Origin of the sequence: Pedobacter sp. N36a (assembly GCF_014472395.1) — a bacterium.
GTDB lineage: Bacteria > Bacteroidota > Bacteroidia > Sphingobacteriales > Sphingobacteriaceae > Pedobacter.
The window spans coordinates 57672-112214 of the sequence record NZ_JACSZW010000013.1 but is presented as its reverse complement, the minus strand read 5'-3'; the positions used below and the strand labels follow the sequence as shown (position 1 = coordinate 112214).

At 40.5% G+C, this 54543-nt stretch carries 55 protein-coding genes (1 of these 55 cut by a window edge); 25 read left to right on the top strand and 30 right to left on the bottom strand.

Annotated features, from left to right (window positions below):
* Window positions 1–147 precede the first annotated feature (147 nt).
* Window positions 148–1602, top strand: a complete 1455-nt coding sequence (locus tag H9X96_RS20700; protein WP_187668110.1) for a TonB-dependent receptor — start codon at window positions 148–150, stop codon at window positions 1600–1602.
* Between the two features lie 27 nt (window positions 1603–1629).
* On the top strand, window positions 1630–3006 hold the full coding sequence (locus tag H9X96_RS20695; protein ID WP_187668109.1) for a RagB/SusD family nutrient uptake outer membrane protein: 1377 nt from the start codon (window positions 1630–1632) through the stop codon (window positions 3004–3006).
* Window positions 3007–3051: 45 nt separating this feature from the next.
* On the opposite strand, the gene H9X96_RS20690 is transcribed toward H9X96_RS20695, so the two are convergent.
* From H9X96_RS20690 to H9X96_RS20670, 5 genes are all read right to left on the bottom strand, one after another.
* Window positions 3052–3453 (bottom strand): hypothetical protein, encoded by a 402-nt coding sequence (locus H9X96_RS20690; RefSeq protein ID WP_187668108.1) that lies wholly within the window; start codon window positions 3451–3453, stop codon window positions 3052–3054.
* 77 nt (window positions 3454–3530) lie between these two features.
* Window positions 3531–3839 (bottom strand): hypothetical protein, encoded by a 309-nt coding sequence (locus H9X96_RS20685; RefSeq protein ID WP_187668107.1) that lies wholly within the window; start codon window positions 3837–3839, stop codon window positions 3531–3533.
* A gap of 99 nt (window positions 3840–3938) precedes the next feature.
* The gene (locus H9X96_RS20680; RefSeq protein ID WP_187668106.1) at window positions 3939–4424 is read right to left on the bottom strand and encodes a hypothetical protein; all 486 of its coding nucleotides are present in this window, start codon (window positions 4422–4424) and stop codon (window positions 3939–3941) included.
* 154 nt (window positions 4425–4578) lie between these two features.
* Window positions 4579–5556, bottom strand: a complete 978-nt coding sequence (locus H9X96_RS20675) for an AraC family transcriptional regulator (RefSeq protein ID WP_187668105.1) — start codon at window positions 5554–5556, stop codon at window positions 4579–4581.
* Window positions 5557–5766: 210 nt separating this feature from the next.
* Window positions 5767–6015, bottom strand: a complete 249-nt coding sequence (locus tag H9X96_RS20670) for an ATP-binding protein (RefSeq protein WP_187668104.1) — start codon at window positions 6013–6015, stop codon at window positions 5767–5769.
* 15 nt (window positions 6016–6030) lie between these two features.
* Between H9X96_RS20670 and H9X96_RS20665 the strand changes: the two genes are divergently transcribed.
* Complete coding sequence (locus H9X96_RS20665) at window positions 6031–6378, top strand: hypothetical protein (protein WP_187668103.1); 348 nt, start codon at window positions 6031–6033, stop codon at window positions 6376–6378.
* Between the two features lie 58 nt (window positions 6379–6436).
* Here H9X96_RS20665 and H9X96_RS20660 read toward each other — a convergent pair whose 3' ends face one another.
* The 7 genes from H9X96_RS20660 to H9X96_RS20635 form a co-directional block, all read right to left on the bottom strand.
* Complete coding sequence (locus H9X96_RS20660) at window positions 6437–6673, bottom strand: hypothetical protein (protein WP_187668102.1); 237 nt, start codon at window positions 6671–6673, stop codon at window positions 6437–6439.
* 5 nt (window positions 6674–6678) lie between these two features.
* Window positions 6679–6825, bottom strand: coding sequence for a hypothetical protein (locus tag H9X96_RS23165; protein ID WP_370576767.1), 147 nt, complete (start codon window positions 6823–6825; stop codon window positions 6679–6681).
* Between the two features lie 22 nt (window positions 6826–6847).
* Complete coding sequence (locus tag H9X96_RS22990) at window positions 6848–6973, bottom strand: hypothetical protein (RefSeq protein WP_255431189.1); 126 nt, start codon at window positions 6971–6973, stop codon at window positions 6848–6850.
* 50 nt (window positions 6974–7023) lie between these two features.
* Window positions 7024–7362 (bottom strand): RHS repeat domain-containing protein, encoded by a 339-nt coding sequence (locus tag H9X96_RS20650; protein WP_187668101.1) that lies wholly within the window; start codon window positions 7360–7362, stop codon window positions 7024–7026.
* Between the two features lie 685 nt (window positions 7363–8047).
* Window positions 8048–8581 carry an ORF6N domain-containing protein gene (locus H9X96_RS20645; protein WP_255431188.1) on the bottom strand — a complete coding sequence of 178 codons (534 nt, stop codon included), beginning with the start codon at window positions 8579–8581 and terminating at the stop codon, window positions 8048–8050.
* Between the two features lie 1189 nt (window positions 8582–9770).
* Window positions 9771–10154 (bottom strand): ORF6N domain-containing protein, encoded by a 384-nt coding sequence (locus H9X96_RS20640; RefSeq protein ID WP_370576766.1) that lies wholly within the window; start codon window positions 10152–10154, stop codon window positions 9771–9773.
* Window positions 10155–10174: 20 nt separating this feature from the next.
* Window positions 10175–10432 carry a hypothetical protein gene (locus H9X96_RS20635; protein ID WP_222943951.1) on the bottom strand — a complete coding sequence of 86 codons (258 nt, stop codon included), beginning with the start codon at window positions 10430–10432 and terminating at the stop codon, window positions 10175–10177.
* A 688-nt stretch (window positions 10433–11120) separates the two neighbouring features.
* Between H9X96_RS20635 and H9X96_RS20630 the strand changes: the two genes are divergently transcribed.
* The 6 genes from H9X96_RS20630 to H9X96_RS20605 all read left to right on the top strand — a co-directional run bounded on the left by H9X96_RS20630 (window position 11121) and on the right by H9X96_RS20605 (window position 16544).
* Window positions 11121–11315 carry a helix-turn-helix domain-containing protein gene (locus H9X96_RS20630; protein WP_187668099.1) on the top strand — a complete coding sequence of 65 codons (195 nt, stop codon included), beginning with the start codon at window positions 11121–11123 and terminating at the stop codon, window positions 11313–11315.
* A gap of 1011 nt (window positions 11316–12326) precedes the next feature.
* The gene (locus H9X96_RS20625; RefSeq protein ID WP_187668098.1) at window positions 12327–12527 is read left to right on the top strand and encodes a hypothetical protein; all 201 of its coding nucleotides are present in this window, start codon (window positions 12327–12329) and stop codon (window positions 12525–12527) included.
* A complete protein-coding gene (locus H9X96_RS20620; protein ID WP_187668097.1) occupies window positions 12524–13276 on the top strand; it encodes an ABC transporter ATP-binding protein in 753 nt (250 codons plus the stop codon). The genes H9X96_RS20625 and H9X96_RS20620 overlap by 4 nt, the downstream gene beginning before the upstream one ends.
* A gap of 3 nt (window positions 13277–13279) precedes the next feature.
* Entirely contained in the window at window positions 13280–14653 is a 1374-nt protein-coding gene (locus H9X96_RS20615) for a hypothetical protein (RefSeq protein ID WP_187668096.1), read from the top strand.
* 467 nt (window positions 14654–15120) lie between these two features.
* Entirely contained in the window at window positions 15121–15468 is a 348-nt protein-coding gene (locus tag H9X96_RS20610; protein WP_187668095.1) for a hypothetical protein, read from the top strand.
* 392 nt (window positions 15469–15860) lie between these two features.
* Window positions 15861–16544: a DUF6629 family protein gene (locus H9X96_RS20605; RefSeq protein WP_187668094.1), complete on the top strand. Its 684-nt coding sequence runs from the start codon at window positions 15861–15863 to the stop codon at window positions 16542–16544.
* A gap of 79 nt (window positions 16545–16623) precedes the next feature.
* Here the strand turns inward: H9X96_RS20605 and yiaA are convergent, their stop codons facing one another.
* Both yiaA and H9X96_RS20595 read right to left on the bottom strand, forming a co-directional pair.
* Window positions 16624–17034 carry an inner membrane protein YiaA gene (gene yiaA, locus H9X96_RS20600; RefSeq protein ID WP_187668093.1) on the bottom strand — a complete coding sequence of 137 codons (411 nt, stop codon included), beginning with the start codon at window positions 17032–17034 and terminating at the stop codon, window positions 16624–16626.
* A gap of 210 nt (window positions 17035–17244) precedes the next feature.
* Entirely contained in the window at window positions 17245–18021 is a 777-nt protein-coding gene (locus H9X96_RS20595; protein WP_187668092.1) for a hypothetical protein, read from the bottom strand.
* 333 nt (window positions 18022–18354) lie between these two features.
* On the opposite strand from H9X96_RS20595, the gene H9X96_RS20590 reads away from it, so the two are divergent.
* Together H9X96_RS20590 and H9X96_RS20585 are read left to right on the top strand one after the other, a co-directional pair.
* Complete coding sequence (locus H9X96_RS20590) at window positions 18355–19149, top strand: helix-turn-helix transcriptional regulator (RefSeq protein WP_187668091.1); 795 nt, start codon at window positions 18355–18357, stop codon at window positions 19147–19149.
* 5 nt (window positions 19150–19154) lie between these two features.
* Window positions 19155–19331, top strand: a complete 177-nt coding sequence (locus H9X96_RS20585) for a hypothetical protein (protein ID WP_187668090.1) — start codon at window positions 19155–19157, stop codon at window positions 19329–19331.
* Here the strand turns inward: H9X96_RS20585 and H9X96_RS20580 are convergent.
* The 5 genes from H9X96_RS20580 to H9X96_RS20560 all read right to left on the bottom strand — a co-directional run bounded on the left by H9X96_RS20580 (window position 19321) and on the right by H9X96_RS20560 (window position 23954).
* Window positions 19321–20541 (bottom strand): GAF domain-containing sensor histidine kinase, encoded by a 1221-nt coding sequence (locus H9X96_RS20580; protein ID WP_222943950.1) that lies wholly within the window; start codon window positions 20539–20541, stop codon window positions 19321–19323. The two genes, H9X96_RS20585 and H9X96_RS20580, sit on opposite strands and share 11 nt — an antisense overlap.
* A gap of 116 nt (window positions 20542–20657) precedes the next feature.
* Window positions 20658–21596, bottom strand: a complete 939-nt coding sequence (locus tag H9X96_RS20575; RefSeq protein ID WP_187668089.1) for an NmrA family NAD(P)-binding protein — start codon at window positions 21594–21596, stop codon at window positions 20658–20660.
* Window positions 21583–21990, bottom strand: a complete 408-nt coding sequence (locus H9X96_RS20570) for a hypothetical protein (RefSeq protein ID WP_187668088.1) — start codon at window positions 21988–21990, stop codon at window positions 21583–21585. The genes H9X96_RS20575 and H9X96_RS20570 overlap by 14 nt, the downstream gene beginning before the upstream one ends.
* A 14-nt stretch (window positions 21991–22004) precedes the next feature.
* Window positions 22005–22997 carry a DUF6268 family outer membrane beta-barrel protein gene (locus H9X96_RS20565; protein WP_187668087.1) on the bottom strand — a complete coding sequence of 331 codons (993 nt, stop codon included), beginning with the start codon at window positions 22995–22997 and terminating at the stop codon, window positions 22005–22007.
* Window positions 22998–23063: 66 nt separating this feature from the next.
* Window positions 23064–23954: an AraC family transcriptional regulator gene (locus H9X96_RS20560; RefSeq protein WP_187668086.1), complete on the bottom strand. Its 891-nt coding sequence runs from the start codon at window positions 23952–23954 to the stop codon at window positions 23064–23066.
* 87 nt (window positions 23955–24041) lie between these two features.
* On the opposite strand from H9X96_RS20560, the gene H9X96_RS20555 reads away from it, so the two are divergent.
* The gene (locus tag H9X96_RS20555; protein ID WP_187668114.1) at window positions 24042–24362 is read left to right on the top strand and encodes a PepSY-associated TM helix domain-containing protein; all 321 of its coding nucleotides are present in this window, start codon (window positions 24042–24044) and stop codon (window positions 24360–24362) included.
* Between the two features lie 80 nt (window positions 24363–24442).
* On the opposite strand, the gene H9X96_RS20550 is transcribed toward H9X96_RS20555, so the two are convergent.
* Window positions 24443–25159, bottom strand: a complete 717-nt coding sequence (locus H9X96_RS20550) for a YqjF family protein (protein ID WP_187668085.1) — start codon at window positions 25157–25159, stop codon at window positions 24443–24445.
* A gap of 172 nt (window positions 25160–25331) precedes the next feature.
* On the opposite strand from H9X96_RS20550, the gene H9X96_RS20545 reads away from it, so the two are divergent.
* Window positions 25332–26021: an OmpW family protein gene (locus tag H9X96_RS20545; RefSeq protein ID WP_187668084.1), complete on the top strand. Its 690-nt coding sequence runs from the start codon at window positions 25332–25334 to the stop codon at window positions 26019–26021.
* Window positions 26022–26113: 92 nt separating this feature from the next.
* On the opposite strand, the gene H9X96_RS20540 is transcribed toward H9X96_RS20545, so the two are convergent.
* The gene (locus H9X96_RS20540; protein ID WP_187668083.1) at window positions 26114–26956 is read right to left on the bottom strand and encodes a GNAT family N-acetyltransferase; all 843 of its coding nucleotides are present in this window, start codon (window positions 26954–26956) and stop codon (window positions 26114–26116) included.
* 189 nt (window positions 26957–27145) lie between these two features.
* On the opposite strand from H9X96_RS20540, the gene H9X96_RS20535 reads away from it, so the two are divergent.
* Entirely contained in the window at window positions 27146–27409 is a 264-nt protein-coding gene (locus H9X96_RS20535; protein ID WP_187668082.1) for a hypothetical protein, read from the top strand.
* A gap of 47 nt (window positions 27410–27456) precedes the next feature.
* Here H9X96_RS20535 and H9X96_RS23160 read toward each other — a convergent pair whose 3' ends face one another.
* Both H9X96_RS23160 and H9X96_RS20525 read right to left on the bottom strand, forming a co-directional pair.
* Complete coding sequence (locus H9X96_RS23160; RefSeq protein WP_370576765.1) at window positions 27457–27618, bottom strand: sulfatase/phosphatase domain-containing protein; 162 nt, start codon at window positions 27616–27618, stop codon at window positions 27457–27459.
* Window positions 27619–27644: 26 nt separating this feature from the next.
* Entirely contained in the window at window positions 27645–28427 is a 783-nt protein-coding gene (locus tag H9X96_RS20525) for a tryptophan-rich sensory protein (RefSeq protein ID WP_187668080.1), read from the bottom strand.
* Window positions 28428–28638: 211 nt separating this feature from the next.
* Between H9X96_RS20525 and H9X96_RS20520 the strand changes: the two genes are divergently transcribed.
* The 6 genes from H9X96_RS20520 to H9X96_RS20495 are packed head-to-tail and all read left to right on the top strand — an operon-like array spanning window position 28639 to window position 33744.
* Complete coding sequence (locus H9X96_RS20520; RefSeq protein ID WP_187668079.1) at window positions 28639–29247, top strand: MarR family winged helix-turn-helix transcriptional regulator; 609 nt, start codon at window positions 28639–28641, stop codon at window positions 29245–29247.
* 21 nt (window positions 29248–29268) lie between these two features.
* On the top strand, window positions 29269–30768 hold the full coding sequence (locus H9X96_RS20515; protein ID WP_187668078.1) for an NAD(P)/FAD-dependent oxidoreductase: 1500 nt from the start codon (window positions 29269–29271) through the stop codon (window positions 30766–30768).
* Between the two features lie 2 nt (window positions 30769–30770).
* Window positions 30771–31607: a phytoene/squalene synthase family protein gene (locus tag H9X96_RS20510; RefSeq protein WP_187668077.1), complete on the top strand. Its 837-nt coding sequence runs from the start codon at window positions 30771–30773 to the stop codon at window positions 31605–31607.
* On the top strand, window positions 31604–32131 hold the full coding sequence (locus H9X96_RS20505; RefSeq protein WP_187668076.1) for a hypothetical protein: 528 nt from the start codon (window positions 31604–31606) through the stop codon (window positions 32129–32131). The genes H9X96_RS20510 and H9X96_RS20505 overlap by 4 nt, the downstream gene beginning before the upstream one ends.
* Window positions 32124–32600: a sterol desaturase family protein gene (locus H9X96_RS20500; RefSeq protein ID WP_222943949.1), complete on the top strand. Its 477-nt coding sequence runs from the start codon at window positions 32124–32126 to the stop codon at window positions 32598–32600. The genes H9X96_RS20505 and H9X96_RS20500 overlap by 8 nt, the downstream gene beginning before the upstream one ends.
* Window positions 32587–33744 (top strand): lycopene cyclase family protein, encoded by a 1158-nt coding sequence (locus H9X96_RS20495; protein WP_187668075.1) that lies wholly within the window; start codon window positions 32587–32589, stop codon window positions 33742–33744. The genes H9X96_RS20500 and H9X96_RS20495 overlap by 14 nt, the downstream gene beginning before the upstream one ends.
* 85 nt (window positions 33745–33829) lie before the next feature.
* On the opposite strand, the gene H9X96_RS20490 is transcribed toward H9X96_RS20495, so the two are convergent.
* Together H9X96_RS20490 and H9X96_RS20485 are read right to left on the bottom strand one after the other, a co-directional pair.
* Window positions 33830–34099, bottom strand: a complete 270-nt coding sequence (locus H9X96_RS20490) for a hypothetical protein (protein WP_187668074.1) — start codon at window positions 34097–34099, stop codon at window positions 33830–33832.
* 55 nt (window positions 34100–34154) lie between these two features.
* Complete coding sequence (locus H9X96_RS20485; protein ID WP_187668073.1) at window positions 34155–38189, bottom strand: two-component regulator propeller domain-containing protein; 4035 nt, start codon at window positions 38187–38189, stop codon at window positions 34155–34157.
* A 343-nt stretch (window positions 38190–38532) separates the two neighbouring features.
* On the opposite strand from H9X96_RS20485, the gene H9X96_RS20480 reads away from it, so the two are divergent.
* From H9X96_RS20480 to H9X96_RS20465, 4 genes are read left to right on the top strand one after another with little or no spacing between them, the layout of a single operon-like run.
* Window positions 38533–41487 carry a TonB-dependent receptor gene (locus H9X96_RS20480; RefSeq protein WP_187668072.1) on the top strand — a complete coding sequence of 985 codons (2955 nt, stop codon included), beginning with the start codon at window positions 38533–38535 and terminating at the stop codon, window positions 41485–41487.
* Window positions 41488–41496: 9 nt separating this feature from the next.
* Window positions 41497–43005, top strand: a complete 1509-nt coding sequence (locus H9X96_RS20475; protein WP_187668071.1) for a RagB/SusD family nutrient uptake outer membrane protein — start codon at window positions 41497–41499, stop codon at window positions 43003–43005.
* Window positions 43006–43043: 38 nt separating this feature from the next.
* Window positions 43044–44309, top strand: a complete 1266-nt coding sequence (locus H9X96_RS20470) for a family 16 glycosylhydrolase (protein ID WP_187668070.1) — start codon at window positions 43044–43046, stop codon at window positions 44307–44309.
* A 24-nt stretch (window positions 44310–44333) separates the two neighbouring features.
* Window positions 44334–45974, top strand: a complete 1641-nt coding sequence (locus H9X96_RS20465) for a beta-N-acetylhexosaminidase (protein WP_187668069.1) — start codon at window positions 44334–44336, stop codon at window positions 45972–45974.
* Window positions 45975–46140: 166 nt separating this feature from the next.
* On the opposite strand, the gene H9X96_RS20460 is transcribed toward H9X96_RS20465, so the two are convergent.
* The 5 genes from H9X96_RS20460 to H9X96_RS20440 are packed head-to-tail and all read right to left on the bottom strand — an operon-like array spanning window position 46141 to window position 54200.
* Window positions 46141–47241 carry a family 16 glycosylhydrolase gene (locus H9X96_RS20460; protein WP_187668068.1) on the bottom strand — a complete coding sequence of 367 codons (1101 nt, stop codon included), beginning with the start codon at window positions 47239–47241 and terminating at the stop codon, window positions 46141–46143.
* Window positions 47242–47263: 22 nt separating this feature from the next.
* Window positions 47264–48550 carry a glycoside hydrolase family 2 TIM barrel-domain containing protein gene (locus tag H9X96_RS20455; protein ID WP_187668067.1) on the bottom strand — a complete coding sequence of 429 codons (1287 nt, stop codon included), beginning with the start codon at window positions 48548–48550 and terminating at the stop codon, window positions 47264–47266.
* 16 nt (window positions 48551–48566) lie between these two features.
* On the bottom strand, window positions 48567–50231 hold the full coding sequence (locus tag H9X96_RS20450) for a RagB/SusD family nutrient uptake outer membrane protein (protein WP_187668066.1): 1665 nt from the start codon (window positions 50229–50231) through the stop codon (window positions 48567–48569).
* Window positions 50232–50275: 44 nt separating this feature from the next.
* A complete protein-coding gene (locus tag H9X96_RS20445) occupies window positions 50276–53332 on the bottom strand; it encodes a TonB-dependent receptor (protein ID WP_187668065.1) in 3057 nt (1018 codons plus the stop codon).
* 31 nt (window positions 53333–53363) lie between these two features.
* Window positions 53364–54200, bottom strand: a complete 837-nt coding sequence (locus H9X96_RS20440) for a PKD domain-containing protein (RefSeq protein ID WP_187668064.1) — start codon at window positions 54198–54200, stop codon at window positions 53364–53366.
* 170 nt (window positions 54201–54370) lie between these two features.
* Here H9X96_RS20440 and H9X96_RS20435 point away from each other — a divergent pair, with 170 nt between their 5' ends.
* Window positions 54371–54543, top strand: partial view of a triple tyrosine motif-containing protein gene (locus tag H9X96_RS20435; RefSeq protein ID WP_187668063.1) — the 5' portion only. 2725 nt of this gene lie beyond the right edge of the window; 173 of the gene's 2898 nt are visible here — the first part of the coding sequence; it begins with the start codon at window positions 54371–54373; its stop codon lies beyond the right edge, outside the window.

Below are 54543 nucleotides of genomic sequence, written 5' to 3'. Positions count from 1 at the left end.
GAACCACCTAAGCTGGAACCCAATACCAGCATACAAGGGATTCTTTTTTGAATAATCCTTAAAATGCGATTATTTCAATCCATCCTAAGCCTTTTTACAAAAACATTAAACGTTTAGGACACTATTGCATCAAAACCTGGCTTTACTTTGTACGGGTATGACGAGCGTACAGGACAGGGAACTAATCAGTTCAACAACCTGATGTATTATCCAATAAGGCCAAGTGGAAGCCTACGTATCCCCACGGGTTTCAGTGCTCTGGGAGAACTAGCAGACAGATACCTTTCTTATTTTGGAAATGTTGCGTATACCTATTTAGATCGATATACTTTCTCGGGAAGTTGGCGTTGGGACGGATCTAACCTATTTGGTGTTAAAACGAATCAAAAAGGTGTTCCGCTATGGTCGGTAGGCCAAAGCTGGCAAATTGGCAAAGAACCATTTTATACTGTTGACTGGCTTCCAAATGTGCGTTTGCGAACTACTTATGGGAGCAGCGGAAATGTGAACAAACAGATCACCTCATTTCCAGTAACAAGCTTTGTCGAGAATATAAATGGACTACCAGCGGGAATTATTATCAGTGCAGGAAACCCTGGTTTAAGGTGGGAAAAGGTTAATACATTTAATGTGGGTCTCGATTTTGCCACTAAAGGAAGCCGGATTCAGGGAAGTATCGACTACTATACAAAAAAAGCAAGTGATCTTATTGGGAAAAACTATCTTGCTCCCTCAACAGGTATAATTGAGGACGTTACGCCAGCAATTAATAACCTTATCAATTATGCAAATATGCAAACCAAAGGGTTTGACCTCCAACTGACCAGTCAAAATCTTGTTGGAAAGTTTAATTGGGAAACTACTTTACTTTTAAGTTATACCAAAAATAAAATCACCAATTACAGTTCAAGGGAAGCAGCAGGATTGTCCGATTACTTTGCTGATCCTGCCCCACCTAGGATTGGTACTTCTAGGGATGTAATTTATTGGTTGCCCTGGGCAGGATTAGATCATAATAAAGGTGCACCGTTAGTAAACCAGAACGGTAATTTTACTATAAACTACCAACAATATATAGAAAATTTCAATCCGGCAGAGTTACTACAGGGGCTAAGTGTTCCTCCATTATTTGGCTCGATCAGAAATACTTTGAGCTATAAAAATATGCAGGTTAGCGCTACAGTCAGCTTTAAAACTGGGTATGTATTTCGAAAACGTTCTATGTATTCTGGTGAGGAATATCTTGAAGTTCCGAACTATAATATGGATTATTTTAAACGGTGGAAGCAGCCTGGTGACGAGCTGGCTACTAATGTACCTGCTGCTTCTACATTTGATATCTATCAGGGACAGGTCTATGGCTCTTCAGCAGCGGTGATTGCTAAAGGTGATCATGTTCGTATGCAGGACGTGACTATTAGCTATGCTTTTAACGGTAATCTTTTAAAAAAGCTCAACATTCAGAACTTCAGATTATACGGATACGCACGTGATCTTGGCATAATATGGCAGGCGGATAAAAGCGGTATTGATCCTGATTATCCAAATGCGGCTTATCCCACTCCTGCTAGCTATGCTATTGGAATACAGGCTAGTTTTTAATAATTATAACAAACAAAATCACATTCAATGAAAAAGATCATTTTACATTTGCTATTGATTACTGCAGTTGCATTATTATTTTCATGCCAAAAGGAGTTCCTGGAAATAAAACAAAATAAAAACCGTGTTAGTCCAACAAGCATTGCAGATTTCCAAAGCCTTCTGGATAATAGCAACATAATGAATGCAGCACAAAGTTTTGAGTTGGGAGTGATTGGTGCTGATGAATTTATCGTGACTGATGCAGTATGGGATGCCCTCGCCAGGCCTTATCAAAAACAGGGATATATCTGGGCAAAGAATGTCTATCAAGGAATCCAGCTTGCTGACTGGAATAATGCTTACTGGAGAATTTTATATGCAAATACCGCATTGGAAGGAGCAGTGAAAATCAAACCAGCTACCTCCGAACAAGGAGCATGGGCGAATTTAAAAGGAAGTGCGCTATTCTTTAGGGCTTTTAATTTCTTCCAGCTGTCCCAATTATTTTGTAAGCCGTATAATTCATCTAAAGCAGCAAGTGATCTTGGCATAGTCTTACGTTTAGAGGCAGACATCAATCCTATTTCAACACGTGCAACCGTTGAAAGCACTTACCAGCAGATCATAGCTGATCTAACGGAAGCTGCTGATTTGCTAGATAAAGTCCCAGTGAACAAACTACGGCCTTCGAAGCAAGCAGCATATGCGCTATTAGCTAAAACCTATTTACTGATGGGTAATTATCCAAAAGCTGGTTTTTATGCTGACCAATGCTTAAAGATCAACTCTCAGCTTATTAATTTTAATGAGATAGCTCTAAATGCACGCTATACCTTTTTGGCTGATTATAATCGAAATAAAGAGGTGCTCTTTTATGCGAATATGGCTAATGCTGCCATAATAGCATCTACCCGGCTCAACATGAATCCGGGACTGCTAAAACTTTATTCAGCAGATGATTTAAGATATCGTGCTTATTTTTATACAAATACCGATGCAAGAATTTTATTCAAAGGTGGGTACACAGGAAGTTCTATTGTGTTTACGGGTTTAGCTACTGATGAGCAATATCTGATCAGGGCAGAATGTCTTGCCAGAACCGGAGATCATTTACAGGCGATGAGGGATTTAAACACATTGCTTAAGATGCGTTATGACAAGGCAACATTTAAAGATTTGACAGCCTCGAATGCTGAAGTTGCGTTAAGCACCATCCTACAGGAGCGAAAAAAAGAATTGGTAATGAGAGGGATCAGATGGGAAGATCTAAGAAGGCTTAATAAAGAAAAACCATTCGAGACTAAAATTATCAGAACTGTTAACGGTATAACATATGAACTCTTACCAAATGATATACGTTATGTTTGGCCTATTCCGGAGAGCGAGATTTTGCTAAGTGGGTTTGAACAAAATCCAAGATAGCAAAAAAGCGGGCAAATTATAGCCCGCTTTTTAATATAAAATTGCCTACTCAGGACTCCGTGAACTGTTGCCTACTGTTACTTCAGGATCAGCATTTGCGGCCGCTACTGTTGCGGGAAGCATTGCATCTTCATCGGTAAAAGTTAGGAATACAGCACATTTATTTCCGGTATTTAAAGTTTGTGCACACCCGTCCGGATCAATAGCCGGAGGCGCACTAGTTAGACTCCCTATGGACTGATTAGCAGGCATTTCTGGCTGAGAAGGGTTTGTAATGGTTATCGTATACCATCCGTTCGCTGGTGCGATTTTCTCTTTCGTTAATGCTTGTTTAAATTGACCTTTTTTCTCAGTCGAAGTAAAACCATAAACCAGACCTACACCAACAAATAACGCTATCGCTGTTACAAGGGTTAGGATTTTTTTTGTGAACAGTTTTCTGTTCATAATGTGGTCTTTTATTTTGCTAAAAAAAGTCTGCCTTAAAAAACGTTATATTTATGTAATTATGTTATGGGTGTCTTTTAGCAGACCTCGCTGATTACCATCGTATCCCGATACTTTGGTTTTCGTTTCCCGGATAGTCCTGCCCGACTATCCGGGATTGTTCGATGCACCGCATTTTTACAGTCATGAACAATCCTATTAACCACTCTCTTTCGGGCGTAAGGGCAATTGAAGATCGTCTGAATGGATATATTGATAGACCACATTCGTCCGGACAGGTAAAAACTCATGAAACGGATGAACAGCAGGGCCATATAGGCAAGGATTACCGTTAAGGATATGATCCTGGCAATGTCCATTATTTTCGCTGCATCTACAATTTTCATCTCTTTACCTTTTTAATCTGGGACTGCTATCTTATATCTGGTACTTCACCGTCAGGAATTAACGGCCAGCATGCGATACTACCCATCCATATTTTAATTCTATTTATCATGATCTGGATGCTGCATTGTCGATTTGATTTCTATGCTATGCTGGTATTCTTTGTCCCATTCACCCGAGGCAACGGTTTCATCCCTCTTTTCTATTGCCCTTGATAGCGCTTCTTGCTCGGTTCCAGAAAAAAGCATAATATTAAAGACGCCTTGCGACCTTTCTGCGCCATCGTAAAAAAATATGTCATACTCTTCTCTTGCAGCCGCTTCGGCCATTTCGATTAGGTCATTGATGCCCAGGTTGATCGGATCATTTGTATTCTCACGAAGTGTTACCGTGTATGGATCTGCCTGCTTGTTTGCGATATATTCCGGGTTCAGCGGGGCTTCGACAATCTCCAGATCTATCGGACGGGTTTTAAACCTGTCTATAAAATTTTCGGCCTTTTCTCTGCTGTCAAATATTGCTATGATCTCCTCCATCTCATGAAAACCAATTGGCTTTACTATATAGATATTGTTCGTGTTTTCCATGTTTCCTGATCCGTTTGGTAACCATCATTTTATATTAATTAAATTTCAATAATGATTTTTTACTAAGCAAGCATTAAACACACCATTTCCAGCTAATTTCGGGGTCAAAATAGTCCCGAAATGTGTGTTTTTTGCGCAAAACTCCTTGGAAAACCTAGAAAAAGGCTAAAAACCCGCCTTTTCGGCCATTTGTAGGCGGATTTCCGATTGACTTTTTGTATTGGGCTTGAAAACTGTGTAAATCTCTGTACCCTACCTTGATGTAAACATCTTTGACTGGAATTTCCTCTATGGTCAGCATCTGTTTGGCATGTTCCATACGAACCTTAATCAGATAGTTGTGTGGGGTGGTGCCAAACTCCTCTTTAAAAATTTCGATCAATGTTTTCTCAGTGATGTGAAATTCGTCTGCAACCGAATAATTACTAAGTGTTGGGTCGGCAAAGTTTGCATCTAAATAATCTCTGATTTGATATTCCCGTTGGGAAAACTTTACATCTAAAAGCCGCTGGTAGTCATCGATGACCTTTTTAGCGTGATCTGACAATAGGGATTCCAGGTCAACGCCTCCGGTCTCTTTATCCCAAAATAACTGTTCCAAGATCTTTTTCATATCGTTGTCTATCCAGCAAGGCGGCATGTGGCCAAACAAGTCGTCACTATTTTCCATGCCTTCCATGAACGGCTTTAGACGAGGGTAACGGTTTAGATGTTTGATGATCCATATTGCCCTCGGGCAGAGATAGCAGAAAAGATGCTTTCCCTTTGGCAATCGGTAAAGATATTCACCTTTTTTGTTGTAAGTGGCGTAGCAGATATTTTCTGGTGCCTCGGCAATCAGCTTGCCATCAGGTGTGAGAAAAGTCATTCGACCTTGAAGTACCAGGAACAGGAACAAACTCGGGTTTTCAATCAGGTAACTTGCATGCAAATCCTCGTGCAGGTCAACTTCAATCACTTCCATAAAAAACAGAATGTGGCTATAAAACTGCCTGACGACGGTACCTTGTTCAACGTATATTTGTCGGGCTTCGGCATAAGGGATTCGGTAAGTGCACCAGTCTGGAATATCTCCGGTGATATTCGTTTCTAAGGCTGGCGTTTCAAATTGGTGGGCTATCGGTCTTTCCATATTGAGTTTCGTTAATTGTGGGCAAGCCGCACATTTAACTGAAAGCCTGCCTTACTGGGGTATATTCATTTTTTTTTCTCTAAAATTCCTTACAAGCTAAGGTAATAAATTTCTTTATCCTTATCAATATTCCATTATTATACTCGGTCGGGATAAAATAGTCTGCGTCTTCCAGTCGATCCGCCCCAGCTCAGCGTAGTATTTTTTTCTTTAGGTATTGGCCGCTATTTTAACTGCTTTGTTAACATTTTTAGACCCCATCATGCTCTTAGCTTCTTTCATCCGATAGGATTTTCCATTCCTATTTACCAGGAAAAATTTATGGGTAAGCCGGTCCAGTAATGCCGCAGTCAGCACTGTATCCATACCGAAGATCTCATGCCATTTCTCGAAGGATTTATTGGAAGTTATGATCGTGGATTTGATACCGGTTCTTAATGAGATGTGGTTGAAGAGCATTTCAGCACGATTAAGATGAAAAAAGGCAAAAGCATCAAAGGCCTTGACTTCTACTTCTCGAGTTGGAAATACAAAACCAATATTCAGTTGTATTCCAACGGAAACGAACTCAAAATGATTAATCGGATTTCGGTGTTTAGAGCAGAAGAGCTACCAGTATTATCTGAAACCTTACCCATTGAAAACATCATTCAATGGACTGTAAACGAAAAAGCTAGGGATTGGTACAAAGCTATAACTGCAGAGATACTTACATCGCCCAATAAGTCTATTGACAAAAGCTTCAAAAACGAAAAAGCAAATATAAAATTGGCTTATAAGGAAAAGTTCAGGTCCTTAACTGTTACCATAAATGCCACCTAAAAACGAAAATATTGCCAGCCCAACATAATTCTAAACGCTAAAAACAAATCAATAATCGTCAATCAGCCTCTTTAATGTAAATTGTCTGAGGCTTATCAAAGCCATCCCAAAAAACATGAAGCCTATCACAAACATTGCACCTCACAACGATTTCCATCTTTGAATATAATATTTCAGGATCTATTTGACCTTCAAACTTATCGTATTCAACATCAGAAATAATCAACCACTGATGCGGGCTTGGGATTTCCCCAAGCCAAATTACATTATCACACTTACATCTAATTTTTGGCATAATGGCTATTTTGGCATTATTATTACATCTGTTATTCTTGTAGCTCCTGCACTCCTTACCCTATTTAGTACATTCCCTAGCTGTGAGTCTGTAACATTTGTTCTTAAAAGATCAAGAACTATTCCTGGGGCTTGCCTGTTCTTTTTAGCAATCGCACTTATTATAGTACTTAGATTATTCGTTATTGGCGTATAAAGAGCTACCAGCCTCGATTGCTACAGATCCTTTAGGCGCTGCAAATTTTGCAATTTTCAATGGAGAAATCGACGCAAAATCTTCAGCAGACAACTTAAATTCCATGACACTAATCATGAATTGATTAAACTTCAGTAGACTATCATTCGATGAATTTAACGCTTTCTTTCCTGATCTTTATTTTTAGGCTCCTGATCCGTTTGGTTAATTCCGTATTCTTTTTGAACCTGATCCCATGAAACTTCTTTCCCTTCATCTTCATATTTCCCTGTATCCCAATTGTATGTTGGCGCCATACCATCAGGATCTATCATTAAGACTGGGTTGGTGATTCCATAATTATATGGCGACATATGACTAAACATATCAGCTTTAGGATCCACCACATTCCAGCGTCCTATTACCGGATCATAGAACCTAGCGCCGTAATCGTACAGGCTACCGCATTTTTTTTGCCTTTTCTGAGATTTGCAGATTGCAATTTTCAGTGCCATAAAGTACGTTCTTCGACCAAAGATATAGATTTAGTTTTCATCTACCAACCTGGTTTTTATCCGTTTTTATGGTTTGTTTTTTACAGGAAGCGGTACTATGAAAGGCACTGCTTGTTCGTTAGATCATCTTTAACAGCAAAGGTAGCCTCGAAAGAAAAGTAGTAAAGGGACTTTCGCGGCATAAACAAGCTTAGGCTTTACCCGCAAAGGCCATTTATTCCACGTTCCCTTGACAGCTTCCCTTTCTTAGGCTCGGGGTGGCTTAACAGATGAACTACCTGAACCCTTGACGATTGGGAATATGAGCGGTTCTTTCTATCCCTGAGAGGTTGGGCGGGCGCAGCGTCCCTGTTTTCAAAGGGATTCCGTGGTTCCCCCGACCAGTCTTGCACTGCCGATCAGCCATTAACAATACCATGCTGCCGCAGGCTTTGCCGCTGACCGACGGGAAGATGACGGCAGAGCGCAGGCCAGTCAGGGACGTGCGGCTATTTAACATAATAACCCATTATAACGACAGCTTTGGTCGCGGGATAGCCCTGCGGGGCTGCTTTTATAATGTGTATCATGTTGTATAGCTTAAGGCCGGTCTTCCCGGCAGAAGGGATGGTGTGGGGAAGGGTAGCAAAACACAGAGAAGCTGAAAGCTGGCTGAGTTATGATACCCTGAAGATGGTGTGGAGGTTTATTCTCCTTTTCGTTTAAAGCCTATTGGCTTACGGGGTTCATCGTCTTTTTCGATGAACTTACTGAGGTAAGTAAACAGTAACTCTATTTTCTCATCCTGTTTCACCAGCCGCTTTTCCACCTGCTCTACCTGCAACGATACATCTTTATGCAACAGCAACATTTCTCTTAACTTCACAAAGATTTCTATGATACAAATACTCATCTGTATCGCTCTTTCACTCTTCAGCACATTGGAGAGCATTAACACACCATGCTCAGTAAAGACATAAGGTAAAGCGCCCCCTAGCGCCTGTTTTGATGGTATCGCATTTTGCGATACCATGTCCTCGACCTCCTGATCGCTTAACTGGAACATGAAGTTCTCGGGGAACCTTTCCTTGTTTCGTTTAACCTGCTCCCTTAAACGGATAGACTTAACTCCATACAGTTCCGCAAGATCTCTATCCAGCATAACTTTCTGATCACGGACCATATAGATCTTGCTCATGACCACTTCATCAGGTATAGTAACATTTTTTAACGGACTCATAGGACTAATATATTCAGATATTGGTTTAAGTGGTTATTTATTCAAGGGATGATGCTTGTTTAAAGCTTCTCTCAAGTCTTCCAGGTTAGTGGAATCTCTTTTCCATTCGTAACTGAAATTAAATATCAAAATCAAGCCTTAATGTTTAGCGTAATCAAAATTAAAACCAACCAGGCTATTGACGAAAATATATTTCAATTCCCAACAGAAAAAGAATGACTCCCGACCTTAGTTTAAATAACGTACAGAAAATATCTTCTTTTCCATGATTAGATTGAGGTACGCATAATAATAATCAAATATAAGACTGTGGATAGAAAGGTCTCTACCCCCAGCATGACAGAGTTAATAAAAACAACTTAGCATAATCTAGGACACAATAAAAAGTAAGGAGCTTCCTAGAAGCAGGTAGAATATACTTCAGATGCAGAGACAAAAACCTTTTTTCCTTAGTGGTGGCCCTTAGCCCCACCAAGGAAAAATGACATATTTGCCCTCAATTTACACTACTTATAATTATAAAGGCAATCGTGATCCACATATGTTAGGTTACTTTCCACAAACTTCCGTTAAAATTTCATCATACTCTTTTTTGAATTTTTTTAAAACATAAAAGCACGAGGCACAATATAGTGCAGCAAAACTACCATAATATATCCCTAAGATTCCATACATTAAATCCTCATTCATAGTATTAAAAACCAACAAATGCAAGCCCGTAGACAGAAAAAAACAGTACGCTAGAGAAAATAAATATCTTATTATTTTCCATTTTCCATATTTTGATGCATTTCAATTGCTTTTCTTACAGAAAAACATTAATAATTTTATTTCTTTTTGATAACGATTCATAAATATGACCATTAACACTCGTTCAATGTAATTTTTTTAGCTAAAAAACATATACTGGGTGTATCCGCCCTACCAAGTACACCTTGACTAGCTAATTTTCTGGATTTAGCTTTGCCCTTATGAATAATTTGAAAGAAAAGCGTAACACTATGTCAGCCATGATCGAAAATTGGCAATCCAGTGGCAAGTCAAAGTGTAACCCTCCCAAAAAATCGGACTGTTTAGAAAGGCGAAAATTCGTAACTGACCTCCCACCAATTTTAAGATAGGCTTATAAATAATAAAAGCCCGGTTACCCGGGCTCAGATATCTATTTTTAAGACAAATTGCTATAAGCTTATTCTCCTTTTCTTTTAAAGCCGATCTCCGTTCTGGGCTGATCTTCTTTTTCAATGAACTTACTGAGGTAAGTAAACAGAAGTTCAATCTTCTGATCATGTTTCATCAAGTGCTTTTCAACTTGTTCAACACGGATGAATACATCTTTATGGGCCAGCAACATTTCACGTATACGAATATAGATACGCATGATCTGGATATTAACCTGGATTGATTGAGGGCTATTCAGCACACTGGATAGCATTAAAACGCCATGTTCTGTAAAAGCATTAGGCAACTTTCTTCTCCCTCCCCAACTTGATGTCGCATTTTGCGACTTCAAGTCTACAAACTCATCTTCAGTCAAAGTAAACATGAAGTCTTCCGGGAAACGGTAATATATTCAGATATTGGTTTAAGTGGTTATTTATTCAAGGGATGATGCTTGTTTAAAGCTTCTTTCAAGTCTTCCAGGGTAGTCGTCTGATAACGTTCTGTTGAGCTTACGTATTTATGGCCTGCCATATATTGAACCGTTCTCAGGTCTTTTTCCTTTAGCCATTCAGTGATCACAGAATAAAAAATCTGGCAGAAGTGCAGGACTTGTAAAAAGCTGGAGAAACCTCTGCTATAAAAAGAGGACGACCAAAGAAAGCAGAGGGTCAGAATACTAATGACCAATCTGGAGACGATTTCGAAAATGAATGATTTATTGTACTTTTAAAGTGGCAACCTTTTAATGAGAATTAGTGGGGGCATTCTGTTGATAATTACCAATCTGTATCCGCAGAACTTTAAAAATATAATCCGTTAATCAAATATGTAGTTCGTAGGGCGGATACGGTTGTGGTTCTTTGGTCTGAACTAATTAAAGCCTAAAATGAAACAAGAACCAATCGTTAGCGAAAAAACCTCTTTCCGCTATTTAAAAGAAAAGGATATAAATAATCCACATTTTCAAATCGTCTGCTTTTTCTGCGACAAAAACAATATTGAATCGTTCGCTTTGGAATGAGTTAAAATGATGAACTACAATAGGTTATTTTTTAAGAAACATGTATAAAAAATGCTGATCCTAGTGATCTGATAATTATTTCCTCAATCATTGGTATAAATATAGCAGATGATAGTATGTTGAAGCAACTCATATATTGTTTATATAATCTGCTTTTTAGTGCACTTGGGTTTGATGATCCAATGGTCAAAATCTAAAATTTCCCAAAAAAATCAGACAAAGTTGTTGCTAAGTGTGGATTATGAGTAGGACTATATCGAGAGCCGGGTGTCATAAGATTAAGGAATTAAATCTCTTAAGCGCCCTACTATGAATAATGAAAAAATATTTCATGCCCTTAAAAATAAAATCTTCATGAAAAGAATTGAAAAAGGATTCAGTCAACAATACATGGCCATTCAATTGAACATCTCACAAAATGTTTACTCTATAAATGAAAGGAACATTAAAGCTGTCAGGTTGGAAAGGCTCGTGAAAATCTGTTATATTTTGGATATTTCGCCTTTCAACATCTTTGATGAGATTGCAAATATCAACCAACTACCATAACTTCCATCAAAAACTCCAAACACCTGATAGCAAAATCACGTATAATCTATTGGAAAATTGTTGTAATTTTCAATGTATTAAGTGGCTATTTACAATGGAATGCAAAAAATGATCCTCTATTAATTTTAGCAGAACCAAACAACACATTTGGTTCTGCTAAAATTTCTACTGTAACGGTTCTATATATGTATTGGTTCTTTGCCGGGATGACTTATTAGTATTTCTAAGGATTTTATATTTTTAAATAGAATCACCCCGTCTCTGACTGCTACATTGCAAAGGCTAGTTGAGCCTCGGTAAATTTTGATCTTGTCATCGCAATTATTTGTTTCTAGTTATAAATAATTACCCTTTTTCTCTAGTTTAAACCATATTCGTTCCTGGGTCATTTCACCAAACAAATAGGCATCCAATATATTTTTCTCTGAAAGTTCTATTAAACCTTTCGCTACAAATATTTTGCACCGGTCGTTTTGGCTTAGGCTGGCACAGCTTAGCGATTTTTTTTTTGTAATATATTTATTATTTAACGACTATTGCATGATTCGAATTGAGGAAAAATATTGTAATATGCTATTTAATGATGATTTTAGATTTTTTTTATAAAAAATGTGACTTTATTTATTTTAATAATTAATATATTGTTATATATTAATTACAGCAACGCTCATGCACGAATAAATGTTGTTTTGTTAGATTCTTTATTTAAAAGAAACTATTTAATTACCAAAAAGTTATAATAATATGAAATTATAAAAATTGAGGGCGGAATTAGCCTTGCAGCTTTTGGCTGTGGTTTAGGTGTTGTTGGCATGTTAGGCGGAGGTATTGGATTGATATACTACACCACGATACTTTGTTCAGCCGCCTATGCGGATTCATAAATCATTTATGCCACAGGTGTAGCTCTGTTAGTTGCTGGTGCTTTATGCGCAGGAGCCTTAGCGTCAGATTAATTACTTGTATTTTGGGAGCAGATGATGATCTCATACATATTAAATCAATACTACTATGAGTAATAAATTTTCAAATATCTCCTTAAAATTCATTCTATCAGCAGTTTCTGGAGGATTGGCCTATAATGCTTACCATAAACATGAGACATTTTCACTTAAAGCCAGCTTGTTTTTTTTTGCTATGGTTGGTTTTTTTATGATAGGATTTTATAATTTAAAAAAAGACCAAGGTATAAAAGTAAAATTTAAAAAATGAAGATAACTGTTACTGGGCTCACTAAAAAGTATGGAGAAAACATTGTCCTTGATAAGGTAGATCTGAAATGCACTGGGGGGACGGTATATTGCTTACTAGGCAGGAATGGCGTCGGAAAAAGTACATTAATCAACCTGTTGTCAGATTTGATTGAAGCAACGAGCGGTGACATATATATAAATGAGCATAATTATAAGGAAAGCGAAATACTCATTAAAAAACAAACAGGTCTTTTGAGTCAATACGACCAATTGATTCATGAGTTAAATGCGTCAGATTATTTGCATTGGATAGGATTGTTATATGGACTTCATAAGGAAACCATTGCTAAACAATCTTCAAATCTATTGGATTTTTTTTTCGATAGCGATGAAGATTTAAGGTTACCATGTTCAAAATATTCAAGCGGGATGAAAAAAAAATTAGCTGTATGCGCTGCCGTACTTCATAAACCTAATTTCTTATTACTTGACGAGCCTTTTGCTAATCTCGATCCTTTGGCAGCAAGTAAGCTATGTGATTTTCTAAATGCATATAAAAGCTGCAATAGAGTTATTTTAGTCTCATCGCATGATTTGTTGTATGTTGATAAACTAGCAACGCACATTGGTGTTTTAAGTGGAGCTCAGTTGGTTTATGATGATACAATTTCGGCGTTTAAAAACAATACAGGCAGTATAAACGAAGAGTTGTTAAAATACTTAAAACCAAAGGATGGAACTTCATCTTTATTAAATACATTAATCTAAACTATGATTGTTTTTTTATTAAAGAGGAGAATATCAAATTTTTTCTGTAAGGATAATTTAAAATCAATCATTTGGCTTTCTTTTATGTGCTTGACTATGCTAATTTATGGTATAGGAGTCGCCCAATTTTATGATCATTTTTTGTTGAATAATAAAAAAACCGCAAGGATATTAATTGTCAGTGTTGAAATATTGGTGTTAATAACACCAATTATTTTGAAATTTTTCCCTTCCGTTACTTTGAAGAAATGTATTGTTGGCGCAAATTATCCAGTAAGTAGTTTGAAAATGGCATGTGTAGACTTTTTTGCTGTTTGCTTGACAACCACAACGTACTGGGTCCTTTTTATTTTTGTATCCGCGTTAATTGGATTTAGCGATAAGGTATCTTATTTTGACAGTTCTCTACTCGTATACTGTTGGTTTCTTGGATTCTTATTTGCGGAAAATTTGATAAACGCGCTTTCATGGGCCAAGTATGTTTATTTAAGTGTGGTAACCGGTTCCCTAATAATGTTACTTGTACTGCTGAGTTATTGTGATAATATAATTTTTGTTAATAAGCAATGCGGCGTCTATGTCATAGTAAATACGTTACTAATTGGATTATTATGCATGTTCTTTATGCTTTATGAAAGAAAAATACCTTTAGAAAGTAATTCCAATCAACAATCTGAAAGAAGAAGTATTAACCCCTTTTTTAAGAGAAACTTAACATTGAGGATAATTTTTAATAATTCCAATATTAGAGTCGTTTTGTTAATCGCATTTTTGATAAAGGTTATTTTTCTTCTCTTCTTTATCGTCAATTTAAAACAACATGAAATTGGGTATATCTTATTAAAAGCGCCTTTCTTTTTACTATTAGTTTTGCCTATAATACCCTTTACTTATGTCTATAATAACTTATGGGGTTATTTATTCCCTGTTGAACTGAATAATATCGTTAGTGGGAACACTTTTAAGGGCCATTTAAGAATATATCTAGCTTTTTTAATTCCGATTATTCTAATGGATTTTACATGTGTACTGGTAGTTTTCATCATATTTGGAATGCTTTCCTTGAAGCTTTTCCTCATCTATATCGTATTTGTGATTTATAGTTCTGTAATGGGATTAATAAGCTCATTCCGCAAATATTCTTCTTCTGATGTCGCTTTAAGTTTTTCAAATTTTAGAGTTAAAACATCAAAGGTTTATGCCTGTTTTAATATCATCCCCGGATTATTGATTGGTATGTGCTATCAAAATAATAACCTGGTTTTCATTATTTTAGTTGCGATGTTGGTTGTATCAGCAATGCTTTATAAATATATGAAGGGTTCTTATGTTCATCACCTTAATATATTAAAACATAGTATGCTTTCTGTTAAATGACTACTTATGGATGTACGTAAAATAATTAAATGAATTACAGTGAAATATTGACATAAATTATTATTTATGTCAATCTCATTTTTAATACCCTTAAGTTTAAATAATGATTCTCCTGGCAGACATTGTACGCCTATAAGGCCCTGGTAAGAGTTACAGATTTATTTTCTGTTAAGAGCATTCCACTTTCGTTATTAGTTTATTTGATCTGCATAGGATTGACAAGGCTAACTGCTATATCTTGTTTGCAAAGTACACAGCTTGAGTCCATAAATTGCTCCCCACCGTAATTAATTATAAATGGTAGATTATAATTGCCTAATATTGGAGAAATAGATTTAATAACTGCCCTGCACCGTCATGATTGCTGTTTCAACGAAAGCTATTACGATAGCAGTGTAAAATGAGGTCTAAAGAGATACTTATGTTATCACCTGGTGCCAACTAAAATTATCGTCGGTAAATTGCATATGAATCAAGATTTAATCAAAAAATACGGTATACACTTTAAAAATAAAGTTACAAACTATAAGACAGATAAAGTTCCTCATACTGATATTCCGGATCTCACCATTCTCCTTTATGGCCTAGGAGTCTCTGAACTAAATGAAGATCTGCTCCACATCAATGCAGTGTTGAATGGACTGGAAGAAGAGTATGAAACTCAGAATGAAATGGTTTTAATTGATGTGAATAAAGAGGAAGTATGTTTTTATTCTGATGAAAGCACCGTATTTCATATGCCTACAATTGAATTTAAACAAATTGTTGAAGCCTGGCGTGATTTTATATTAACCCCACCTTTCAACGGAGAATAAGTAACAGTTAAAAACCTCGTACTTTATTAATAAAGATCTGCCACATTTTTCAGGAACTAACTTCTAAAATTACCGCTTTTGAAAAGCCAAATTCATTTACTGATGAAATGGTTTCTGGTGCATTTAAACATATACATAAATTCGAACCAATAGACAATGGGACGAATATGATTGATATTTTTTCTTACGTATCCCCATTAGGAATCTTAGGGAAAGTTGCAGATCATCTCTTTTTGAAGAAATATATGGAAACTCTTTTGATGAACCGCAATCTCACTATAAAGCAACATGCAGAAAGTGCAGTCAAAATCTTTTTTAATCCCTAAACTTTTATCATGCTGGAACGTTTGTCTAATACCTGATGAATTTTCCTCAGATATAAAGAATGGCTGATGTGTTTTTCTGCTACAGCGAGTTTTACAGCAGGTGCTGGCCTACTATTGGTAGGCAGTATTGCCTTGACAAAAGCTAAAACAACCCCACAATATGTACTGGCTTGCATTCCGATCCTTTTTGCAGTGCAGCAGGCTATGGAGGGATTCTTATGGCTGACTCTTTCACATGCGGCTTATGCCCCCTGGACTGACCTTACCATGTACCTGTTTCTGGCATTTGCCCAAACCGTCTGGCCCATATTGGTTCCCTTGTCGATGCTGTTGTTTGAAAAAGATCCCCTTAGGAAGAAAATTTTGTTAGCGCTGTTAGCCACCGGTGTACTGGCAGCTTTATACCTTGGCTATTCGCTATTGAATTTTAGAGCTTCGGCTAGAATTGAGGAACACCACATCAGATATTCGCTGGAATTCCCTTTCCAAAGCAAACTGCTCAGAGGCATCCCCTACATGCTGGCTACAGCAATTTCACCCTTCTTTTCCAGTCATAAATTGCTCAGATTGTTGGGCTGGACGCTTGTGCTTTCCTATGTGGTCACGGCAATCTTCTATACCAACTACCTTACCTCTGTATGGTGCTTCTTCGGCTCGATATTGAGCATGCTGATTCTTTTCATCATCACTAGGCAGAATTCGGAAAATTTAAAACCTATAACTCTCTCTAAGCTATTTACAAGGCCATAAGAATCAAAAAAGCCCCAGCTGATGCTGAGGCTTAAATAAATGACTGCAGCACCAATATTTCTGGCGCTACTGCAAATGATTAAAATCCTTTGTCGCTATTAGGTTCAGCAGAGAGACTATCTCTAGTGTTCTTCTGTACAGCTATAGAGGCGAAAATTGTCAGTAAGAATGCCATCGCATAGAATCCTTTTTCACTTAAAGCAAGCGTAGCATTCCATAAGCCTATTGCTAATAATGCAATGGAAAGGATCGTACAGAACCAGGCGATTCCATAATAAATATTGGTTACTGGGATGCCTTCTAATCGGTCACGAACACATTTTTGCACAGAAATTGCGGCAAATACACCGAAAATAAGGATGGTAAAATAGTATCCCTTTTCGTTCAATTGCATGGTTGCATTGAAAAGACCGATATTATAAGCAGCAAATCCTGCCATTAAAGCGACCCAGGAGGCCCCAATAAATGCACTTGATGGTTTTTGATTCATTAATTTTTCAGATAGATAATGGTGGATGTTGATTGGTTAATTAGACAATTATAATTAATTATCTTTAAAACCAGTAAGATTCATTTTATTAAAAATTTCATTTGAGGCAAATATTCTAGTTTTTGCACTTTGAAAAGGGATAGGTATTCAAGAAAAGGGACTGAAAAGCATTGATGAAATCATTAAATTCCTTTTTTTTGATGAAAAAAATTAGATCTTTTCAAAATATTGACCTTTCAATTGATACTTTATTTTGCTTTTAGTCACTCGGCCATCCGCATTGATCAGGGGAATCAATATCGTCTTATTCTCCCGGTCATACTGCAATTTCATGTAATCTCTAGGCTCAATCCCATCCTTTCTATCCCTGTTTGAAGAGCTGGAAAGGTCAACTTCATAACCAATTACATTCTTAATCCCGCTTTTAGTTTTAATCAGCTTCGCATTTGGATTTAACTTTCCATTTTCAATAGAGAAGACTTTCGCCTGGTAATAGTATAAGGCGCTACTTCCCACACTGATGCTAGTGCTTAAATAATACCGTTTACCAGCAAGGGTAAGGTCATTGATTTCCATAAATAGACATCCGTTATCTTCCTCAGGCGTATCACTCCTCATGGAATACACTTTCCCCGCAGCATTATATTGGTAAACACTTTTAAAGTACTGCATAGTTCCACCTTCCAGCGTATTCCAGGTGTAGATTCTAAAAAGACCATCAGTAGAAGTCAGCATATCCAATCCAACCTTTGTTTTGTCAAATTTGTGGCTTAAAGTTTTAGGGTTATTGGCAGTAAACTTCAGAATCAGCAGTTCCAATTCCTTATTGTATCTGGCTAACGAATCGTATGATTTTTCCTCCTGGCTATGACTCCATTTCTCCCGCTGCTGAGATAAATGATGTAGCTTGTTCTCCAGAGATTTCATATCCTGACCATAAACAGGCAATTTCAACAAGACTAATAATAATAACAGTATACGGACCATCAAATGATAATTTTTCGCTAACATAAGTAATTATTTGCTCTTCATTAATCAGATTCAGTATCAAAAAAAAGCACAAAAAGCTATTAATGCTACAATTGACCATCCTATGTGCTGATAAAGGTTGATGAGCTTTCAGCAAAAAAGGCCAGTGGTCACAAAGCCTAGGTCAATTGCAGCCCTTACAGTCGCATCTACGCATAGATCGGCCTCATGCCGCAGATCACTAAATCGGCAATCCCATTATCCTTTAAATGATCCAAAAGTGCTGTTTCTCTAAACTGTGCACGCTTTCCATCTTTATTTACCAGGATACCAACAGCCCATAATTATTACATGATTTATTTTGATATCGGAGATGAGATCACCACTCATATTCTCGATAATACCATTCATAAGGCCGGATATCATTCTAAATTGGGCATGGGCTTTATGGATTCTGGAACAAAAGGTATCATCATACCACCTGTCGGTGAGCGTACTTTCAGCTTAAGGCTGCTCGTTGATAAAACCTATTACAAATCATTGGCAGCCACAAATAGAAGTGCTGAGGTGACCAATTTATTATTTGATGAGTCTAAGAATACGCTGTTTTTTTATAGTCATATTGACAGCAGAAGCAAAGTATTATTGAACAGACTTAAAGAAGAACATCATTTCTCAAGTCCTTCTTTCGAGCTTAAGCTGAAACATACTGCGCTTTACCTCTTAAATTATGTATTGGAGCGAACCGCTCGTTTTGAAACCAATATAGAAAAGCTGTCCGAAAACGATATCAATAGCATTCTAAAAACTTCCCAATACATGCTTGATCATCTGCCGCAAGAATTCCCAGGCTTAGCGGCAATGGCAGAAATGGCCGGAATGTCTGGCACGAAATATAAACGGCTGTTTAAGAAGATCCTCAAGGATAGCCCAAATATCTTTGTCTCAAATGAGAAACTGCTGCTTGGCCAGCAACTCCTAGAAAGCGGCAATTTTAAGCAGGTAATTTATGTTGCAAACAGCAGTCGCAGACTGGTATGGAGATCAAAAGGAAGGTACGGTCAAACAGCTTGCAAACGCTGCAGACCTATTATTTACAAAATCAGGAAAAATCTATCCTTATTTACCGAAAGATTCCAGTTTTAATAGCCATGGGTATTAGCCCAGCAAACGGTCAGGAATGGCTGAAAAATCCGAAGATAGAAATCGTCAATCTGTCCTCAAGGAAAACTCCTGGCATCACTACTTATTATCGGGACCGTTATATCCCGATATTAATCGACAAGGTAAAAATGTTATGGCAATGGGTCTTAGGTGCTATTCCTTAACTTTCTTTTTAAAAGGGATGCTTACGTTAAAACAGGCACCTGAACCACTGACGTTGTAAACTTCCATCGTACCTCCCAGGCCTTTAACCAAATGCTGCACCAATTCCAATCCGAAGCCATACCCCTTTTCTCCACAGGTGCCAGCTGTACTTGAACCACCGCCATCTTCCAGGTGCAGCAGCGCGGCTTCAGTAATGCCTTCCCCGGTATCTGATATCTTCAAATCCAGCAGATACTGCTGCGCTTCTTCCTTTAAACTCAGGTCAACTTTTACGATCCCAGTTTCCGGCGTAAACTTAATCGCATTAGAAATTAGATTCCCTGCGATTTGCAGCAATTTATTTTTTGGGAAAGGTGATAAAGTATCTCCCTCCTTCAGCTGTATTTGCAGGTTAATGTTTTTGTTCTTAGCCTGACCATTATAAAGGTTCTCTAATTTACATTTGAATACATTCAGGTTCATTTCATCTTGTGCCAGCTTCCTGTTTTGCTGTTCCTCGGTAAGGATCTCATCGGCCAGTTCCAGCAATGATTTACTGCTTTTGTGGATCAGCTGGATAAACTCCAGCACTTCATCGAGTTCGTTGGCATTACCTTGCTGAACGATGATATTGGACAAGCCAATGATCCCCGCCAACGGTCCGCGAATGTCATGGGCCACTTTATTTTTTACATCATTGGCATTTTTTACCTGGTCCTTCAAGTCTTTTATGGTCCGGTAAGTATAAATGCGGTTGATGACCTGATCTGCAATAATTTTCAGCATTTCAATCTTTTCAGGGCTCAGGTGTTTAGGTTTGGTATCCACCACACATAGCGAACCTATCTGATGACCTTCAGGGCCATTAATCGGCACCCCTAAATAATATCGAAGCGACAAAGGTGCCCTGGTAAAATCCTTATCCTTAAAACGATCGTCCAAAGACAAATCTGAGACTTCAAACTGCGGCTGTCCCATAATGGTATGCTGACATAGCGACTCTTCCCTGGGTACTTGCTGTATGTTTAGCCCATGATTGGCAATGGTCCATGTAGTATAAGAATCAATTAGGTTGATCAATGAAATCTCCGTTCCAGCTACTTTTGCAGCAAGCATAGCAAGGTCTTTAAATTCTTCGGAATGTTCAGAATAATCTAAATCAAGTTCAGATAAGCTCAACAATCTCTGCATCTCATTTTGTGGTACCGGATAAGTTTCTATTGACATCATTTTTTTTTAACCCGCTGCAATAATATTACACTTATCAGGATTAAACAAGTTTTAGAGCGCTAATCTCTAGCAATTTTCTATAAAACTCTTTGTAGGAGGCTGTTGAAATTAAAGGGCTATCCGAAGATAGCCCGGGCGGTGGTGCCAACTAGTTTCCAAAGCGGCTTTCTTGTAAAAAGATGCCTGGATTCCTGCAAATATTCCTCCATGATTCGCGGTTTTCTTAAAATTAAACTGCTGACCGTTTCGCGATTTGGCTCCGGGACCTTTATGGCTAGATGATCGAGTTCCACAAGATGCCTGGCCAGCCATTCTGGTAATTTCGCTTTGCTGATCAATTGATCAAAAAAATCATCTGCACTGAGGTTCACATAATCGATTTTACGGCCTGTGACCTGAGATAATTTCGCAGCCATTTCTATATTTGTAATGGCCTGAGGCCCTGCTAACACCACCGAGCGCTCCTTTAATGCTTCGCTTGCCAGTAAATAGTGTACCGCAGCGCTGGCTACATCCCGACAATCAATATAATTTCTTGGCGCATCAGCTAAAGCGCCGTAGATTTTACCAAAGTATTGAATCGTCAAGGTATTTCGCTCCCAATTCTGCATAAAAGAATGAGGCCTCAGACAGCAGAATTCATCCATGTTTTCATAAAGATAGTAGTCTATTTTATGATGCCATTCGCTGACCTCTACTTTCGCAGTAGCAGGAACTATGGGTGCAGACAACTTAACGATTCTTCTTACCCCGCTTTTTTTAGCTGCATCAATGATCTTGATTTCATGCTCCACCTGATTCGGGGAAGTTGCCGTTAAAAGAAACACGACATCGGCTCCGGCACAGGCGGTTTTCAGGGATTCGCTTGAATTTAAATGAGCACTGACATAACTGATGTTCGAGGAGCCCAGATCAGCCAATACTGGATAAGGACGTTCTGGATTCCGAAGAACCCCTCTGACCAGACAGTTGCAATTCTTTAATTGGCGCATCACCTCGGTCCCAACGGTGCCAGTGCAGCCAAAAACAACGATTGTGGGTTTAATTCCGAGCATCTTCATATTTTTTAAATTGGTAACGGATGGTTAGTATTGCTGCGCCTAGAAAGGCAGAAAAGGTAATATTAAAGCGTTCAGACTGGAGGTTAAATATGGAGGAAAAACATCCCCCTAAGCTCATCATGAACAGGATGATCAGTATGGATCGTATCAGCTTCTGCTGTACCAGAATCTGTCTCGATTCCAATTGCCAAAGCAGCATAAAGCTGAGCACCGTGGACAATAAGGAGGATAAGCCTATGGTCGTATAGCTGGCCTGCATCAGCTCATTTTTGTGCAGCAAAAAACCAGAACTAAAAGACATTAAAGCAGGGAATACATAAGATGGAACCGCGGCAGCAACCAGCGTACGCAGGTTGAAGGCGGAATTCAGTTGATTTCTATTTTTCATCAGCGCTCCTCAGATTATCTTCTACCCATGCGGTAAGTAAGCGCCCCTTTTACATAACCCATATTAGAAATCGAGAAATCATTTACCGTCTTTTGCTGCGTATCAAACAGTTCATAACGATTCAAAAGTCCCATTCCTGCCTGTACCTGGATCCATATTCCGCCAATCAAACGCTGATGCACCTGCAAGCCGGCATGGATGGTCGAGAATTGCGCATAATCGACTTCTTTTCCATTATAACCCCGATAATTTTTCAGATTAAACCGCGTCCAGTCTATTGATCCGGCCAAGCCCAGTTGGGTACTTGCCCTCACATTATAGAGCACATTTAACCTTGGCCAATAAAATTGTGCTAACCATTTATTGTTGGTACTCCGGTAATCAATTGAAATTCCAGGCGTAACCAGCGTCTCTCCGAATGAATACAGCACATGAACCCCAAGTCCGATTTCAAGATTCGATTCCCTGCCAAATTTCCTGGACATCCCGAGTATGCCATCCAGGATCAAATCATCAAATGAAACCGATTTCTTAAAATCTCCGGCAAGGGTTGGCATTGCGATTCCCAAAATGGACCATTTGCTGGAAATCGGGTGTCGGATGATGATGACAGATTTTATCTCATGGATTTTGTCAATTTGATTCGGATCACCTGCTGTACTCCTATTATAATTAAAATCCATCAAACGGTAGTTCAGGTTACTAAAAATACTGGTTTTACCGATACTAAATGGCGGAATAGCCAGCCAGGCATCATAAGTATTCAATTGAAACTTATTCCCTGACAGCGCACTTTCTGGAGGCAAGTCATTAAAGCTGGCTTTTTGATGGACAGTTGCCGCAACACCAGCCACATCCTGAATCATCTGGCTATGCCCTTTGGTTGAAAAAAGAAGAGTTAAAGCGGCTATCCAAAGACACAACCATTTGGTCATTCCTTTGTATTTACAATAGGCTTTAGTTGGGAACCTGGCCCCGGACTTTCTAACAGTGATTAACGTTTTCATTTTCTTTGTATTTGATCACACAAAGGTGGACTGAAAACAAGTATTGCTTTAAAACTAAACCACTATTTACTCGGACAAATCCTGCATAAATGCGATTCGGTATTCCGAGGGAGTCAGCCCTGTAATCTTTTTAAACAGACGCCCAAAATAACTAGGATCACCATAGTTGAGTTCAAAGGATATTTCTGAAATACTCTTGGTCAGGTCCTGTAAAAGCAGCTGACTTTGCAGCACACATACTTTGTTGATCCACTCTTTTGGACTTTCTCCTATAGTTTCCTTGATACATCTATGGAGATAATTTTCAGAAACAGAGAGTTCAGACGCATAAAACACCACCGACTTATGCTGCAAATAATGCTTATAAACCAATTCCTTAAAATTGAAAGTCAGTTCAGTACTTCGATTGATACTTTTACTAAGTTCTTCACTAGAGCTAAAGATTTTCTGCAGTCCAGCCTGTAAAAGAGAAAAACAAATACCAAGGTTTGGATTTGGAGAATAAAGCTCCAGGCGCAGCAGCTCAAATAAAGCAGTAAGCCATGCACTGCTCTCCTCTGATAAATGAATAATTATATTGGCGGAAAAGAGTTTAATCAACTCCTTTTTCGATAGCAACTGGTTCAGCGTCTGATCTTCAAATAAAATCATCTGCCCTGCTGCATCCGGACTTACCTCCTGTAAGGAGGTCACATTCCCTTGTCTGACAAACAAGATTTCATGCTTTTTTATAGACACTAAATCCGCATCTACCTGCTGTTTCGCACTACCTCTGGTCACATGAACAATAAAATTAAATTCTGGCCGGTGCAAAGGTGTAGGCACTTTAATAAAACCAGAGGTTTTTTCAATATCATGGATCTGAATAGCGGTCTTTAAAACCTCATGGTCAGTTGACATCCCAGACATGTATTGTCCGCTGAAATCTGTTGGAGTGATTCTCTTTATTTTAGTCACAGGGTAAAAATAAGTGTTATTTGACAACTAGCAACAAAGGAAAATCAACAAAAGCATTCAGCCAATCCTAAAGTTGGAGGTCTCGAAATCCATGTACCTGACCATGCAAAGTCAGCCATTAAAGTCGCGATAAATCCGGATACGGATACTTTCTGGAAGGCAGATTACCTTTATTACGATCAGTACACTTTAAAGGAAATGGAGGTCAGGCATAGCTACGGGAAACTAAAAAACGCAAGTATGGCAGATAAAATAACCAGGATGAATTACGACATCCATATCGGTGCAATAGCTGGCCTGCCGGGTAAAATATTGGCATTCTTGGCGAGCTTAATCGCCGCAAGTCTGCCCATCACTGGATTCCTGATCTGGCGTGGCCGCAAAAAGAAAAAAGCCAGCCAGGAATAAAAAATTAGGAGCAATCTGATACAACTGAAGATATAGTGCCCCAGTATCAACGGCCCTAGCGATGAACAAAGCAGGAGAAGCTAAACGAAACGCAGCGTATTCTTCCGTTCCACTGTAATTTCCGAGCCCTCTGCCAGCATGACTGATGCAGGGCTCTTTTCATTCAGAAACTTAAAATCCTTTCCGTAATTAAGTTCAAAGTCTACCGCGATATTGAAGCTATTTACTTTATATTCCATCCATCTCGGATGCCTGACTTCGTACTCGTTCGTTACCGTATCTGTAAGCTTTGCATACCCCCAATAATGTTCTGTAATGAATTCAGCTTCACTCCCTTCTTCAATCTCCGACAAAGTCAGGGCGGAATTCACACCAAATAACTGCCATTTATCTTTATACTTCCATTGATACTCTACACTTAACTCTTTCTCCGTTTCGGAAAAACGATGTTTCATGGGCATAGACTGATAGTTCTCTTTATAAACCGTATTCGCTATGAACGTCAGCGCAAATTTTGGTACGATTTCTTTTATAAAACAAACCCCTCTTTTCCAAACTTCTCCCTCCTTATACTTCACATAGAATCGTAAATTCACCTCTTCAAAATTAGCATGAAAAGGAACACGAATTCCCAGTAACCTGGTTTCTTTAAATAGAAAGCCGATTAAACTCACATAGCAATTTCCATTAAATAAATCGATCTCCGTGCCTGCTGGCAAATAAGGATAGAGGAGCGCTTTATCTACTGCGTAATTCGCAATAGCTAGTTTTCTCCATTCCGCCGTTAAAAAACTCATCCAGCAATTTACATAAAAATACTTGAGTCACTGTCCATTTAAATATGATCCCGATCAAATTATCAAAATCACCACTGGATAAAACCTGCCGAAGGTCAGATTAATCGATGTTTTCGCGCATTTTTTTAATAGGTATTCCAGGATAGATTTGTCCTAAATAAATATCAAAATTATGAAAAGGTTAAGTATACTTATGGCCCTATTGATGACTGGATTTTGCGCATTTTCACAAAGCAGCCAGTCTACCGAAAAATGGAGAATTAGATTAAGAGGTGTGGCGGTAATCCCTCAGGAAAGTGCGTCAATTGGCGTAATTAGCGGGGATGCAAAGATTTCTACGTCTTTCATTCCTGAACTGGATTTCACCTACTTCTTTAACAAGAATTTCGCGGCAGAACTGATTCTGGGTACGACCAGACATGAAGTCCACACGGTAGGTTCCGACCTCAGTGCCATCGGTGCTTCCAATTCAGCAGATGTAGATCTGGGGAAAGTATGGTTGCTTCCTCCTACCCTGACCCTGCAATATCACTATCCTGTTGGGAAATTTAATCCATACCTGGGTGCAGGTGTCAACTATACGATCTTTTATAGTGCAGACGCTGGGCCTACGGTAAAAGACATCAAATACAAAGATAAATTTGCCTTTGCAGCTCAGGCTGGTTTTGACTATGATATCAGCGATAAATTCTTTATTAATGTGGATTTGAAGAAGATTTTCCTTTCTACCACAGCAACTGTTGATGCTTCAAATCTGACACCAGCAGCTAGTCCCCAGTTGGCTCCAGTGTTGGGCAGCATCAATGCAGATGTGAAAATAAGACCATGGTTACTAGGCCTAGGTTTTGGTTGTAAATTCTAAGGTTTAATCCCTAAAATTTCCCTGATTTGATGACTGGATTGCCCTTACAAGTGTTAGACAACATTGGGGGCAATCCGGTTCATTAAACGTTCTTATACTGTTCTGCTCATCTCGAACTGCGAGAGGTGTTCGCGAAGGCCCTGAGCCTTTAAGAATGCCAAAATGGAAGCCGCATTATGATCTACATTGAAGACATATACTTCCTGCTGACCCACTGCCTCATTAATATAGGAGCACAACTCTGTACCAATTCCTTTATTTCGATAATCCTTAGCAACAGCTAACTGATTTACTTTTCTTGATGTCGGATTAAACACCGCATATCCTACCAATAAATCCTTCTGGTAAGCCCCTACAAACCGACAATTTTCTTTGGTATTTTCTAAGGATTGAATCTCATTCTGCCAGGATGGTTTTGTATCCCAAAAAGAAACCAACTGAGGCCAGTCAACCAGATCAATTTCTTTCAATGTGCTGACCTGCTGATTCTTTTTAACCTCCAGCTTTCCTTTATAGCAGTCCAGCGTTCTCCGCACAGTGTATCCCATTTTCTCATACGCTTTTATGGCAGGATGATTTCCAGTGATCACCTCTAACACCATTTTACGCACCTCTAGCTTTTTCAATTCAGGAAGCAGGTATTCATACATTTTGCGGACTAATCCTTTCCCCCTCTGATCTGGAATTACCCCAGTGGCACCATTATAAACTGTTAATCCTTCTTCTGTGTCCCGTAATCCATGTAACATGCACCCTACCATTTCATCTCCATCAAACACGCCCAAGGACAATTCCAGCTTGATGTCCTCTGCTTTAATTTTAGCTTTCAATATTTCTAAATTCAGCTGCAGAGGCACAATATAATCCGAAAATGAAAGATTTATCACTGCCACCAATTTTTCAAGATCAATATTTTCTAAGTTTTTTATTTCCATATTCAGTAACACTAGCTCATTATAACAATTCTACCTTACCACACCTGCCTAATCTACAATTTTTCCATTATAACGCTGCAGGCCTCCACTCTAGTTGCAATATTAACAAGATTATCGCTAAATTTGTCGCCCAAATGAGCAGAAGGTGCCAAAAGCTCCGAATACTTTAAATTATTACCTAAAATATAAATGGAAGAGAATGACTTTGTAGCCATCTGGCTGGAGGAAAGTGGAAACCCCGCTATAGAAGAATTAACACAGCTGAACCAGGATCTTGCCAGCAAGACTTCAAAAATGTTAGCCAACAACGTCCTTTCAGAAAATGACCTTGCTATAGCCTTGGACATCAATCCTGACGAGATCAAAAGATGGCTGATGGGCAGACATCCATTTAGTCTAAAGATGATCAAAGAAATCTCTGGTACACTGGCAGTTTATACGTCGCAAAACTAGCATTTAGCTGATTTTCCACCGGCGATCATGGTAGAGGATCAGCGTCCCTATTGTTCTAAATATTCCAAGACAAATGCAGCCCCTCCTGGGCCCTTTCCGTAGTAAAAAATCAGTTTATAACGCTGGTCTCTGATTCTAAAAGGAGCTGGTCTGGCTTTACTATGCTCCCAATAACGGTAGTACATAGATTTGCGCCAGTTTTTTCGAATTTTACCTTTTAAATTGTCCTATTGTTTTACATCTTTTCTAAAGAACTCTGACGATTTCTCAAAGCGCTGATACTAATGAAAACAAATATAATCACTGCCACCACATAACAGGCATACACTATTGATTCGGGGCCATTTTTGCTTCCATTGGAGACTGCAATTGCGATTAATGCCCAAATACCAACCGATGCATATTCGCGCATATTTCGGAGCCTAACCATCACAATATTGATCAATCCCGCTGCGGCGATCATGATAATAGTCCAGGTAACCGCAGAAATCCCCCATCCATTCCACTGAATTTTAGTCAGGTAGGCAGCTATATTCGCAATAAAAGCAACAGAAATCCATCCGGAATACAATGCAAATGGCCAATAAATAAGCAGGTAACTTTTAAATGGGTGCGCATCCAATTCCATTCGGGTATTGATGATGATCTTACACAAAGAAATCAGCAATACTGCCATCAGTAAAACCGATAAAGCGGTGTAATCAGATAACCAGGCTAGCACCCAAAGGGAATTGGCAAGGCAGGAAAGGACAAACCACCAGCCTATTTTTAAAATTATGGAATCTTCCGCCTTACTTTTAGAGAAATCTCGCCAAGTGTAAAATACAAAAGCAATCAGACCGATATAAATAAGCCCCCAGATGGAGAATGCATATCCTGCAGGAGTAAAATAATTGAAATACCGATCAGATATGGTCTTCATGGTATTCCCATTCAGCATTCCTGAATTAGAAAGATAGTTGACCAAAATTGTGACCAATAAAGCGATGCCATTGGAGATAGGAAGTATTTTCTTCATGTTATTTTTAATTAAATAGCGCTGTTATACCGGAAGATCCTATTTTCCAATAGCGCATCGGTACCTGAATAACAGCCTCAGTGTAAATTTGTTCAAGCCAATATTAGTATATTAATACACATAAATATAAGCCAAAAATAAAATTAATTAATCCATTAGTTCAATTTAACACTATATTAGCGTAATTACTAGTCTACCCCGATTTTAAAATATGCAATACGATTTAATAAAGGACCTGATCAGTCTAGTTGAGATTTACGAAGAGGAGTCTGATCAGCACCCTCAGGACGTCCATTCATTTGGACAATGGCTAAATGAATATTGCAAAAAGGAAGGCGTTCAGATGCCTTCAGCGCCTGAATGGGAAGGGAAATCTAAAGGACGATCAGCTGATAGTGTGATTAATACTTCATTAGTGCACCTGTCCAGATATGCAAAATTACAGGGAAAGGCGGCGATTGCAAACACTGCATTTTCTACTCCTGATGATTTCATTTATTTGATCAGTCTGGTTGCATTCGGCAGCATGACAAAAACCGCGCTGATCAAATTGAATGTTCATGAAAAGTCAGCGGGGATACAAATCATTAATAGGTTAATTAGTATGGGATTAGCAGAACAAACTACGATTGATGCGGACAAAAGGAATAGAATGATCCACATCACTTCAAAAGGATCCCAGCTTTTAAATGAAAATATGGAGAATATAAGAGCTGCAACAAAGAATGTTACTGAACCTTTGTCTCAGGAGGAAAAAATCCAATTGATCAAATTACTAACCAAGCTTGAAGATTTTCACGAGGCAAAGGCAAGAGGATAGTCATCAAAATAAACCACCAGCATGTCAATTACAACAAAGAACGCTCAAACTAAAATCGCCATCATTGGTGCGGGTTTTGCCGGAATCAGTGCGGCCGCTTACCTGTCTAAACAAGGTTACCAGGTGGATGTTTATGAAAAAAACGCAGACATCGGGGGAAGGGCACGCCAGCTGATTACCGATAACGGCTACCTGTTTGACATGGGCCCAAGCTGGTATTGGATGCCAGAAGTCTTTGAAAAGTTCTTCCATGATTTCGGTTACAAAGCTGCAGATTTTTATGAGCTGCAATTGCTTGATCCTGGATTTAGTGTTGTTTTTGGTGCTGATGAGGTGTTAAATATTCCTGCAAATTTTGAGGAATTGTGCCAGTTATTTGAATCTATAGAAACTGGGAGCGCCGCAAAGCTAAAAGAGTTTTTAGCCGAAGCCGCCTATAAATACAACACCGGCATGGGTAAACTGGTGTACAAACCCGGACTTTCCTTAATGGAATTTGCCGATGTAGACCTGATCAAGGGCTTGTTTAAGCTGCAGGTATTTACCTCTTTCAGTGCGCACGTTAAAAAATATTTCAAAGATCCCAGGCTCATTGCATTGATGGAATTCCCGGTGCTTTTTCTCGGCGCAATGCCAGAAGATACGCCCGCACTGTATAGCCTGATGAATTATGCGGGGTTGAAACTAGGCACCTGGTACCCCAAAGGTGGCTTTGGAAAAGTGATCCATGCAATGAAGACTATTGCAGAGCTGCAGGGTGCTAAATTTCACACCAATGCCGCGGTATCCGCAATCGATGTAAAGGAAAATCAAGTGGTCAGTTTAGCTTCTGAAAGAGGAACCCATCATTATGATGGATTGATCGCTGCTGCAGACTACCACCACGTAGAAGAAAAACTGTTAAATACTGCGCAGAGAAATTACTCTGAAAAATATTGGGACAACAGAGTGCTTGCTCCCTCCTGCCTCATTTTCTATTTAGGGGTAACCACTAAGGTAGCGCGTTTAAATCACCATACTTTATTCTTTGATGAGGATTTAAAAAAACATTCACAGGAGATCTACAAGCAAGCGCAATGGCCAACAAAACCATTATTCTATGTCTGCTGTCCAAGTGTCACCGATCCCTCGGTAGCCCCAGCTGGTCATGAGAACTTATTTGTATTGATGCCGCTTGCCACTGATATCGAAGATCCTGAATCCATCCGGGAACAATATTTTGATTTAATTATGGACCGACTGGAAGCCTATACCGGAACGCCAATACGCCAGCACCTGGATTATAAAAAAAGCTATTGTGTCAGTGATTTTATCACAGATTACAACTCTTTTAAAGGAAATGCGTATGGCTTAGCCAATACGCTGATGCAAACCGCAAACCTCAAACCAACCCTAAAGAATAAAAAAATCAGCAATCTTTTTTATGCCGGACAACTTACTGTGCCCGGACCAGGAGTTCCCCCATCGATTATTTCTGGAAACCTTGCCGCTCAACAATTGATTAAGCACCTAAACAAATAGCCATGAAAGAGATATACGATAAGCTGTCAGCAGCCTGCAGCGAAATGATCACCAAGCGTTACAGTACTAGCTTTTCATTAGGCATCTATTTTTTAGAGGAAAGACTGCGTCATCCGATATATGCCATTTATGGCTTTGTAAGACTAGCAGACGAGATTGTGGATAGCTTCCATGATTACGACAAGCCTATTTTATTGTCCAAATTTAAAAGAGATTGCTTTGAAGCGATTGAAGACGGAATTAGCCTGAACCCTATCCTCAACTCCTTCCAGCAGGTGGTAAACAAATATGACATTGATAAAGCGCTGATAGAATTGTTTCTTCGCAGCATGGAAATGGACCTGGAACAAGCACATTATACCCCCGAAAAATACAACGAATACATCCTTGGATCGGCTCAGGTGGTAGGCTTAATGTGTTTACAAGTTTTCACAGAAGGTGATAAAGCACAATATGAAAAACTAAAAGATTCAGCCATGCAGCTGGGTTCTGCTTTTCAAAAGGTAAATTTCCTTAGAGATGTGAATGCAGATTATTATACCTTAAGCCGAAACTATTTCCCAAATGTAAACTTATCGGCTTTTTCCAACACGGAAAAAAAACTGATTGAAGAGGAAATAGAAGAAGAGTTCAAACAGGCATTGATCGGCATCCGACAACTACCGGCTTCCTCAAGAAATGGTGTTTACCTGGCTTATGTATATTATAAAAAACTGTTTCATAAAATTAAGTGCAGTACCGCTGAGAAAGTCATGTCGCAAAGGATCAGAATTTCCAATGCCCATAAATTTGGATTGATGTTTGACTCCATTATCCGTTACAAAACGAATACCATATGAAGAAAACAGTCTTTTTGATGTTCATGCTGCTGGTGACCAGCACTTATGCAGCAGAACCAGAAATTCAGGAAATAAAACAGCTGTTCCATGCCTCCGCAAAAAGCAAAGCCGCAGCAGACCAACTTTTAAAGCTGTTAGCAGAGGTTACGGAGTCCTCCAGCCCGTTATTAATTAGCTACAAAGGAGCTGCAGAAATGATGCAGGCCAAATATGCGTGGAGTCCAATCAGTAAATTTAAGCGGTTTAACAAGGGTAAACGCCTGATAGAAACCGCTGTAAAAAAAGCACCTGACCATTTGGAAATAAGATTCTTAAGACTCGCTATTCAAACGAACCTGCCTGCTTTCCTGAACTACAATGGCGACATCCAAAATGATAAAAGCTTTGTACTGGCCAATTTAAAAAACACCAAAGACAAAACATTAAAGCAAAACATAGTGAAATACTTGTCGAATTCTAAATACTGTACCGCGGAAGAAAAGAAACAATTAGATTTGGAGCTAATAAAGTATAACCATGGATAACTGGATGATTTATTTATTGATTACCATAGGTACTTTTATCTTTATGGAAGGAGTGGCATGGTTTGCCCACAAGTTTATCATGCACGGGTTATTGTGGGTACTGCATAAAGACCACCATCAGAAAAAACCACATTTCTTTGAAAAGAACGATGCCTTCTTCCTAATATTTGCTACGCCTAGCATTCTTTTGTTCTTTTTCGGCGCTGAACAAGGATTCAACTGGATGTTTTACATAGGATTAGGAATCTTACTTTACGGAATTGCTTATTTCATGATCCATGATGTCGTCATCCATCAACGTTTCAAGTGGTTTTCAAGGAGTGACAACACCTACATAAAAACGATCAAAAGAGCCCATAAGATGCACCATAAGCACCTCGACAGGCATCATGGGGAATCCTTTGGCATGTTGTTCGCAGCAAGAAAATACTGGCAGCAGTCTCAAAAGAACAAGCATGGAGCACTTTGATTACATCATAGCAGGAGGCGGATGTGCTGGACGAAGCCTTGCGGTCAGGTTGCTGCCCTATCTACAGGCCACCAATAAACGGGCATTACTGGTAGACTATGCGGAGAAAAAATCCAATGACAGAACATGGTGTTTTTGGGAACAAGATCCGGATGTATTTGAGCCCGCCGTTTATCGGAAATGGAAGCAACTATCATTTGCCAGCAAGTTCCTTGACAGAGAACTGGACATTCAGCCTTATCAATATAAAATGATCCGTGGGCTGGATTTCTATGCGCATACGGATCAATTATTAGCAAATCAGCCACAGTTGATCCACTTACAAGGAAAAGTAGAAAGGCAGTACACTGAAAAAGATCAGGCTTGTGTAGTGATTGATGGGAAGACTTTCAGCAGTGATTATGTGTTCAGCAGTATTCCTCAGGTCCAGGAGAAAAAACCGGATCGTTACCAATATTTTCTGCAGCATTTTGAAGGCTGGGTGATAGAAACTGAAGGCAATACCTTTGATCCTGAATCTGCCACATTGATGGATTTTAATACCTCACAGCAAGCAGGCACCTCATTTGTGTATGTATTACCACTCAGTGCAAACCGTGCATTAGTGGAATATACGATCTTTTCTAAGCAAGAGTTAGCCCCTGAAGATTACAGCGCCGCATTGCAGCAATACATCCGGGAGCAGCTAAAATGTGAGCAATATACCATCATAGAACACGAGCATGGTGTAATTCCAATGACTGATCACCCGATCAAACGGCAGCAGGAGCGCATTATTTATCTAGGTACTGCAGGAGGATTTACTAAAGGTTCTACCGGTTACACCTTCCGATTTATCCAGAAAAATACCGCAGCAATTGTGCAGCAATTGATGAAATCCGGACATCCAAACATTCCAGCGATATCATCGCCGAGGTTTGAGTTGTATGATGCCACGCTTTTACATTTGCTCGATTCTGAACGCATTTCCGGCGAAGAAATCTTCTCCAGGATGTTCAAGAAAAACAGCGCCATGAAAATCCTGAAATTCCTGGACAATGAATCTTCTCTCTTAGAAGAACTGCAGATTTTTAGTACGCTGCAGAAGACAGAATTCGCAATGGCTTTATGGAACCGTACTTTAAAATTAATACGCAGCAATTAGCGAACCTCCGAGGATAGCGCTGTTTTCTAATTTCCTTTGTTTTTTAATTAGAGACAAAGGTCATAAAATGTAGTTTACACTCCATTCATCCACCTTGCATATACCAAAAAGCTTCTCCTGTAATCTTCCCTTTTTTAATGGTGTATAAAGCGAAGCCTCCTTCATCTGAAGGGATTTTATACTGACCTTCCAATGGTTTGTTATTCAAGGAAAGCACCATTTCAGTACTATCTCTGTTATAGGTCTTCAGCAAATGCTTCCAGCTGATCTCTTCCGGCAGCTGCGCGAAAAGATTTGTACTGATCAAAAGAAGGGAGCAGCTGAGCTTTAGCGCAAGATTTTTAGAGAGATTCATCGTTTCGATTATTTCCTGAAGATAAGGATTTAGGTCATACAAAAAACCATAACGCTTATTTGATCAGATTAAATTCTTTACTAAAAGAATTTCGGTATTTCTTAATGTAATCCGAAGGATTCATCCCATATAATTTCTTGAATTGCAGCCTGAAAAACTTGATATCATAGATGCCTACCTGAAAAGCCGCTTCATTCACATTCGTATGGGTACTCAGCATCAGCAATGCCGCCTTGCGCAACCTGATAGACCGAATAAATGCATTTAAAGATAAGCCGGAGACAGATTTCACTTTTTTGTAGAGGATAGAATAGCTTAAATTACAAGAGCTGGCCAGCCATTGTGCATTGAAATCTTCGTTGCTTAAATTCTCCTCCACAATGGCCATACACTTCTCCAGAAAAGCTTTATAGGTCGCAGATATTTTCTGGTTGTTATTCCGGAGGGTGATGTTGTCTCTAAAATATTGGTGCAAAGTATCTCGGTTGTCCAATACGGCATTGATTTTAGCCAGCAGCAGGTCCTTGTCAAAGGGTTTAATGATGTAATCATCTGCTCCACTCTCTATCCCCTTCAATTTACTTTCCGCAGAGCTGAGGCCGCTTAAAAGAATCACAGGAATGTGATTCAGCATAGGGTCAGTTTTTATCTTTTTACAGAGTTCAACGCCATTTCCTTCCTCCATCAGCACATCACTGATCACCAGATCGGGCACCTGTTTTTGTGCCATTTCAAACCCAGTCAGACCGTTCTCCGCTTCATAGACTACAAACTGCTGACTAAAAATTTTCTTCAGGTACTGTCTGAGTTCTTTATTGTCATCTACGATCAGCAAGGATTTTTTTTCAGTAATTTCCAGCGTATTGATACTGGGAGCCTCCACAATTTCCTCCTCTGGAATCTGTTCCAGCCGCTGAACCACCTTATTTTCCTGCTGTGCTGCTGAGCGCATAGCGGGATCAAACCACATTCCTTTTTTCAGTTTGATTTGGAATGAAGTCCCTGTACCCGGCTCACTGGAATAGCTGAGTGCAGCCTGATGACAATCAATAAACTGCTTCGCCAGATACAAACCGATCCCAAAGCCGATCTCCTTATTTTTTGAGCTGTTTTTTTCCTGATAATACTTTTCAAAGAGTTTGTTCCTGACATTTTCGTTGATCCCACATCCGGTATCATTGATGAAAATCCTGACCTCCGTTTCATTTTCTTCTACCTTGAACAAGATACTGCCGTGAGCAGGGGTAAATTTAAAAGCATTGGAAAGGAGGTTAAAAAAGATAATTTCTAATTTTTCATAATCGCCAAAAACCATCAGGTCATAGTTCGCACATTCAAACTCATAATGAATATTCTTGCTCAAAGCAATTTTCTGGTAGCTTTCAAAAGTATCTTTACACAGCTGGTAAAGGTTCAATTCAGAGAGCTGAACCATAGCCGTTTCCTGATCCGTTGTCCGGAACAACATCAGCTGATCCACCAAGGTCAATAAACGGCTTGCATTCCTGTAGATGACCGTCAATTCCTGCTTCAACGCATCTTCTGTTTTACCGATGAGTTCCTTCACCGGGTTCACAATTAAAGTCAGCGGAGTTCTCAATTCATGGGTAATGTTGGTGAAAAAAGAAAGCTTCTTCTCATTGAGTTCTTTTTCCTTTTCAGTTTCCATTTGTGCCAGACGCACTTTATAGTTCAAATCCAGCTGCTGTCGTTTATACCGCACATATAAATAGCTCCCCAGACCAATCACTAAGGCGTATAGGGAATAAGCCCACCAGGTTCGCTGCCAGGGTGGCAGCACCACCAAACTGACTAACTTTTCATCTCCCCACTCCCCCTCACTATTGCTTGCTTTGAGATGAAGGACATATGTTCCTTCCTTTAACCTGCTGTAATTTGCCGTCTTTACTTTTCCTGCATTGATCCAATTGTTATCCCATCCTTCCAGGAAATAAGCATAATTAATTTTATCAGGTTTGGAATATTCCAGACTAGTGAACCCGAAAGATAGCGAGGCTTTATCGTAAGGAATCACCAGCTGATCAATTTCTCCGGCTGTTGTCTTTTTAATAAATCCAGCATTCAAACTATCGCTTACAGGCTTATTGTTTATACTCAGTTCCGTCAGTAAAACCTGCTGTTTATCTCTGGAGAAGCTGATTTCCTCTGCGGAAAACACATTGAATCCTTTAATCCCTCCGAATATCAGTTCCCCGGATTTTAACCTGGCAGCTGCCAGATAACTGAATTGGTTGCTTTGCAAACCATCGGAGGCAAAGAAATTATGAAACTTTCTAGTACTTGGGTTGAATTTCGAAAGCCCATAAAAAGTACTCAGCCAAAGTGTCCCCTCCTGATCAGGAAGGACATTCAATACCGCATTATTGGGCAGCCCATCACTTTCTGTAAATCGCCTGTACTTCTTGCTGCTGGTATTCAGTGAAAGTAGTCCACCGCCCTCCGTTCCAAGCCACAATACATCTCCTTTATCTTCCAGAATAGCCCTAACCCGATGTCCAATATGATAAACCAGGTGTTTTTTTAACACTTTATCGATGCGGATTAACTTACTATCCGTACCCGCCCACAAATTACCTTTACGGTCCTCCACAAAGCAGAGTATGTTTCCAATCGCATCATCAAACAATTCAAAGCGCTTCAGCCCTGGATTGAACCGATACAATCCGCCATTGTCGAATGTACTTGCCCATAAATGATGTGCTTTGTCTTCGTATAACTTCCATACGTTTTTAAATTCCAAACCATGGGCGGGATGGATACAACTAAAATGCTCAAAAGTTCCTTCGGATTTATTGAAACGGTGAATTCCACCCCCCCAGGTAGCTACCCAAATGCTGTTTTGATGGTCATTTAAGATGGTCGTGATATTATTACTGCTTAAACCATTCCTAGCTTCCTTTTTATAGTTTACATATACATTCCTTTTGCGGTCCCAAAGGTTCAGCCCATTCCCATCCGTCCCTATCCAGATGTTATTGGCCCCATCCTCCGCAAAAGAAGAGATAAAATAGTTATGGTAACTGTTCTTTTCCGAAGGATGAGGACTCTGCGTTTTAAAGCGGTACCGCTGATCGTCTACGATATTTATTCCCCCTCTTAAAGTGGCTACCCATACCCTGCCTTGCTGATCTTTTAACATTCCCTTGATGGCAGTACTGGTAAATAACTCTTCCCCATTCGGCCTGAGCGGATGAATTAGCTTTCCTTCATGGCTATTCATCATAAAAATACCACCGCCATCTGTACTGATGCAAAGGCGATCAGGTTGATCAAAATACAAACTGGTGACTGGCCGGGGCAATGCCTTAAAGGAGAACCTCTTGTCGGAGACCCCATAATGATATATTCCAGAGCTTGTGCCCAGCCATAGGTTCCCCGAAGCGTCTGCCTGAATACAGGAGGCATTTTTCAAAGTGCTGCTCTGGAGGCTGACTGTCTGAGTTTTTCGGTCATATTTACATAAACCCAAGCCCTCAATAAACAACCAAACCTGGTTATTTTTATCCCTTTCGATAGCCGTTACCTGGTAAGAAACCCGCTTTGAGGAGCCTGCTAAAAATGGAATCTGGATGGTCTTTCCTGTTGCCGCCATATACAGCAGCAAGCCGTCTTTGGCAGTGCCGATCAGCATGTCATTTTTTCCTTCTCTTTTTAAGACCGTCGTATTGTCTACCAGCTGCTTTCCGGGTTTCGAAAGCGCCTTAAAATATAGCGTATTGAACTTTTCCTGAGCGGCATTATAAATGGATACCCCGCCCATCGTACCAATCCAGAGATTTCCAGCTTCATCTTCAGCCAGGCATTGAATCCTGTTGTTGATCAGCGAATTTCCATCCTTTAGCTTCTTTCTGAAAATCTTGAAACTGTAGCCATCGTAACGGTTTAATCCATCAAAAGTACCAAACCACATAAAGCCATTCCTGCTCTGAAAAAGACAGTTTACCTCATTGTTGGATAGGCCATTTTCTATGCCTAAATAGAATACAGAAGAAAAGTCAATCGCAGCTGAAGGTAAGGTGATCCACAATAATGAAACAGTGATCGCAAGGGTTCTAAAAGGAGTCAACATGAGGAGGTAAAGGAATATGATATCTAGGGCTGAATGTAAGTATTATTTGTGTTTTATATAGGGAACCTATCGAGTTTACCCCCCTTTTTTAACTACTTCACCCCCTATTCAGGCTACTATTCCTATATACCTTAGCAAAGCGGTTCAGCACATCTTATCGCCAATTACCTAACCTAAACCAAATATTATGTAGACACCAGCCCCATTATGCGCTGTTTTATTCTGAACCAATTCCAGGTTACCTCCTTCTTCAGTCAAAAAAACCAAATTCTAAATACAAAAAACAACCAAATTAATTATGATCAAACGACTACAGCCTTCTTCTATTTTTAAACATGCGCTCATGCTCCGACTCCTACTGCTCCTGCTCTGTTCCGGCTTTAGCACCGCCTATGCCCAGCAGGTCATCACCGGAAAAGTCACCAATGAAGGTGCCCCTTTACCTGGAGTGGTGGTCAGGGTAAAAGGAGCTCCCGTATCCACACAAACAAATCCAGACGGTAAATTCTCCATCAATGCTCCTGCAGATGCCACGCTAATTTTCAATTACGTGGGGATGAAAGAAAAGCAAATGCCTGTAAACAACCAAAAAGTGATTACCGTAGCTTTAGAATCTGATGTGAAAACCCTGGATGCGGTTGCTGTAATCGGTTACGGGACCCAAAAACGTAAAGACCTGACCGGATCTATTGCAACCCTAAAATCCGACAGTTATAAAGATCAGCCCGTACTCAATGCAGCCAATGCCTTACAGGGAAGAGTAGCTGGTGTTGCCGTTACCCAAAGTTCTGGTGCACCTGGTGGACAAGCAAAAATCAGGATCAGAGGGGCCAATTCTATAGGTGGCAGCAATGAACCTTTATATATTGTAGATGGCGTAGCGCTGGGCAGTATCGGCATCCAGGACCTCAATGTAAATGATATTGAAGCAATGGATGTGTTAAAAGATGCCTCAGCTACTGCTATATATGGTTCAAGAGGCGCGAATGGTGTAGTCATTGTGACCACTAAAAAGGGGAAATCAGGTGCTGTAAAAGTGGCCTACAACAGTTTCGTCAATTTCAGCAGTCCAATGAAAAGATACAAACTGATGGATGCGGTCACCTATGCAAACATGGCCAACCTATCGGCGGGCAGTCCGGTGATCCCCAATCCAGAATCTTACGCGGGTAAAACAACAGATTGGCAAGACTTGCTTTTTAAAGATGCCATCACCCAAAACCATCAGCTTGCTGTAAATGGAGGTTCTGAAAATGTAAAATACTATGTCTCCGGTTTTTATACCGATCAGGATGGATTACTAGTGAATACCAACCAAAAGAAATTTGGGCTCCGCACCAATCTAGAGGCGAAGTTAAATAGTAAAATCTCCTTCGGAATCAACCTTTTTGCACAACGCATCAACTCCAAAAACAACGGACTGCAAACTTCAAAAGCAAATCCGGTCATGGCTTCCATCGCCTGGGCGCCAACAGAACCAGTTTATGATGATGAGGCAACCAAACAATACAACCGAACCGGATTGTCTCCGATCTGGCCAAATCCATATATGACGAGCATGGAAAGCGACAATAATGTGTTTGCTAATGTGGCCACTATGAATGCCAACCTGAAGTATAACATTACAGACTGGCTAACCTTTACCTCTACTTTTGGATTAGACCTGAACCTGTCAAAAGCAGCTGCTCTTTCCAACAACTGGATTTCCCAGGGCAATATGAAATCTGCACAGAGCTTTTCCGAAAACTACAACTTCCAGAACAACAATGTCCTGACCTTTCATAAAGTCTTCAATGAAAAACATGACCTTACCATCACCGCTGTGGAAGAGAGCACGCAAAATACTTCCAGCAGCTTTAGTGCCAATGGATCTGGTTTAAGCACTACTTCTAACGGGTATTATAACCTGGGTCTGAACACCGCTCAAAGTATTTCATCCGGCTATTCCCAATGGTCAATTCTATCGTTTATGGGTAGAGCTGCCTACAGTTACGATGGGAAATACATGGCCACAGTGACCATTAGAAGAGATGGATCTTCCAAGTTTCAGGGAGATAATAAATGGAGTAATTTTCCTTCCGCAAGTTTAGGCTGGAATATGTCTGAAGAATCCTTCATCAAGAAACTGAATGTATTTTCTGCACTTAAACTGAGAGCAGGCTGGGGAGTAACCGGAAACCAATCCATTGCCCCTTACAGTACCTTGGGCTTATTGAGTCCGGTAAATTATTCTTACGGAAGTACGACCTCCTTTCAGGGCTATACCCTTGGTAATCCAAATACACCGGATATCAAATGGGAAACCACAAAACAGGCTGATATCGGTGTGGACATGAGCTTTTTCAACAGAAGACTGAATATCACAGCAGATTACTACAATAAAAACACGACAGACCTGCTGCTCTTCACCCCGATCGACAATTATCTGGGAGGTGGCACGCTGTTAAAAAATATCGGTGCGGTGAACAACAGAGGTTTTGAATTTATGGTGGATTTCAATGCGATTGACCATACCGATTTCAAATGGAATACCAGCTTTAATGCTGCTTTGAATAAGAATAAAGTGGTCAGCCTTGGTGAGCAAACCATGATCAGGCGTGCACAAATTGGCGGTGGCTTAATTAACTCCCCTATTCAGGTGATCCAGGTGGGACAACCATTAGGTTCCTTCTACCTGATCCCATGGGAAGGGGTATACCAAAATGACGAGAATGGACATAAAGCCGGTGATTATAAATACACTGACCTGAGTGGAAACGGGACAATTGGCTTTGAAGACATGGTGATCTCAGGAAATGCCATGCCTAAAGTCCAATGGGGCTTCAACAATAATTTTAATTACAAGAATTTAGAATTGAATGTATTCATTCAAGGTGCTTATGGACATAAAATATTCAATGCCACCTATGCCGCCTCAGCAATTGCCAGCAGTGATGTCGCCTATCCAACACTTGCCGCAGCAGCCGATTACTGGACGCCTCAAAACACAGGTTCCCTATGGGCAAATCCGACAAGTACGGCAAAAGAATACATTGAATCCACACAATTCCTGCAAAACGCAGCTTATGCCCGACTCAAGAACGTCAGCCTATCTTATAATTTCCCTAAAAGCATGCTGAAGTTTGGCAATGCAAAACTTACCCTAAGTGGTCAAAATTTATTTACCATCACTAAATACAAAGGATTTGACCCTGAGGCCAGTTCAACTGCTGCAAACAGCGATTCAGATGCCGGCATTGATTTAGGTGCCTACCCTTCTCCAAAAACCTTCACCATTATGCTTAATCTAACCTTTTAATCTATTCCAATGAAAAAATATATCATTACCCTCCTGATACCTACGATGCTTGTCTGCTCCTGCAAGAAAGATTTCTTAAAGGAAGACCCTAAAGGGAGCATCACTCCTCAAACTTTTTACAAAACTGCGGAAGACCTGAATTCTGCCACTCTGGGCATTTCCTTAACGTATAACCTGGCCTGGAATCAAACCGGCGGACTGGCCACTACTTTTGGCAGTGATGACATTACCACCCATGCCGGAGGAAACAAAATGGGTTTCTCCAATTTCGACACCTTTCAGGCCAACTCTTCCAACGACAGGATGACCATCTGGTGGAACTATTTCTATAAAACCATCAAATCTTCTAATTCTCTGATAGAGAATTACCCTAAGGCAACGGAAGCTACGGAAGTACAGCGGAACAACTCGGCTGGAGTAGGCTATTTCTACCGCGCCATGTCGTATTTCTTCCTGACCCGTACCTGGGGTGCAGTACCAATGCCTCTGCAGGCAAATCTGGAGCCGCAAAACAATGCTTCCCCACAGGAAGTTTATAATGTGGTGATCGCAGACCTTCAAAAAGCAGAAACAATGCTGCCTGATGCCTGGTCTGGTCCAAGACGACAAGGAAGCACAGACATCCTGCCTACAAGAGGTTCCGCAAAAGCATTGCTGGCCAATGTATACCTGACCATGGCTGGATGGCCATTGAAACAGGCCGACAAATATGACCTCGCCGCCAAAAAAGCCAAAGAAGTGATAGATGGCAAAGCAATCTGGGGTTATGGACTGGTTAATGCCTATTCAGACCTTTGGGATAAAGATTCCAGATTCAACAAAGAAGCTGTATTTGCTTGTTATTACAATAAAAATATGCCCAGCATCTGGGATTACGGAGACAACTGGGGTAACGGCAGTCAGATGGGACCTCCCAACTTCGCCCCTGGTGAAGAAGGTGGATGGGATGAAGCTTTCGGGGAGATTGCCTTCTATAATAAATTCCCTGCAGGCCCGAGAAAAGATGCCACTTACCAAATGGTTTACTTCCTAGGTAACGATCCAGCTAAAGCGGTAGATTATACCAAACTGACGCACAAGCACCCTTATTTCTTAAAATACAGAGACGATGAATCCTATGATCCTGTTAACCATAAACTGAAAGATTGGTGGGGAAGTGCAACGGTGTACATGATCCGCTATGCAGAAGTACTTTTAACTTATGCGGAAGCAAAAGCGATGTCGTCTGGCGGACCAGATGAGACGGCTTACCAGGCCATTAATGAGGTCAGAAACAGAGCAGGATTAGGGGAATTGGCAAAAGGTTTGAATCAAACAGATTTTAGAAATGCGGTAGTCGCAGAAAAAGGCTGGGAATTTGCCGGTCCTGAGCCTGCTGCCAGATGGTTTGACCTGATCAGAACGGAAACTGTAGCCAAAGCTGCTGCAGACCGTGACCCTTCAGAGCTACCATTAAAAGGTAAACCAAATGATTTGACACATGAATTTTATTGGTCGCCATTGCCTATCATTAAATAAACCATAAATCAATATAAACCAATCCTAAACTAAGAATTATGAAAATGATGAACCTCCTGATGGGCAGCTCCATCCTGCTATTTTCCTGTTCAAAAGCGCTGCAGCCTAGTCCGGATCTAGCTGGCAGTAAAAACCTGCAAAGCAGTACCCTTGCTCAAAGTGCAACGACATTGACTTCCCTAAGCGCTACCTGGGACCTGGTTTTTGCAGATGAATTTAACAGCAGTGGAAGCTTCGATACCAGTAAATGGACTTATTGTCCGAGGCAATCCCCTGCATGGGCAAAATACCTGACTTCCACCACCGACTATGTTGCTCAGAATGGAACAGATCTGGTATTGAAAATGGACAATGCGGTGATCGCCGGCGATGCGGTACCCTACCATTCAGGAGGTATTCAAACTTCCACAAAATTCAGTTTCTTGTATGGGAAAGTGGAAGTTAGGGCAAAATTTAAACAAGGACAAGGCTCATGGCCTGCCATCTGGATGATGCCCGAAACACCCGTGGCTTATGGTGGCTGGCCAAATAGTGGGGAAATAGACATCATGGAACATGTCAACTATGAAAACTCCATGCACCAAACCATTCACAATGCCAGTGTTACCAGTGCCTCTGGTGGTAGTTCAGCAACCAAAACGACGGCTTACAACACTGCAGATTATAACATCTACGGCATCATCTGGAGCCCTTCTTCCATTCAGTTTTATGTCAACAATGTCCTGCAGTATACGTATAACAGAGCTGCCGGTGCCACCTCCTCACAATGGCCCTTCGACAAGCCATTTTACCTGATCTTAAACCAATCTGGCGGTGCAGGATGGCCTGGAGCCATTACCAATGCAGACCTTCCTTTTAACATGAATGTGGATTATATCAGGGTGTATAAGGAGGTTCCTGTGCTGGGCAATCCTGGTTTTGAAGATGCTGCGCTGGCACCCTGGGGCAACTGGAATCCAGCAGGAAATACCGCTGTAGTGACCACCAATTTCAGGTCTGGTACAAAAGCAATCAGACAGCAAGGCGGCGAAACCTCTTTGGAACAAGTGATTACCGGTCTGAGCCCTAATACGACTTACGTTTTTGGAGGTTATGGAAAGGTAAGTGCCGCAGGAGAATCTGCAATGTTCGGCGTTAAAAACTATGGTGGTGCTGCCGTAAACACTGCAATTACCGCTACGAGCTATACCAATTCTTCCCTGACTTTCACTACAGGTGCCACCAATTCTTCAGTCACCGTTTACATGTACAAGCCAGTTGCCGGAACTGCTTATGGCGATGACTTTTACTTTAATAAATTATAATTCAACAGCGTTAAACACACACAAATGAACAAATTCTTTCTTTGCCTTTTTACATTACTGCTGTTAAACGCAGAACTGCATGCCCAATTTAATATCATCCCTCAACCCTTGGAAGTCATTAATACTTCCAAGGGTTCTTTTAACCTGTCGGACAGAACCCCTATCGTCTTTAAGCAGCAGGGTTTAGGAAAATCGGCCTCCTTTTTAAATGCTTATTTAAGTCAGTTTTACGGTTTTAATTTGAAACAAAGTAAGGCTACTGCACAAGGGATCTACCTTAGATTAAACCATAAACCTGAAAGTAGCAAAGCTGCTGAAACTAATCATACTACTGGAAACTATTCCCTTGAAGTGAAAAAGGAAGGTATTTTCATTAGCGCTGCTACCGAAGAAGGTGTTTTTTACGGCGTTCAGACCTTGATACAGCTGCTGGATCCGAACTCAAAAGATAAAACTTTGGCGGTTCCTTTTGTGAAAATCAAAGACGAACCACGTTTCCAATACCGCGGGATGCACTTGGATGTAGCCCGTCATTTTTCTACGGTATCTTTTGTGAAAAAATACATAGATTACCTGGCGCTCCACAAAATGAACTATTTCCACTGGCATTTAACAGACGATCAAGGCTGGAGAATTGAAATTAAGAAGTATCCAAAATTAACGGAACTCGGTTCGAAACGTAAAGGCACCATCACCGGTTTCCTGCCAGGAAATGGGAATACCAATATCCCTCATGGAGGATTTTACACCCAGGAGGAAATCAAAGCAATAGTTAAATATGCTGCTGACCGATACATTACCGTCATCCCTGAAATTGAAATGCCAGGTCATGCTTCCGCAGCATTAACCGCTTATAGCTATTTAGGATGTACCGGCGGACCATACAAAGTTCAGGAAACCTTTGGTGTTTTTGACGAGGTTTTTTGTGCAGGAAATGAGCAGACTTTTACCTTCTTTCAGGATGTCATAGACGAAGTAGCGGCACTTTTCCCAGCCAAATACATTCATATTGGTGGTGACGAATGTCCGAAAACCAGCTGGAAGAAATGTCCGAAATGTCAGCAGCGTATGAAAGACCATCAGCTAAAAGATGAGCATGAATTACAAAGCTATTTTGTACAGCGCATGGAGAAATACATCAATAAAAAAGGGAAAAGCATTATTGGATGGGACGAAATTTTAGAAGGTGGCCTCGCTCCTAATGCCACTGTAATGAGCTGGAGAGGTGAAGACGGAGGTATTGAGGCGGCAAAACAAAAACATTATGCCATCATGACGCCCGGTAACTATATGTATTTTGATTACGCCCAAACTGCTAAAAGAGATTCATTAACGATGCCAGGTTTGACCACCTTAGAAAAGGTGTACAGCTATGAGCCTATTCCTGCTGGTCTTCCAGCTCAATACAGAAAATATATTCTTGGTGCACAAGCCAACGTATGGACAGAGTATATGAACAACCCTTCCAAAATAGAGTATATGATTTTCCCAAGGATGTCTGCTTTAAGTGAAGTGGTCTGGAGCAGCAAGGAAAGCAGAGATTGGACCTCATTTCAAAGTCGCTTGAAACAGCAGTTTAACCGTTATCAACTTTGGGGTACAAATTATTACAAGGACGCACTCGAAAACTCCAGAAAGTCACCTGCTTTCCAGGGGCATTTTTAGTTTCTTCTCCCTCTCCAACTTCATGTCGCATTTTGCAACTTAAAGTCTACAAACTACTATTCAATCCAGTGACGAATGGCTACATCATATAATTCAGTCAAATCAAAAAGCCCGGCAAATACCGGGCTTCTGTACTAAAAACGCACTTTGGCATCCTTACCAGGGATTATTGTTTTTGAAAAACCCTTACATAATCTACCATCATCTTTTGAGGGAATGAAGTAGCAGAATCAGGGCTTCCAGGCCATCTTCCACCTACTGCTACATTCAGCAGGATAAAAAATGGCTCATGAAATTCATTGAATGTTGCATTGGTAATGTCCTGCGTATAAAATGCCACATCATCCACCAACCAGGTCAGTTTTGTTTCATCCCACAGTAATGAAAACACATGGAACTTTTCAGAAAAATCACCTTTTGGCAAAGCGTAAGGTTTGGTCACATGCGCATAAGTCCCTTCATTGTCGTAATGAATCGTACCATAAACCGTATTGTCTTTTCCTGGCCCACCGCCAACTAATTCCATGATGTCAATTTCGCCGGAATAAGGCCATTTTTTCTCATCAATATTGGCACCGAGCATCCAGATTGCAGGCCAGATCCCCTGACCTTTTGGAAGCTTTGCGCGAATGTCTAACCTGCCATATTTAAAGCTCTTATTGTACTGCGTTTTCAACCTCGAAGAAGTATATTGAAAACCACCAAAAGCTTCTTTTTTCGCAGTAATCGTCAGGTATCCATCGGCCAAGCTGGTATTTTCCTTGCGGTAATACTGCAATTCTGCATTGCCCCAGCCATCTGTACCATTGCCAATTTCTGCAGTCCAATCGGCGGTATTTAATGTGCTGCCGTTAAACTCATCCTTCCAGGACAGCTTCATTCCCGGATAGCTTTCTGGGGTCACATAGCCGGCATCGCCATTGGCAACCACTACCTCAATATTTTTGCTGACTACAGCAGCGCTGTTATTCGGACCATAAGCCGTTACCTTTACCACATAAGCACCACTGGCGGTGTACCTAAAACTGGCTTTTCCATCGGTAGTACGAACAGCCTCTTCGTTATCGCTAACACCAAAGCTAAAATAATAGCGGTCTGCCTGTTCTGCGGTGGCGGACACTTTAACCAATCCTGAACCATCATTCTGCAGTTCCACCGACAATTGTAAGTTTGACAAAACCACAGGTTTCTCTGGCTTTTTACAATACACCATTAAAGGAATCAGGAAGACCAGCAGCCAGCTGTATTTATTGAATAAAGGTTTCATACGCTTGAAATTGAATAGTTTATTAGTTGACGTAAAAAGGAATATTTGCGGTACCTACATTATTATGGCCATCAGACACATACACGAACAAGCGATAAGCACCCTTGGATGCTGGTGCAGTCACCTGAACCTTTCCATTTTCCAGTGGTTTTAGTCCAGTAGAAACTACAGAAGGTCTTTCTTCATAATCTCCGCCTTCCCCTACTTTTGTCGCCTCTGGCAACATTTCATAGCGATAAGTCAATTGATCGTTATCTGGATCCATGGCCTCTACTACCGCTTCATAATTACGGCCAGCCTTTAAATGCACGCTGTTCAGTGCCATTTGGCCATCCAATTGAAAAGCATAAACATGAGGCGCTTTGTTTGTCGGATAATGACCTGACCACAGGAATTGCATCACATCTACCACCTCAGATTCTTCTCCTTTTTCTGTGAAAACACCGTACCAGGTAGGTGTCCTTTCCTGCTTCTGTCCCCATAAAAACACGTAAGAACCCAGACATTTTTCTTTGTCATTTGCGATTCCATACAAGTACTTTCTCTTATAAACCGCTGCTTTCTCGCTGCTCGATTCTTCTATCGGCGCTTTCCAGGAAGTTTCTAAACCTTCCCAATGACCAGTCGGGCCCCATTCCGTTACCATATACGGACCTTCCCAACCCAGCTTAGCAATTTGCTGAGGCAGCTCTGTCAGGCCAGCATAAGTATTGATCGCTAAAATGTCAACCGCTTTGGCATTCGCCTTAATATAGTCCACTTCTTTTTTATTGATGCCCGCCAATACCGTACTGGCCGGGTGATTCGGATCTTCTTTATGGATCATTTTAGCGATCTCATTCACCGCATCCCAAACCTTCGTGTTTTTGTAAGAAAGGTTCAGCTCATTGCCAATTCCCCAGGCTAGTAATGCCGGATGATCTTTGAATTTAAGCACTTCCGCACGAACCTTTTCAAACTGCTTTTTAACCGCTGCCGGATCATCGTAGTTAAAGCCATGGCGCTCAGCGGCAACTGGCAAACCCATCAAAACTGTCAGTCCGTAATGCTGTGCAGAATCTAAAATCTGCTTCGCGTTTTTGGTATCCCAGGTCCGCACAGAGTTCCCTCCGTAAGCGGCAATGCGGCTCATATAGCCTGTTCCCCCTGCTCCATTGATATAATACGGTTTCCCGTCACGCATCAGCTGATATCCAGCTCCTTCCTTTTTCACTGCCACTTTAATCGCAGCCCCGGATTTTACATCCTGGGCTGCAACAATAAAGGGGAAAGCGAAACATAATACTACAGCTAATCTCTTTCTAAACATGGTATCCATTTAATAGTTAATAATCTTTATTCTGCACTAATTTTCTGTTTCTCTCCAATTCAATCTGAGGAATTGGCAGCAGGTTAAAGTGTTCTTTGAACTGTCTATTTTCCAAAATCTCGTCTGTATACACAAAGCTACCATCGTTATTTTTAACAATTTTCACTTTTCTTACCGGCTGATTGAAATACGTAGAACCGAGTTTCCACCTGCGCACATCATAAAAACGGTGTTCTTCAAAGGCCAATTCTACTCTTCTCTCATTGATGATTTTATCCCTCATCTGAGTTTTGCCCATGGCCGTTAAATCAGGTTGACCCGCTCTTTTTCTCACTTTGTTGATCGCTTCCAGCACCGTTCCATCCGGACCTACGGCTTCATTCTGTGCTTCTGCATAAATTAATAAAATCTCTGCATAACGCATAAATATCCAGTCGTTGTCTGCACCCTGATACACATCAGCAGCAGTCACATACTTCTCATCAATGAATTTCTTCAAGCCATAACCGGTTTTGGTACGGTCTCCGTTAGAAGCTTTATTGGCATTTCCACCTTCAAAAGTTTCTACGGTTACGCCTTTCCAGCTCGATCCATTTCTCAATATTGATTTGTCCAGACGGCTATCGCGATCTTTATACGGGTCATTTTTCACATAATTGCTGGAAGGATCATTGATCGATTTACCATCTTTCATCTCATAGCAATCTACCAGGTTTTGAGTGGCATGAAAACCACCCCAGGCACCACCAATTACAGAAGGTGCTTCAATACTCATGGCTAGTTTCCAGGCCGTTTCATGAATTCTGCCCGGTCTGCCGTATTTCTTCGCAAAAATCACTTCCTTATTGCCCTGCTTGTCCATAAAAAGACGATAGAAATCAGGATGGGTGTCATACACATTCAGGTTCATTACCTCCTTTGCTGCTTTAGCGGCATCTGCCCAGCGCGTCTGGTCGTTTGAAGGATTGTTCAGCGGACTTGCATAATAGAGTAAAACCCTTGCTTTGAGCGCTAATGCGGCACCTTTAGTGGCCCGACCGAGGTCAGATTCAGCATAGATCGGCAGCAAATCAGCCGCTGCAGCATCACACTCTGCTACAATAAATTTCACACACTCTTCATAAGAATTTCTCGGTACTTCCAGGTCTTCAGAAATTTTCTGCTCCGTGATAATCAGGGGTACCCCCCCAAATGCCTTGATCAACTCTGCATAACCAAAAGCACGCAGAAAGCGTCCTTCAGCCTTCAACCTCGCTTTCAATGCCGTCTCTGTAGTCGGCACCGCATCGATTCTGGCCAATAAAACATTTGCCTTTCTAATCATCGCATAATTGGCCTGCCACATTTCTGTAGAGAAGTTAAAATTGGAGCTGTTCAGGTCTCCTGCCTGGATCAGGTTTACATTCAAAGAAGCGTGTGCTTCAATGTCATCAGTTGCCATATCTAACAAGCCAAAACCAACCGACCAATCCTGTCCCAATCCGGCATCACGGCGGTCGAAACCGCTCAATAAACTCGAATAAATATTGGTAACGAACTGATTGGTTAGGGTAATGTCTTTGAAAACTGCTTCATCAGACACGAAATTGGTAGGCTTTACGTCTAATACATTTTTACAGGAATAAGCTACTGAAGCAACAAATGCGAAGCAGATTAGCCATTTTATTTTTTTAGTCATCATAATATATGCTGATTTAATATGAATTAATAATTATACCGCAGGGCTTAGAACTGAACATTTAACCCGAAATTGAAGATCTTTTGCTGTGGATAGTACCAACCTAAAGTGCTGGTGTTTTCAGGATCCACATTCTTCATGTCCGTGATGGTAAACAGGTTTTGTCCATTTGCATATATCCTTACTCCAGTTAATTTCAGCTTCGCTAAAAACTCATTCTTGAAGGTATAGGCAACTTCTACGTTCTTTAACCTTAGGTAAGTCGCATTTTTTAGCCAGAAGCTGCTGGTTACATAATTGTTTCCATTGGCATTGAGCCCCAACCTAGGCAGGCTGGCATTGGTATTATCCGGAGTCCATCTGTCCAGCCACTCTTCCGTAACCGTTCCGCTATTGTAAAAAGCCCAGGCAGAATTCTGAGTCAGCATCTGCTGAGATCTTGCCGCCCCCTGCAATAAGAAGCTGACCTCAAAACCTTTGTAATTCACACCTCCACTAATGCCGTACATGATTTCTGGCAGAGAACCACCACCTAGATAAGTCACGTCAAAATCGTCTATTATTCCATCTGGAACACCATTCGGACCACTAATGTCCTGATATTTGATGTCGCCAGGCCCAGTCGATGACATGAAGGCACTCGTTTTAGGGGAGTTGTTATAATCTTCCATATCTTTAAAAATACCAATCGCTTTATAGCCATATTGACCACCATTCGGGCGACCAGTAATTTTTTTCCCTGGAGGAACATTCGAAGCTTCTGCAGCTTCAAGAATTTTATTCTTCGCATAAGTCAAATTCCCGCTCAGGAAGTAAGACCAGTTATTGGAAAGTCGGTTGTTATGACTCAGCACCAATTCGACCCCCCTGTTGCGCACTTTTCCGATGTTTTCCGTTGGCAGATTTGCACCAAAAGATAAGGGCACAGACAGGCCTCTGGTTGCCAGGATGTTTTTACGCTCTTCATTGAAATAAGTGAAATCCACACCGATCAGGTTGTTCAGGAATTTAGTTTCAAAACCAATATCTGTTTTAGTGGAAGTTTCCCAGGTCACCTCTGCATTCGCTACTGCTCCTGGCGTTAAACCATTGGATAAAGTACCGCCAAAAGGATAGTTATTTGGCACTAAGTCATACCTGTTGTAATACCCAAAGCGACTAGGAATACGATCACTGCCCAGCTGACCATAAGATCCCCTGATTTTCAAATAATCAATCACTTTAACCCCTTTCATGAAATCCTCTGCCGTCACTAACCAGCCTGCGGATACTGCCGGGAAATAGCCTGTTCTTTTACCCGGAGCAAAGTTTTCAGACTCATCACGTCTTAAACTACCCTGGATAAAGTACTTATTGTCATAATCATAGTTTACACGTACTGCAGCACTTCTTAAACCTGTTTTATCTTCACGATCAGACAGCACTTCATTCTCTGCAGGACCAAAATTGATCAGTTCCAATGCAGAACTGGTGTAAGCGTTTCTGGCGCCGCGCAAACCGCTGTTCTGATTTTCCTTCTGCAGGAATAAAGCCAGGGCAGAAATCCCATGTTTACCGAAACGGTTTTCATAGTTTAAATGAGCCTGAAACTCTAAGGATTGTCCTTCACCGAAATCTTTAGATAGCGAAGATTTTGACGGTGCAGAACTCTCAAAAGTTCCATCTGCATTCTTCACATATAATGGTACCCAGGCATTCCAGGTTTTATTGTAGCTGAAGTTACGGTCAAATGCCATCACCCCTTTTACCGACAATCCTTTTACCCCAGGAATGTCCTGAACCAATTGGAAATTACTCAGCAGGTAATTGCTGGAAGTTCTGTTGTAACCGCTTTCTTCTGAGATCATCGCCAATGGATTTGGGTAAGAGCCCGGACTAGCTAAACGTCCGTCTGCAAATTTCGCCAGGTAAATCGGCGGGTTACGCAAAGTGTGTTCAAATATTCCACCTGAAGGCGGTGCCTGTCTGTTCTCCATTCTGCCGGATAAATCCACCGAGAAACGAGTCGTATTGGTGACCTGAATATCTAAATTAGATCGCACGTTATATCGCTTGTAATTCAAAGATTTATACAAACCATCTTCATTCAAATAACCCAATGAAGTGAAATACTTCACCTTTTCTGTACCACCGCTCAGGGAAACATTGTGCTGCATTCTTGGTGCAGTTCCACCAAGTACTAAATCCATCCAGTTGGTATTTGGATACAATTCAGGATCTGAACCTGATCTAAAACCATCCAATCTTTCCAGAGAAAACTCAGGACTTGCATTTGGATTGTCATTCAGTTTTGCCTCATTGAACAAAACTGCGTATTCATAAGAACCTAGATTTTTAGGCAATCTAGTCACTTGTGACACCCCATAATTCATGGTATAACTCGCAGTCACTTTACCTATTTTACCACGTTTAGTGGTGACTAATACGACACCATTCGCCCCTTTCACACCGAAAATTGCGGCAGAAGAAGCATCTTTTAAGACGTTCACCGATTCTATTTCATTCGCATCCATCTGTGAAAAATCACGGAAGGAACGCACGATACCATCAATCACGAATAAAGGCTCCATCGTGGCATTGCCGAAAGTAGCGTTACCTCTGATGTAAATTTGAGCTGCATCCGCACCAGGTTCTCCTGCGGGCTGTTTGGTAATGACCCCCGGAACACGTCCGGCCAGCGCATTACTTAAATCTCCTACTGGACTCTGCAATAACTCTTTATCATTTATGGTAGAGATCGATCCGGTCACGCTGGACTTCCGCTGACTGCCATAACCTACTACCACCAACTCATTAAGGTCGTTTGCAGCATCTTCCATCGTCACATTGTACACTCCTCCTTTTGAAATCGCTAGTTCTTTACTTTTCGAGCCGATATAGCTAAATACCAGGATGGAACTTTTTTCGGGAATACTTAGGGTATAGCTGCCATTTCCATCAGATAAAGTGGCCACAGTTGAGCCTTTCAGCAAAACAGATACACCGGGCATTGGAACGCCGGTTGGATCGGTTACCTTTCCAGATACAGACCAACGCTGCGCATTGGCCTCCTGCAAAAAACAGGTACTGATCAAAAAGACTACTAATTGTATAATTCTTCTCATTTCTTTATTTTTAAAACTTAAACAAAAGGGGTTATTGTGTCACAAAGCGGAACTGAAATACAGTTTCATTGGCTTTTCCGCCTCTAAGGACCATTTCTGTGTCTGTGATCGAGATGATCCTGTAGTTATTCGAACTCACATCAGTCACGCCGATAAATTGAGTAGGAACAGCGCCCGGAAGGGTGATCGTCGCTAAACCAGCACCTGCAACTACTGTAGAATAGTTAAAGGATACATTACTGTAAGAACGGTCTGCCCCGCAAGCATAATTTGGCTGCACATTTCCTGCGTTAAAGGTTGCCCCATTCGCATTGTAAGTGATCTTAAAATCATTGTTTACAAAGGAGAAAGTATAGACATCATCTGCCTGACAAGCCGCTAAAGAACCTCCTCCAAAGTATTCAGCAGGGTTATTTTCTGTACCTACCGTAATTGGCGCAAGGGAATTGGGATCCAATTTCCAGGAATGAGCGATTAGTTTTTTAAAGGTCTCACTGTTTAAAATTGGCGAGAGGTCATCGCTGGCTACCGTCACTTTTGCCGTAGACACATCATAACCACCCTGTCCATAAGCATAGAGTTTTACATTATAATCACCCTTTTTTAGAAAGTAAGCTTCCTTATTTGCTGCACCTGCCGAAAGTCCTTGTCCATCGCCCAGATCCCATTGATACCGGTAAGCATTTGTTGAAGTACTTTGCAGCAAAAAGGTATTCGCTTTACCTGTAACCGGGCTCACTGTAAAAGCAGCTTTTGCTGCTTCTCCAAGTTCTCCCTCTTTTTTCTTACAGCCGAAAATTACAAACGAAGCCAGCAAAACCGGCAGGTACAAGGTCTTCACCCGGTACGAAGATTTTAGAAATTTCATAAAGTTATATTTGGTTTGTTGAAGGGTAAAGGTATTAAGTGTTCCTTCCCACAGTCTTTTTAGGGGTACATCAATACTACATCATACCTCGAAAAAATAGCTTTAAGCAAGGTTTTTTTTCCTGCATCAAGGAAACTCTACAATTTATAGCTATTTTTATTTCCACCATTATGACCAGACTAAACCAGCTATTCACTTTCCTTTTTTTCCTTTTCAGCAGCTTCTCATTCGGACAAAATCCAATTGGCTTACCGGATATCAGTCATTATGAAAAAACCGCTTACAGCGCGGGTACACAAAACTGGGCGATCCAGCAAGACCGGAATGGCATGCTCTATTTTGC

Coding starts and splice junctions, on each gene's coding strand:
- H9X96_RS20695 (WP_187668109.1), top strand. CDS start 1,630: ATGAAAAAGATCATTTTACATTTGCTATTGATTACTGCAGTTGCATTA.
- H9X96_RS20690 (WP_187668108.1), bottom strand. CDS start 3,453: ATGAACAGAAAACTGTTCACAAAAAAAATCCTAACCCTTGTAACAGCG.
- H9X96_RS20685 (WP_187668107.1), bottom strand. CDS start 3,839: ATGAAAATTGTAGATGCAGCGAAAATAATGGACATTGCCAGGATCATA.
- H9X96_RS20680 (WP_187668106.1), bottom strand. CDS start 4,424: ATGGAAAACACGAACAATATCTATATAGTAAAGCCAATTGGTTTTCAT.
- H9X96_RS20675 (WP_187668105.1), bottom strand. CDS start 5,556: ATGGAAAGACCGATAGCCCACCAATTTGAAACGCCAGCCTTAGAAACG.
- H9X96_RS20670 (WP_187668104.1), bottom strand. CDS start 6,015: ATGCTCTTCAACCACATCTCATTAAGAACCGGTATCAAATCCACGATC.
- H9X96_RS20665 (WP_187668103.1), top strand. CDS start 6,031: ATGAAAAAAGGCAAAAGCATCAAAGGCCTTGACTTCTACTTCTCGAGT.
- H9X96_RS20660 (WP_187668102.1), bottom strand. CDS start 6,673: ATGCCAAAAATTAGATGTAAGTGTGATAATGTAATTTGGCTTGGGGAA.
- H9X96_RS22990 (WP_255431189.1), bottom strand. CDS start 6,973: ATGGAATTTAAGTTGTCTGCTGAAGATTTTGCGTCGATTTCTCCATTG.
- H9X96_RS20650 (WP_187668101.1), bottom strand. CDS start 7,362: ATGGCACTGAAAATTGCAATCTGCAAATCTCAGAAAAGGCAAAAAAAA.
- H9X96_RS20645 (WP_255431188.1), bottom strand. CDS start 8,581: ATGAGTCCGTTAAAAAATGTTACTATACCTGATGAAGTGGTCATGAGC.
- H9X96_RS20630 (WP_187668099.1), top strand. CDS start 11,121: ATGAAAAGAATTGAAAAAGGATTCAGTCAACAATACATGGCCATTCAA.
- H9X96_RS20625 (WP_187668098.1), top strand. CDS start 12,327: ATGAGTAATAAATTTTCAAATATCTCCTTAAAATTCATTCTATCAGCA.
- H9X96_RS20620 (WP_187668097.1), top strand. CDS start 12,524: ATGAAGATAACTGTTACTGGGCTCACTAAAAAGTATGGAGAAAACATT.
- H9X96_RS20615 (WP_187668096.1), top strand. CDS start 13,280: ATGATTGTTTTTTTATTAAAGAGGAGAATATCAAATTTTTTCTGTAAG.
- H9X96_RS20610 (WP_187668095.1), top strand. CDS start 15,121: ATGAATCAAGATTTAATCAAAAAATACGGTATACACTTTAAAAATAAA.
- H9X96_RS20605 (WP_187668094.1), top strand. CDS start 15,861: ATGTGTTTTTCTGCTACAGCGAGTTTTACAGCAGGTGCTGGCCTACTA.
- yiaA (WP_187668093.1), bottom strand. CDS start 17,034: ATGAATCAAAAACCATCAAGTGCATTTATTGGGGCCTCCTGGGTCGCT.
- H9X96_RS20595 (WP_187668092.1), bottom strand. CDS start 18,021: ATGGTCCGTATACTGTTATTATTATTAGTCTTGTTGAAATTGCCTGTT.
- H9X96_RS20590 (WP_187668091.1), top strand. CDS start 18,355: ATGATTTATTTTGATATCGGAGATGAGATCACCACTCATATTCTCGAT.
- H9X96_RS20585 (WP_187668090.1), top strand. CDS start 19,155: ATGGGTATTAGCCCAGCAAACGGTCAGGAATGGCTGAAAAATCCGAAG.
- H9X96_RS20580 (WP_222943950.1), bottom strand. CDS start 20,541: ATGATGTCAATAGAAACTTATCCGGTACCACAAAATGAGATGCAGAGA.
- H9X96_RS20575 (WP_187668089.1), bottom strand. CDS start 21,596: ATGCTCGGAATTAAACCCACAATCGTTGTTTTTGGCTGCACTGGCACC.
- H9X96_RS20570 (WP_187668088.1), bottom strand. CDS start 21,990: ATGAAAAATAGAAATCAACTGAATTCCGCCTTCAACCTGCGTACGCTG.
- H9X96_RS20565 (WP_187668087.1), bottom strand. CDS start 22,997: ATGAAAACGTTAATCACTGTTAGAAAGTCCGGGGCCAGGTTCCCAACT.
- H9X96_RS20550 (WP_187668085.1), bottom strand. CDS start 25,159: ATGAGTTTTTTAACGGCGGAATGGAGAAAACTAGCTATTGCGAATTAC.
- H9X96_RS20545 (WP_187668084.1), top strand. CDS start 25,332: ATGAAAAGGTTAAGTATACTTATGGCCCTATTGATGACTGGATTTTGC.
- H9X96_RS20540 (WP_187668083.1), bottom strand. CDS start 26,956: ATGGAAATAAAAAACTTAGAAAATATTGATCTTGAAAAATTGGTGGCA.
- H9X96_RS20535 (WP_187668082.1), top strand. CDS start 27,146: ATGGAAGAGAATGACTTTGTAGCCATCTGGCTGGAGGAAAGTGGAAAC.
- H9X96_RS20525 (WP_187668080.1), bottom strand. CDS start 28,427: ATGAAGAAAATACTTCCTATCTCCAATGGCATCGCTTTATTGGTCACA.
- H9X96_RS20520 (WP_187668079.1), top strand. CDS start 28,639: ATGCAATACGATTTAATAAAGGACCTGATCAGTCTAGTTGAGATTTAC.
- H9X96_RS20515 (WP_187668078.1), top strand. CDS start 29,269: ATGTCAATTACAACAAAGAACGCTCAAACTAAAATCGCCATCATTGGT.
- H9X96_RS20510 (WP_187668077.1), top strand. CDS start 30,771: ATGAAAGAGATATACGATAAGCTGTCAGCAGCCTGCAGCGAAATGATC.
- H9X96_RS20505 (WP_187668076.1), top strand. CDS start 31,604: ATGAAGAAAACAGTCTTTTTGATGTTCATGCTGCTGGTGACCAGCACT.
- H9X96_RS20500 (WP_222943949.1), top strand. CDS start 32,124: ATGGATAACTGGATGATTTATTTATTGATTACCATAGGTACTTTTATC.
- H9X96_RS20495 (WP_187668075.1), top strand. CDS start 32,587: ATGGAGCACTTTGATTACATCATAGCAGGAGGCGGATGTGCTGGACGA.
- H9X96_RS20490 (WP_187668074.1), bottom strand. CDS start 34,099: ATGAATCTCTCTAAAAATCTTGCGCTAAAGCTCAGCTGCTCCCTTCTT.
- H9X96_RS20485 (WP_187668073.1), bottom strand. CDS start 38,189: ATGTTGACTCCTTTTAGAACCCTTGCGATCACTGTTTCATTATTGTGG.
- H9X96_RS20480 (WP_187668072.1), top strand. CDS start 38,533: ATGCTCCGACTCCTACTGCTCCTGCTCTGTTCCGGCTTTAGCACCGCC.
- H9X96_RS20475 (WP_187668071.1), top strand. CDS start 41,497: ATGAAAAAATATATCATTACCCTCCTGATACCTACGATGCTTGTCTGC.
- H9X96_RS20470 (WP_187668070.1), top strand. CDS start 43,044: ATGAAAATGATGAACCTCCTGATGGGCAGCTCCATCCTGCTATTTTCC.
- H9X96_RS20465 (WP_187668069.1), top strand. CDS start 44,334: ATGAACAAATTCTTTCTTTGCCTTTTTACATTACTGCTGTTAAACGCA.
- H9X96_RS20460 (WP_187668068.1), bottom strand. CDS start 47,241: ATGAAACCTTTATTCAATAAATACAGCTGGCTGCTGGTCTTCCTGATT.
- H9X96_RS20455 (WP_187668067.1), bottom strand. CDS start 48,550: ATGTTTAGAAAGAGATTAGCTGTAGTATTATGTTTCGCTTTCCCCTTT.
- H9X96_RS20450 (WP_187668066.1), bottom strand. CDS start 50,231: ATGATGACTAAAAAAATAAAATGGCTAATCTGCTTCGCATTTGTTGCT.
- H9X96_RS20445 (WP_187668065.1), bottom strand. CDS start 53,332: ATGAGAAGAATTATACAATTAGTAGTCTTTTTGATCAGTACCTGTTTT.
- H9X96_RS20440 (WP_187668064.1), bottom strand. CDS start 54,200: ATGAAATTTCTAAAATCTTCGTACCGGGTGAAGACCTTGTACCTGCCG.